At 51.9% G+C, this 57,671-nt stretch carries 51 protein-coding genes and 2 tRNA genes (2 of these 53 only partly in view); 13 read left to right on the top strand and 40 right to left on the bottom strand.

What is annotated here, in order from left to right; all coding sequences use genetic code 11:
- Nucleotides 1-4,326 carry the 5' portion of a fibro-slime domain-containing protein gene (locus BUC02_RS04960; RefSeq protein WP_175549801.1) on the bottom strand. It extends 432 nt beyond the left edge of the window, so the window shows 4,326 of its 4,758 coding nt (coding positions 1-4,326); the start codon lies at nt 4,324-4,326; its stop codon lies off the left edge, out of view.
- 356 nt (nt 4,327-4,682) lie between these two features.
- Between BUC02_RS04960 and BUC02_RS04955 the strand changes: the two genes are divergently transcribed.
- Both BUC02_RS04955 and BUC02_RS04950 read left to right on the top strand, forming a co-directional pair.
- On the top strand, nt 4,683-5,558 hold the full coding sequence (locus tag BUC02_RS04955) for a GGDEF domain-containing protein (RefSeq protein ID WP_073319837.1): 876 nt from the start codon (nt 4,683-4,685) through the stop codon (nt 5,556-5,558).
- A gap of 106 nt (nt 5,559-5,664) precedes the next feature.
- Entirely contained in the window at nt 5,665-7,050 is a 1,386-nt protein-coding gene (locus BUC02_RS04950; RefSeq protein WP_073319443.1) for an MATE family efflux transporter, read from the top strand.
- Between the two features lie 103 nt (nt 7,051-7,153).
- Here the strand turns inward: BUC02_RS04950 and BUC02_RS04945 are convergent, their stop codons facing one another.
- The 8 genes from BUC02_RS04945 to BUC02_RS04915 all read right to left on the bottom strand — a co-directional run bounded on the left by BUC02_RS04945 (nt 7,154) and on the right by BUC02_RS04915 (nt 14,857).
- Complete coding sequence (locus BUC02_RS04945) at nt 7,154-9,325, bottom strand: fibro-slime domain-containing protein (RefSeq protein WP_073319440.1); 2,172 nt, start codon at nt 9,323-9,325, stop codon at nt 7,154-7,156.
- A 159-nt stretch (nt 9,326-9,484) separates the two neighbouring features.
- A complete protein-coding gene (locus tag BUC02_RS04940) occupies nt 9,485-9,970 on the bottom strand; it encodes a hypothetical protein (protein ID WP_073319437.1) in 486 nt (161 codons plus the stop codon).
- A gap of 58 nt (nt 9,971-10,028) precedes the next feature.
- Nucleotides 10,029-10,844, bottom strand: coding sequence for a hypothetical protein (locus tag BUC02_RS04935; protein WP_073319432.1), 816 nt, complete (start codon nt 10,842-10,844; stop codon nt 10,029-10,031).
- Between the two features lie 26 nt (nt 10,845-10,870).
- Nucleotides 10,871-11,188, bottom strand: a complete 318-nt coding sequence (locus tag BUC02_RS04930; RefSeq protein WP_073056231.1) for an AzlD domain-containing protein — start codon at nt 11,186-11,188, stop codon at nt 10,871-10,873.
- Nucleotides 11,179-11,883, bottom strand: a complete 705-nt coding sequence (locus BUC02_RS04925; RefSeq protein WP_073056229.1) for an AzlC family ABC transporter permease — start codon at nt 11,881-11,883, stop codon at nt 11,179-11,181. The genes BUC02_RS04930 and BUC02_RS04925 overlap by 10 nt, the downstream gene beginning before the upstream one ends.
- A 118-nt stretch (nt 11,884-12,001) precedes the next feature.
- A complete protein-coding gene (locus BUC02_RS04920; RefSeq protein ID WP_073319429.1) occupies nt 12,002-14,053 on the bottom strand; it encodes a cellulase family glycosylhydrolase in 2,052 nt (683 codons plus the stop codon).
- A gap of 33 nt (nt 14,054-14,086) precedes the next feature.
- Complete coding sequence (locus BUC02_RS16130) at nt 14,087-14,233, bottom strand: hypothetical protein (protein ID WP_175549799.1); 147 nt, start codon at nt 14,231-14,233, stop codon at nt 14,087-14,089.
- 186 nt (nt 14,234-14,419) lie between these two features.
- On the bottom strand, nt 14,420-14,857 hold the full coding sequence (locus tag BUC02_RS04915) for a hypothetical protein (RefSeq protein ID WP_073056223.1): 438 nt from the start codon (nt 14,855-14,857) through the stop codon (nt 14,420-14,422).
- A gap of 97 nt (nt 14,858-14,954) precedes the next feature.
- Here BUC02_RS04915 and mltG point away from each other — a divergent pair, with 97 nt between their 5' ends.
- The 4 genes from mltG (at nt 14,955) to BUC02_RS04895 (ending at nt 18,938) form a co-directional block, all read left to right on the top strand.
- Nucleotides 14,955-15,962 (top strand): endolytic transglycosylase MltG, encoded by a 1,008-nt coding sequence (gene mltG / locus BUC02_RS04910; RefSeq protein WP_083564394.1) that lies wholly within the window; start codon nt 14,955-14,957, stop codon nt 15,960-15,962.
- A gap of 212 nt (nt 15,963-16,174) precedes the next feature.
- Nucleotides 16,175-17,494, top strand: coding sequence for an MATE family efflux transporter (locus tag BUC02_RS04905; RefSeq protein WP_254794104.1), 1,320 nt, complete (start codon nt 16,175-16,177; stop codon nt 17,492-17,494).
- A 95-nt stretch (nt 17,495-17,589) separates the two neighbouring features.
- A complete protein-coding gene (locus tag BUC02_RS04900; RefSeq protein WP_073319422.1) occupies nt 17,590-18,015 on the top strand; it encodes a hypothetical protein in 426 nt (141 codons plus the stop codon).
- Between the two features lie 38 nt (nt 18,016-18,053).
- Nucleotides 18,054-18,938, top strand: a complete 885-nt coding sequence (locus BUC02_RS04895) for a biotin--[acetyl-CoA-carboxylase] ligase (RefSeq protein ID WP_073319419.1) — start codon at nt 18,054-18,056, stop codon at nt 18,936-18,938.
- Between the two features lies 1 nt (nt 18,939).
- Here BUC02_RS04895 and BUC02_RS04890 read toward each other — a convergent pair whose 3' ends face one another.
- The 5 genes from BUC02_RS04890 to BUC02_RS04870 all read right to left on the bottom strand — a co-directional run bounded on the left by BUC02_RS04890 (nt 18,940) and on the right by BUC02_RS04870 (nt 23,923).
- Complete coding sequence (locus tag BUC02_RS04890) at nt 18,940-19,173, bottom strand: hypothetical protein (RefSeq protein ID WP_073319417.1); 234 nt, start codon at nt 19,171-19,173, stop codon at nt 18,940-18,942.
- The gene (locus BUC02_RS04885; RefSeq protein ID WP_073319415.1) at nt 19,160-20,053 is read right to left on the bottom strand and encodes a 4-hydroxybenzoate octaprenyltransferase; all 894 of its coding nucleotides are present in this window, start codon (nt 20,051-20,053) and stop codon (nt 19,160-19,162) included. Before BUC02_RS04885 ends, BUC02_RS04890 begins: the two co-directional genes overlap by 14 nt.
- 2 nt (nt 20,054-20,055) lie before the next feature.
- Entirely contained in the window at nt 20,056-20,685 is a 630-nt protein-coding gene (locus BUC02_RS04880; protein WP_073319412.1) for a UbiX family flavin prenyltransferase, read from the bottom strand.
- The gene (locus BUC02_RS04875) at nt 20,682-21,362 is read right to left on the bottom strand and encodes a ubiquinone/menaquinone biosynthesis methyltransferase (RefSeq protein WP_073319409.1); all 681 of its coding nucleotides are present in this window, start codon (nt 21,360-21,362) and stop codon (nt 20,682-20,684) included. Before BUC02_RS04875 ends, BUC02_RS04880 begins: the two co-directional genes overlap by 4 nt.
- 71 nt (nt 21,363-21,433) lie before the next feature.
- Nucleotides 21,434-23,923, bottom strand: a complete 2,490-nt coding sequence (locus tag BUC02_RS04870) for a CotH kinase family protein (RefSeq protein WP_217653070.1) — start codon at nt 23,921-23,923, stop codon at nt 21,434-21,436.
- A 224-nt stretch (nt 23,924-24,147) separates the two neighbouring features.
- Between BUC02_RS04870 and BUC02_RS04865 the strand changes: the two genes are divergently transcribed.
- Nucleotides 24,148-24,220 (top strand) — tRNA-Phe (locus BUC02_RS04865).
- 82 nt (nt 24,221-24,302) lie between these two features.
- Here the strand turns inward: BUC02_RS04865 and BUC02_RS04860 are convergent.
- Complete coding sequence (locus BUC02_RS04860) at nt 24,303-25,439, bottom strand: HD domain-containing phosphohydrolase (RefSeq protein WP_073319403.1); 1,137 nt, start codon at nt 25,437-25,439, stop codon at nt 24,303-24,305.
- Between the two features lie 85 nt (nt 25,440-25,524).
- On the opposite strand from BUC02_RS04860, the gene BUC02_RS04855 reads away from it, so the two are divergent.
- Nucleotides 25,525-25,605: transfer RNA gene (locus BUC02_RS04855), tRNA-Ser, on the top strand.
- 55 nt (nt 25,606-25,660) lie between these two features.
- Here the strand turns inward: BUC02_RS04855 and BUC02_RS04850 are convergent.
- The 20 genes from BUC02_RS04850 to tyrS all read right to left on the bottom strand — a co-directional run bounded on the left by BUC02_RS04850 (nt 25,661) and on the right by tyrS (nt 49,276).
- The gene (locus tag BUC02_RS04850) at nt 25,661-26,374 is read right to left on the bottom strand and encodes a ComF family protein (protein WP_073319400.1); all 714 of its coding nucleotides are present in this window, start codon (nt 26,372-26,374) and stop codon (nt 25,661-25,663) included.
- Nucleotides 26,375-26,465: 91 nt separating this feature from the next.
- Nucleotides 26,466-27,719 carry a rod shape-determining protein RodA gene (rodA, locus tag BUC02_RS04845; protein WP_073319397.1) on the bottom strand — a complete coding sequence of 418 codons (1,254 nt, stop codon included), beginning with the start codon at nt 27,717-27,719 and terminating at the stop codon, nt 26,466-26,468.
- Complete coding sequence (gene mrdA, locus BUC02_RS04840) at nt 27,697-29,571, bottom strand: penicillin-binding protein 2 (protein WP_073319394.1); 1,875 nt, start codon at nt 29,569-29,571, stop codon at nt 27,697-27,699. Before mrdA ends, rodA begins: the two co-directional genes overlap by 23 nt.
- On the bottom strand, nt 29,564-30,055 hold the full coding sequence (gene mreD / locus BUC02_RS04835; protein WP_073319391.1) for a rod shape-determining protein MreD: 492 nt from the start codon (nt 30,053-30,055) through the stop codon (nt 29,564-29,566). The genes mrdA and mreD overlap by 8 nt, the downstream gene beginning before the upstream one ends.
- Nucleotides 30,048-30,875 carry a rod shape-determining protein MreC gene (mreC, locus tag BUC02_RS04830; RefSeq protein ID WP_073319388.1) on the bottom strand — a complete coding sequence of 276 codons (828 nt, stop codon included), beginning with the start codon at nt 30,873-30,875 and terminating at the stop codon, nt 30,048-30,050. The genes mreD and mreC overlap by 8 nt, the downstream gene beginning before the upstream one ends.
- A gap of 14 nt (nt 30,876-30,889) precedes the next feature.
- Nucleotides 30,890-31,912 (bottom strand): rod shape-determining protein, encoded by a 1,023-nt coding sequence (locus BUC02_RS04825; protein WP_073319386.1) that lies wholly within the window; start codon nt 31,910-31,912, stop codon nt 30,890-30,892.
- Between the two features lie 124 nt (nt 31,913-32,036).
- Nucleotides 32,037-32,402, bottom strand: coding sequence for a hypothetical protein (locus BUC02_RS04820; RefSeq protein WP_073319383.1), 366 nt, complete (start codon nt 32,400-32,402; stop codon nt 32,037-32,039).
- Nucleotides 32,403-32,590: 188 nt separating this feature from the next.
- Nucleotides 32,591-33,898: a hypothetical protein gene (locus BUC02_RS04815; protein ID WP_073319380.1), complete on the bottom strand. Its 1,308-nt coding sequence runs from the start codon at nt 33,896-33,898 to the stop codon at nt 32,591-32,593.
- Nucleotides 33,899-34,041: 143 nt separating this feature from the next.
- Entirely contained in the window at nt 34,042-34,980 is a 939-nt protein-coding gene (locus tag BUC02_RS04810; protein ID WP_073319377.1) for an AgmX/PglI C-terminal domain-containing protein, read from the bottom strand.
- Nucleotides 34,981-34,982: 2 nt separating this feature from the next.
- The gene (locus BUC02_RS04805; RefSeq protein WP_073319374.1) at nt 34,983-35,477 is read right to left on the bottom strand and encodes a biopolymer transporter ExbD; all 495 of its coding nucleotides are present in this window, start codon (nt 35,475-35,477) and stop codon (nt 34,983-34,985) included.
- 2 nt (nt 35,478-35,479) lie between these two features.
- Complete coding sequence (locus BUC02_RS04800; RefSeq protein WP_073319371.1) at nt 35,480-36,367, bottom strand: ExbD/TolR family protein; 888 nt, start codon at nt 36,365-36,367, stop codon at nt 35,480-35,482.
- Nucleotides 36,368-36,406: 39 nt separating this feature from the next.
- Complete coding sequence (locus BUC02_RS04795; RefSeq protein WP_073055360.1) at nt 36,407-37,027, bottom strand: MotA/TolQ/ExbB proton channel family protein; 621 nt, start codon at nt 37,025-37,027, stop codon at nt 36,407-36,409.
- Between the two features lie 187 nt (nt 37,028-37,214).
- Nucleotides 37,215-41,105 (bottom strand): tetratricopeptide repeat protein, encoded by a 3,891-nt coding sequence (locus tag BUC02_RS04790; RefSeq protein WP_073319368.1) that lies wholly within the window; start codon nt 41,103-41,105, stop codon nt 37,215-37,217.
- Nucleotides 41,106-41,181: 76 nt separating this feature from the next.
- Nucleotides 41,182-43,431: a tetratricopeptide repeat protein gene (locus tag BUC02_RS04785; protein ID WP_254794102.1), complete on the bottom strand. Its 2,250-nt coding sequence runs from the start codon at nt 43,429-43,431 to the stop codon at nt 41,182-41,184.
- An 11-nt stretch (nt 43,432-43,442) separates the two neighbouring features.
- Nucleotides 43,443-44,960: an OmpA family protein gene (locus BUC02_RS04780; RefSeq protein ID WP_254794100.1), complete on the bottom strand. Its 1,518-nt coding sequence runs from the start codon at nt 44,958-44,960 to the stop codon at nt 43,443-43,445.
- A 194-nt stretch (nt 44,961-45,154) separates the two neighbouring features.
- Nucleotides 45,155-45,355, bottom strand: a complete 201-nt coding sequence (locus BUC02_RS04775) for a hypothetical protein (RefSeq protein ID WP_072979155.1) — start codon at nt 45,353-45,355, stop codon at nt 45,155-45,157.
- A gap of 129 nt (nt 45,356-45,484) precedes the next feature.
- On the bottom strand, nt 45,485-46,276 hold the full coding sequence (locus tag BUC02_RS04770) for a 1,4-dihydroxy-6-naphthoate synthase (protein WP_073319359.1): 792 nt from the start codon (nt 46,274-46,276) through the stop codon (nt 45,485-45,487).
- 146 nt (nt 46,277-46,422) lie between these two features.
- Nucleotides 46,423-47,091, bottom strand: coding sequence for a phosphorylase family protein (locus BUC02_RS04765; protein WP_083564393.1), 669 nt, complete (start codon nt 47,089-47,091; stop codon nt 46,423-46,425).
- 3 nt (nt 47,092-47,094) lie between these two features.
- Nucleotides 47,095-48,051 (bottom strand): 1-phosphofructokinase family hexose kinase, encoded by a 957-nt coding sequence (locus tag BUC02_RS04760; protein ID WP_073055350.1) that lies wholly within the window; start codon nt 48,049-48,051, stop codon nt 47,095-47,097.
- A 7-nt stretch (nt 48,052-48,058) separates the two neighbouring features.
- Nucleotides 48,059-49,276 carry a tyrosine--tRNA ligase gene (gene tyrS, locus BUC02_RS04755; RefSeq protein WP_073319356.1) on the bottom strand — a complete coding sequence of 406 codons (1,218 nt, stop codon included), beginning with the start codon at nt 49,274-49,276 and terminating at the stop codon, nt 48,059-48,061.
- A gap of 78 nt (nt 49,277-49,354) precedes the next feature.
- Here tyrS and BUC02_RS04750 point away from each other — a divergent pair, with 78 nt between their 5' ends.
- The gene (locus tag BUC02_RS04750; RefSeq protein WP_073319353.1) at nt 49,355-49,975 is read left to right on the top strand and encodes a hypothetical protein; all 621 of its coding nucleotides are present in this window, start codon (nt 49,355-49,357) and stop codon (nt 49,973-49,975) included.
- Nucleotides 49,976-50,004: 29 nt separating this feature from the next.
- Nucleotides 50,005-50,616: an outer membrane beta-barrel protein gene (locus tag BUC02_RS04745; protein WP_073319350.1), complete on the top strand. Its 612-nt coding sequence runs from the start codon at nt 50,005-50,007 to the stop codon at nt 50,614-50,616.
- 25 nt (nt 50,617-50,641) lie between these two features.
- Here BUC02_RS04745 and BUC02_RS04740 read toward each other — a convergent pair whose 3' ends face one another.
- The 3 genes from BUC02_RS04740 to rpsU all read right to left on the bottom strand — a co-directional run bounded on the left by BUC02_RS04740 (nt 50,642) and on the right by rpsU (nt 53,032).
- Nucleotides 50,642-52,171: a sigma-54 interaction domain-containing protein gene (locus BUC02_RS04740; protein WP_073319347.1), complete on the bottom strand. Its 1,530-nt coding sequence runs from the start codon at nt 52,169-52,171 to the stop codon at nt 50,642-50,644.
- A gap of 73 nt (nt 52,172-52,244) precedes the next feature.
- Nucleotides 52,245-52,715, bottom strand: coding sequence for a GatB/YqeY domain-containing protein (locus BUC02_RS04735; protein WP_073319344.1), 471 nt, complete (start codon nt 52,713-52,715; stop codon nt 52,245-52,247).
- A gap of 107 nt (nt 52,716-52,822) precedes the next feature.
- A complete protein-coding gene (rpsU, locus tag BUC02_RS04730; RefSeq protein ID WP_014546541.1) occupies nt 52,823-53,032 on the bottom strand; it encodes a 30S ribosomal protein S21 in 210 nt (69 codons plus the stop codon).
- Nucleotides 53,033-53,242: 210 nt separating this feature from the next.
- Here rpsU and BUC02_RS16400 point away from each other — a divergent pair, with 210 nt between their 5' ends.
- A complete protein-coding gene (locus BUC02_RS16400) occupies nt 53,243-54,142 on the top strand; it encodes an SPOR domain-containing protein (protein ID WP_083564392.1) in 900 nt (299 codons plus the stop codon).
- Nucleotides 54,143-54,259: 117 nt separating this feature from the next.
- On the opposite strand, the gene BUC02_RS04715 is transcribed toward BUC02_RS16400, so the two are convergent.
- On the bottom strand, nt 54,260-55,327 hold the full coding sequence (locus tag BUC02_RS04715) for a glucokinase (RefSeq protein ID WP_073319341.1): 1,068 nt from the start codon (nt 55,325-55,327) through the stop codon (nt 54,260-54,262).
- 40 nt (nt 55,328-55,367) lie between these two features.
- Nucleotides 55,368-56,795 carry an FKBP-type peptidyl-prolyl cis-trans isomerase gene (locus tag BUC02_RS04710; protein ID WP_249268929.1) on the bottom strand — a complete coding sequence of 476 codons (1,428 nt, stop codon included), beginning with the start codon at nt 56,793-56,795 and terminating at the stop codon, nt 55,368-55,370.
- A 72-nt stretch (nt 56,796-56,867) separates the two neighbouring features.
- Here BUC02_RS04710 and BUC02_RS04705 point away from each other — a divergent pair, with 72 nt between their 5' ends.
- On the top strand, nt 56,868-57,431 hold the full coding sequence (locus BUC02_RS04705) for a hypothetical protein (protein WP_139261021.1): 564 nt from the start codon (nt 56,868-56,870) through the stop codon (nt 57,429-57,431).
- Nucleotides 57,424-57,671: the 5' end (the start) of a PorV/PorQ family protein gene (locus BUC02_RS04700; protein ID WP_073319324.1), read on the top strand. Its footprint extends 1,930 nt past the window's final position; the window shows 248 of its 2,178 coding nt (coding positions 1-248); its start codon is at nt 57,424-57,426; the stop codon falls past the right edge of the window. The genes BUC02_RS04705 and BUC02_RS04700 overlap by 8 nt, the downstream gene beginning before the upstream one ends.

Below are 57,671 nucleotides of genomic sequence, written 5' to 3'. Positions count from 1 at the left end.
CTTGACCAAGTGACCGGGCCTACCACCTTCTTCAGCCCAAATTTCAGCCTTGGTCTTGGTCGTGCGGTAAACGTTCACAGACACGGCCGGAGTCTTTTCGGTGCTCGGGACGTTTGCTGTAGAAGCGTACTTGATTTCGTCCACGGCGATTTCGGCATCGCCAACCACCGGCACCCACATCGAGGGCACGCGCTTGGTTTCGTTGTATGCCGTCGGAGAATTCCAATGGTATCCAGCATCATCGGCAGAGCGCATCGAAGCGGCATCGGCGGCAAGCGCGTTGATGTCAGTCGTATCGGACCAGAACACATTCGACATATCACCGGCCAGACGCACATAGTCACCCACATGCGGAGAAACGCTGCCACGCAGGTACATATACTTGATACGGCCTTCACCCGTCTTGGCATCGGAACCCAAAGCCGGATCACTCTGGGCCGTCACCACAGAAGAGCCTCCGCCCAGGGCAGATACATAGCGGTTCGATTCGGCCAGTTCAATGGCAGAATTCAAGTAGAAGTCCAAAGCCTGCTTCTTGTTGGAAGACGTTACCAACTTAACCGGTTCAGACATCACCACCACAAGGCTATCGTAGTCGGTCAAGTCGTCACCGTTCTTAAGGGTACGTACTTCGGCACGCAGCGGCACAGGCGCCATACGGTCCGTAAGTTTACCGCTAAAGCCCTGCTTAACCGACTTACCCTTGTCTTCGAACGCGGCAAAGGAATGCACCATGCCAACACCAGACGTCTTCACCTTTTCGGACAGGGTCAAGCCGCCCACCATAATAATATTGGTGCAGTAACCGCTATCAGACGGTGCAGAACAGTCAATGTTGCTTGCATCGAGCGACACGAGTGCGTTACAGGTAATAGCGGAATCCTTCGGCATCGTCGAAATCTTTTCTTGGTACGGGTTATGGAATTCAGCCGTCGTGGAATCCCACATCACGCAAATCTTGGACGGCAAGGAGTCCTTGTGAATACGACGGTCATAGTAAATGGCCACGGAGTCGCCGATACCATCCAGGTATTCCTGCTGCATGCTAAAGTACGGAGACGGAATAGCATGTTCCAAGGTCGGCAACGAACCGCGGGCATCGAACACGTCTGCCAAGACCGGGAACGGTACCGGCGGATCGCGGAAGTACATCGGGCTATACACGGCCTTCACGAAGTCATTGTATTCAGCCACGATCGATGCCGGGCTGTGGATCGACGGATCCGTATCCCAGCGGTACTTGGTCACCGAGCGAATCGATATCTTGGTATAACCATTTACAAAGTATGCTTCAGTCACATTCGGATCTTCCCACACAAAGTCGATCTTCGGAGAAGTCTCGGAGCCCTTATGGATGGCGACACCATTGCACTTTTCGGTACAAATGCTGTAGGTTCCATCCAAATCCGGGACCAGAATCGCCAAGTACATATCGTAAATGGTACCGACCCAGTTTTCATCGTAAGAACCGTCAGCCTTCGGAGTCTGGCCCTTGACAGGGACAGCAACTTCGTCTTCGGTTTCCGGGATCTTTTCGATGAACGTAATCTGCGGCAGGTAGAAGTAGAGCGTCAGCGGCTTCGGTCTGCCAGAAACGCTGATTTCGAACGGCGTAATCGGTTGCTGCAGGTTTTCCATATCAACCGTCGCATAAAGCGTATCGATACCGGCAGGGCCAATCGTCTGCTTTTCGCCGGAATGGAGCTTCTGGTATGCTTCTGTACCCGTAGTCGGATCGACAACCTTTCTAAACACGGTCATCAAGTTGTTGTAGGCAAGCGTATATTCCATGCCTGCAGCGTCATCCGGGAAGATTTCGAGATCTTCGCTTTCGGTACCAGGAGCGACGTTCGACACATAAATCGGAATCAGGTCGCCACCCATGGCAATGGTTTCCACGGTGTACTTACCCTTCTGAACGACATCGCCAGTTTCTTCATCCACAGAAATGGCGTTACCGTTCTTGTAGAGCACATCCACTTCACCGGTGGTCTTGAAGCTCATGACCTTCTGGGACTTGCCATCGATAGTCACGAACAAGGTGTAATAGCCGCCCGGCAAGCAGGTGCTGGACTTATCTACCTTGGGTTCGACAAGGTTCGTCAAGTCGATACCGCACTTGTACACGCCCTGGACATTGATGCTTTCAAATCCGGGAACCACGTTTTCGGTAATCTTCTTACCGTTCACGAGCGTGTAAGCGGGGATTCTACCCGATTCCAGAATCTGGATACCGCAATAGGTGGCGCCTTCATCGGTACCCGTCATGGCAGCGGCGCAAGAACCGTCGCCTGTCACCGTGAAGCAAAGGTGGTCGTAAATCGTTTCGGCGGGGTTCGCCGGATTCTTTTTTCCCTTCACTTCGATAGCGGTCTTCTGCTGAATATACATGTTCGTCTTGATACGCACGTTACTCATGGTGGTACGACGGTCGCAGAAGAAGATATCCAAGTCATAGGTTTTGCCCACTTCCAGCAGCTGGCCATTATAGCCCTTGAAGCTGTCTAGGTCCACATAACCCGGAGCAGCCAAGTGAGTACCGCCCAAGTCCACAGCCAAGGTATTGTCAATAAACACCCAAATGTCATCGTCACCGCGGAAGTTGAACTTGAGGCCCGGCTTATGGGTGAACTTGGCATGGGATTCAAAGCAGAACTGCTGGTTACGGCCACCAGTACCGGCTAGATTTTCTACAGACTTCCAACGAGGTTCATTTGCATCACTTCTTGCAGCCGGAGTTTCTGTATCCTTCACAAAGAAGGCCCAATCTTCAGGAGCATCTGCCTTGCAGCTCCAACCAAAAATACAAGAGCCGAATCTAGGCGAAAGAGCGGCATCCGTACCTTCACCATCTTTAAAAAGGCCATCACATTTCATGCCCTTGTCCCAACCGGGACCATTGCAAAGAATGTCGATTTCCGGCATCTGTTCGGCCGCGTTAATTTTACGAAGGGGCGAAGAATAGAACACCGGGCCTTCGGCCGTACGCTTGGTACGGGCCGCAGCAACAGGAGTTTGGGTCGGATCCGCCGCAAGAATTGTCTCGTTGGTAGAAGCTTCTACCGGGTAGAAACCACCCGGCACGGTAAGGCCCGGGCTAGTATAATAGTCGGAGTCGAATTCCCACTTACCATCCTTGGCGCGCTTGAACGGCATGTCAAAGCAGCTTTTTTCGTTTACGCCCGGAGTATAATTGAACAGCATGCCAAAATACGTTTCATCGATAAAGCAGTTCTTGCCCTTCGTGCTCAACTTGGGCTTTCTCTGCGACTGTGGAACCGTCGGATCAAGTTTGCTTTCGACAAGGCCCGGTGTCACACCAATACAGGCGTTCACAAGTTGCACTGCCGTCTGAGCCGGTATGCCCAAAGCGCCATTCTGGCAACCTTCGCCACCACCATCCTTGTAACAAGAGAAGGCCGGGTGCAAGCTGGCATCGGAATCGTAAATAATGGCTGCCATGGTGTAAGAGCAAGTACCTGCGATACCGTCGACTTCCGCCTTGCTATAGAAATAGCCATCCGGGCTTTCACCTTTCTGTTCTTCGTCCGGAACAAAGAACAGGGAGTCCACCATGTTCAAAAGGAATCCCAAGGGAATCGGCTGGGCCTGATCCTCTTGTTCCCAGTTGCCGTTCACGCCAATCATGTCGGCGCGTTCAAGGTCGTCATCGCGGTAAAGTACCACATTGTCAGAGATATCCTGACCCACAAACACATAGGAATACCAGCCGCACATATCGTTCACGGCAGTCATGGGAGAGCCGGTCAAGCCCCCATCGAAACTGATCATCGGAACAGCGGACATCCAGGCTTCCATTTCGGGCGGAATCATCACGAAGAAATACTTTGCACCGGGAGGATACTTTCCAGTAAACGTTTTCCCAGCTCTGTTAGGATCTTCGGTAACATATACGTGTTCGCCTTCGCCGGGGCAACGGAGGCTGGCCTCGTTGGTGGGCCAACTCGTATCGTTCGCATTTTTGGTCGGAACATTATAGCCGTTTGCCGTTACTAGCCTAAGGGTCGTAAAATCTACACGAGTGTTGTTGGCCTGGCTTCCAATGGTAAACATGACCTTCTGGTTATCCGTGATGCCCAGCTTTTCCAGGTCAAATTCATAGAAACCATCGGCGTTCAACTTCATCGCCTGAGTATTATTGACGTTTTGACCACCAATAAATGCACCAGTCCAGTCATCCGGAGCCTTAAAGTACACTGTACCCTTACAGGTAACCGGATTCTGGTTCTGTTGTCCTTGAGCCCAAACTCCTTGCACCCCCGCAAAGAGCAGGCAACAGCCCAGGGCATACTTCCATAACGACATTTTCCACAAAGAAAATTGTGTATCTCTCTTCATATGACTTCCTTAACGCTGGGTACACCCAAAAGACCGGCCTTTTGAGGACACCACAACCTATGTAAAAATATCCTTTTCTTTACAAAAAAGCACATTTTTTACTTTTTTTTTCATTCCGCAGGTCGCGCTATTGTAGACAAGTGAAATATCGCCCTAAAACTAGAGAAAAACGCCAATTTCCGCAATCTTGTTTACGAAAGTTTACCAAAAGGGATCACCGAATCATGCAGAAAAAGCGATATGTAAATCACGCAAAATTGCACAGGCTAGGCAAGCCTGTTTTTTATTACATTTTAGGTGAACACGGAGCGCTTATGCAGGACATGGACCGAACAATTGCCAGCGGCAACACAATCAAGTTACCCGTCGCCCCCATGCGACCACACCTGATTGTACTGTACCCGCAACACCTATTCAAGCAGATACCGCTCGAAAAGGGAACGGTCGTGCTTGGCCGTGGGCAAGATGCGGACATTCGCCTGGACGACGAACTGGTAAGCCGCAGGCACTGTGCCCTGACCTTTGACGGCCTTGACGTGACCGTCAAGGACCTGGGCAGCACCAACGGAACCTTTGTAGACGGTTCCCCGATTACAGAATGCAAACTCGAAGACCACAATCGATTGCAAATCGGCAAGATGGTTCTGAAAATCGACTTCAAGGATGCGAGCGAAGAAGCCTTTGACCGCGAACTTTATGAAGCCGCGACCATGGACCCGCTGACCAAAATCAGCAACCGCCGTACCTTTATGGACAGGAGCCTCGGCGAACTCGCGCTCGCCCGCCGCAACAACTATTACGTTCACGCCATCATGGTCGACGCCGACCACTTTAAGCGCGTGAACGACACCTGGGGTCACCAGTGCGGCGACATGGTGCTCAAAGAAATCGCCCGCATTCTCAAAGAAGAAAAGCGCGAATCCGACTTGCTCGCCCGTTACGGTGGCGAAGAATTCGTGCTGCTTTTGGGCGGCATCGGCCCCGAAGACGCCAAGAAGAGCGCCGAACGCCTGCGCTCGGCAGTGGAAAGCCACCGCTTTTCGTGGAAAGATACCATTATCCCGGTAACGATTTCCTTGGGGCTCGCTAGCCGCCAGGGCGAAAACATCGGCAAAATCGAGGATTTGATTGCCGAATGCGACCGTCTACTTTACATCGCCAAAGAAGGCGGCCGCAATCAGGTTGCTTGCGAAGCATAGCTTCGCTGCGCAGTTGGTAGAACTTAGTTGATAGAGCTTAGATATATAGAACTCTCTAAGTTCTAAGCTCTAAGATCTAAGTTCTTTTTCTATCTTTGGCGCCGAAATGTCTAAACTGAATTCCGAGCGCCTCAATTCCTTTGGTTCTGCAAGTATCCCGAAACTGGTCTTGCAGTTCTCGGTACCGGCCATCATCAGCATGCTGGTGAACGCCCTCTACAACGTAGTGGACCGTTTCTTTGTGGGCCAAGGCGTCGGCAGTCTCGGCATCGCAGGCATCACACTATGCTTTCCGATTTGCCTATTTATAATGGCAATGTCGATGATGGTAGGCGTGGGCGGCAACACGCTCTTTGCCATCCGCCTCGGTCAGAAGAAGTATATCCAGGCAAGCATCATCCTGAACAATTCCTTCTCGCTCCTGATTTTGATGGCGCTTGGAGCATTCACGCTGGGCGAAATCTTTATGGAGCCGCTCTTAAAGTTGTTCGGAGCAAGCGAGCAGACCCTGCCTGTCGCCAGCAGCTACATGCGCATCATTTTGTGTGGAGCCGCCTTCCAGACAATCGCCCCGGGCATGAACCATTTTATCCGTTCGATGGGTCACCCCAAAACGGCCATGTTCCGCGAAATCGCGGGTGCTGTCACGAACATCATTCTCGACTACCTCTTCATCATGAAATTCCACTGGGGTATCGAAGGTGCCGCCTGGGCGACCATCGCATCGCAGCTGGTTGCTTCGGCGCTCATCACCCAGTTCTTTGTCAAGAAGTCTTCGCCTATCAAGATTCGCTGGCGCCACATGAAGCTGCGCGCCGCCTACGTGCGTAAGATTTACATTTTAGGTTTGCCGCCTTCTGTAATGCAGATTTGCAACAGCCTGATGAACGCAATACTCGCCTGGAGCCTGACCACCTACGGAAACATGAGCGTGCAGGCGGTAGGCGCACTTTCGGGTGGCGACATGGCCATTTCTGCTTTCGGCATTACCAACAGCATCGTTTCGATTATCATTCTGCCGCTCCTCGGATTCATTCACGGCACGCAACCGATTATCGGCTACAACTACGGTGCGCGCCTCAACGCCCGCGTCAAGGAAACGCTCAAGTTCACCTTTATTTATGCGGGCAGTTTCATGTTTGTCACCTGGGCAATCCTCATGTGGCAAGCCGAAACATTCGTGGCACCGTTTGCACCGAACGATCCGGAGCTCATCAAGCTTTCGGCCTGGGCCATGCGCATTTTTGCAGCCGCCTTCTTTATGATTCCCTTCGGCATGGTTTCGGGGAACTTTTTCCAGGGTACAGGAAAGGCATTCAGGGCCATGTTCCTGAATGCCTGCCGTCAAGTGATTTTACTGATTCCGTTCTTGCTGATTCTGCCCCACTTCTTTGAACTCAAGGGAGTGTTCATGGCGCAGCCCATTGCCGACACGGGAGCCGCCATTATTGGGCTCGCCATGCTTTGGCATGAACTTAAAAAGTTAAAATAGTTCTGACATAAAAAGGAGATCCCGGCTTCCCCGTTCCGAGGACCATATCCACTAAGCAGCAAAGCTGCAAGTGGATATTGGCAAGCCCGGGATGACATTTGGGTTACCGGACGTTTACGCGGCGGGTTTCGCGGGCAACCTTCACAATGTAGGAACCAGGTTTGAGGTTCGGAACAATCGTTTCAGCACCAGCGATTGCACCCTGGCGCACCACACGTCCCTGCAAATCCATCACAGCATACTTAGCAGCAGAATTCGTTACAGTAATCGTAAGGGCCTGCGGCAGACTGTTCTTCACGATAAAGCTTGCGCCAGCAATACGGGCAACAGGCTTGATGGCGCTGTCATCTTCGGTTCCCACACGGAAAGTCATAACCTTTGCCGATTTGCCTTCAATATTGACAAACAAGGTGTAACGGCCATCCGGCAGTTCAATCTTGGATTTATCTATCGTGGGCATGGAAAGATTCGTGAGGTCAAAGCCTCCTTTGTACACGCCCGGAGTAGAAATCTTTTCAAAGCCTTCTACAACAGAATCCGTTACAGAATGTCCCTTGACCAACGTATAAGATATAATCGACGGAGCAATCGAATCGCAAATAGTTACAGGTTCAGCACCAATTCCACAAGTACCAGCAGACATTGTTGTATAGCAAATGCCATACAACGTTGCAGACGGCTGTTCCGACATTTTTGCACCCTTTACGGTAATAGCAGACTGAGGCAGTTGTGCCAAGAACATATTCGTACTGATTTCGAAATTGCTCATAGTCGTGCGGCGGTCACAGGCGAAGATATCTACATCGTACTGCTGGCCGACTTCAAGTTTGCCGCTAGCGCCTTCAAAGGCATCGAGATCTACATAGCCCGGAGCATCCAGGTGGACTCCGCCCAAGTCAATGGCGAGTTTGTTGTCGATGAACGCCCAAATGTCATCGCCACCGCGAAGAGCTAAGCGAAGCCCCGGCTTGTAAGTAAACTTGGCATGTGTTTCATAACAGAAGTGATGGTTGCGTCCACCAGTTCCATCTTCTTTGACCAGGGATGTCCAACGGTATTCTGAGCCATTCGTCCCTTTCCTCACAAGGGAGTCGGTTCCATATTTAAAGAACGGCCAACCTTCAGGAGCAGCGTCGGGGCAAGACCAGCCTAACACACAATTATCAGGATATGTGCTCGGCATATTAAGAGCGGTCTGAATAAACTCTTCAGCAGTTGAACCATCAGCAAAAATGCCCTCGCAATTATGTCCCTTGCTCCAACCCGGGCCATTGCACACCAAATCAAATACAGGAACACCTTCCAAAGAATCGAGCTTTCTAAGAGACGGACCGTAGAACACCGGACCCTCGGCATCGCGCTTGGTGCGAGCCGCCGCAAGCGGAGTCTGATCCGGGTTTGCAAGTTTCACAGAAGCATCATCCGTTTGTTCTACCGGGAAGAATCCTCCAACAGCAGAGGTTCCTAACGGCATATAGTAATCGGAGCTGAATTCCCACCAACCGCCACGTTCCATGTGCGGAACCGGCATGTCATAGCAGCTCATTTCGTTTACGCCTTCAGTGTAATTGAACAGTTGGTTAAAGTACTTTTCATCAATAAAGCACTTCTTTCCGGCAGTAGTCAGCTTGGGCTTTTTCGTTGTAGGATCAAGAGTCGTTTCTACAAGTCCCGAAGTCACACCGATACAATCATTCACCGCTTTGAGAGCCGTTTCAAGGTCAACTCCTTGAGCACCGGCCTGGCAACCTTCGCCCCCCTGAGCGTAGCAAGAGAACGCTGGGTGCAACTTGGCATCGGAATCGTAGACAATCCACGGAATGTTTATCGTACAATTACCCTGGGGCACATCCGCTTCGGCATAGCTAAAAAGCCAGCCGTCTTCATTGAGCTTTTGACTCTCGTCCGCGACAAAGAACAAACTGTCGTGCCCCATGTCAAAAATCATTTTCAAGGGAATCGGAACCGCCGAGTCTCCCGTTTCCCAGTTGCCGTTCATGCCGAGCATATCTTCGCGGGCTGCGTCGTCGTCACGGTAGATTAACACGTTATCGGTAATTTCATCTTCAGCAAAGGCGTACTTATACCAGCCGCACATGAAACCATCCATTACCATCGGCTTGCCAGTTTTGCCACCATCAGTACTGATCATCGGCGCAGATGATACCCAATCTGCACTCCCAGGCAACAGTACAAGGAATTGTTTTGTAGAACCAGCCCAAGCCGCAGAACAAGCAAGGGCTGCACCAGCCATAACACATAAACATCTTTTCATTCGGACCTCCTAATTACTCCTAATTATTCCATAATGAACAAGCAAAATATATAAGAAAAACTTACTTTGTGCAAGCGATTTTTTACAAACGATTTTGAAAAAGCAAAAAGATGTAACGTGTGTTACATCTTTTACTGCACAAAGAATAACAGGATTCAGCTAGTAAAGCTTCTTCATGTCGGTCAGTTCACCGCCCTTTTCGTGGAAGAGCACCAGCGAGCCACCATCCATCTTCTTGAATATGGCCGAAAGTTTTGCAACGGCATCGGCTTCTTCGAAACCGATTTCGTTGTAGGCGGTTTCGCCAATGACAAGTCCGATGTTCATCATGTCGGGAGCCTTGCGGCGCAAGTAGTTCAACAGGTCTTCGTCGCTATTGATGATGTCGGTCGCGGTCGGTTTTTCGAGTTCCGACGGGTCGCGCGTGCTTACCAGCAGCGGGTACATGTTGTCGGCAACAGCCTGCTTGGAGTTCAAGTAGAAGACATTGCCCACGAACAAGCTAATGGAGTCGTTCAGCACCTGGCGCACTTCGAACATAATGTCGCTCTGAGACGAAGCTTCCTGGATTTCGAGCTTGGAAGGTCCGCAGGCCATAAAGGCAAGCGAAAACGAGACAAGGGCCATAAGGGCAAGTTTCTTCATGTTTCTCCTTTCGGCATTGCAAGGGGCAACGCCAGTATTCCGCCCTTTAATATATAATTTATTTCTGTAAAATACTTATTGCACGCTCTATAAGCTCGGGTTTTAGATCAAAAACGCGGCTCAAGGTTTCGACACGTGCCGATTCCTCGATTTTTTCGATACGGGAACCATTCGCATCGCGGGTCACGAGATTACCCTTCTGGTAATAGTACTGCACGCCACGCTCGCGGTCCAGGCGGTTGAGCACCGGGTAAGTCATCATTTCGCGGTAAAAACTTTCGTTCCAGTGCTGCTTGAATTCTTCGACGGAGACTCCCTCGACAGGGTATTCGAAGCGGAGTTTCATCGGGGCTCCCGCACCGCCCGTCCACAAGGCCATGCTGTCCATTGTCGGGCGGTCCAGCCTTACCGTATTCGGCACAAGCGGGAAAAAGGCTGAGCCCGTTCCTGACGGGGGCGGGAGCGGAATCGGGAGCGGATCGAAAATCAAATAGCCCGGATCGAAGAGGTATTCAGTAGGATGTAGGAAGTTAGAAGTAGGAAGAATGTTTGAAGTAGAAAAGGTGTTGCTGGATTCAGAATCGGGAAGGATTAAGGCGCAGTGGATATTCTTTTCCTTGCGCTTGTGGCCCATGACAAGGCGCGGATTCAGTCCCATGTCTTTAAACACTTGGTACAAGTGCCAAGTCATGCTGAAGCAGGTTCCGCCGCCCATCCAGGCGTCTACATCGTTCTGAAAACTGTCGTCCAATTTTTGCGCGGCAGTAGAACTCCCCGTGGATTCCAGACGGATAATCTTCGTCAGGTTCTCGTAGGTAACTTTGGACAACTTGTCGCAGACGTCCTGAATCTTTTTCCATTGTTCGGGGAGCATGCGGCAAAGATAGAAAATGATGCTGACTAGAGCAGCATCGAGATGCCGTCGACACCAAGAACGGTCACGCAAGCGACCACGGCAACGCCCACCAAGCCAAGGCCGAAAAGCGAGGCGACAACGGCCGCCACCAGGGCACACGCGCCCGAAAGTTTGCTGTCGGTCGAATAGAGAATCGCAGGCACAGTCATCGCGGCAAGTACCGTGTACGGCACATACGAAAGGAACGAACGCCAAAAACGGCTCTTGATTTTACCCTTCAAAAGTACGAACGGTACCGCACGCAGCAAGTAGGTAACGCCTGCCATTACAAGCAGGAACAAGAAGTAATCTCTTAAGTGCATGATTCCTCCTCGTCTTTAACCGGGAAGAACGCCGCACCCAAGAGCGAAGCTACGAGCGCACAAATAATAATCGCAAAGCCGACCGTCACGCCGCTCAGAGCGGGCACGTACTTGAACGCAAGGCTGCAGGCTATCGCAATCAGCACGGCAACTAAAGTCGGGCGGTGAGCCTTCATTTGCGGCACAACGATGGCAATAAACATTCCGTACAAAGCAACGCCCAAGGCATTCGTCACGACCGCGGGCAAGATTTCGCCACAAACGGCACCGCACAATGTACCCGAAGACCAACCGATATACGGGAGCACCATGAGGCCTGCAAAGTAACGTGCCGTCACAGGCTCGCTCTGGCTTACGGCCAAGGCGTAAATTTCATCGGTGATTCCCGTAGCAAGCATCAGGCGCTTGAAAGTGCCAAACGAGGGTGCCACCTTTTGCGACAAGGAAATCGCCATCAGGCTATAACGCAAATTGATAAAGAACGTGGCAATTGCCATCTCGATAAATGTACCGGCAGCATCGGACATAATCTGAAGCCCCGCAAACTGCCCCGCCGAGGTAAGATTCGTCATCGAAATAAAGGTGACCAGCGGCCAAGAAATCAACTTGGAGCCGGCAATTCCGAACGAAAACGACACGGCAAAGTAGCCGAGCCCGATTGGAAGTCCGTCTTTTACACCATTTGAAAATTTCATGGACACAAATATAGAAAAACTTTATAGCAAAACTATGCAGATATATAAATTTATGCATAAAATCCCGTCTCGAATTATCCTTCGAGGCGGGACTCATTACACGCTGTCAGACAGACGACTACTTGATCGAAATTTGGCGAGTCAGGCTATTGGAGCCCGAACGCACGCGCACAACGTAATTGCCCTGGCGGAGCATGTCGAGAGCGACAGAACCGCTCACCCGCTTAAAGCCTACAACCGGGCGCCCCTGCATATCGAACACATCGACATTGGCCCAAGCAGCACCTCCCACTTGGAGCATTCGACCTTCGACAGAAAGCAAGATTGAATTCGACACAGGCGCCATCACGACGGTGGTATTTTCAACCGTGAGCTTGATTTCGAACTTTTCGCCATTGAGTTCAATGGCTTCGCTGTAGGAACCGGGCTGGATATAGCTCGGAATAGAACCCGTAACCGTCACCTGGTTACCCGACTGTTCCATCTTCAAGAAATGGAGATTCCAACTTTTGCGGACATAGGAGACTACGTCATTGAACGTAATCGTTTCAAAATCACCGCCCTGCACAATCGTCTGAATCAACTCGCCCACCACAGTGACTGCAGGTGCTGCAGACGAACTGCTCGGTACAAATTCGGAACTGCTGGACAAGGCCTCCGAACTGCTGCTTACGACAGGCGATGCGCTAGAGCTTGAGGACACCGGCGCCACGGAGCTGGAGGATTCGACGCTGGAGCTGGATTCCTCGACACTGCTACTGGACGATTCTTCGGAGCTTGAAGAGATTTGCAAGCTGCTCGAAGACGAGACAACAGAACTGGAGGATTCTTCAGAGCTAGAAGAGACTATTTCGGAACTTGAAGAAGCGAGCACCTCGGAGCTGGAAGATTCGACACTGGAAGAACTTTCCACAACTACTTCGCTGCTGCTAGATTCCACGGAGCTGGAAGACTGAACAGAACTGCTAGAAGTTTCGCTCGAAGACGAGATTGAGCTAGAGGAAATATGCGAGCTGCTCGAAGACGAGATTGAGCTAGAGGAAATATGCGAGCTGCTCGAAGACGAGATTGAGCTTGAGGAACGAGCCCAGGAACTGGAGGATCGCACAACCGAGCTACTAGACGCCACCGAGCTAGAGGACTTTGCAGAACTGGACGAAGCGATAGAGCTGGAAGACTGAACAGAGCTGGAAGACACAACGCTAGAAGAAGAAACTACGTTGGAGCTCGATGACGCAGGCGTTGCCGCGCAGGCGGTGTATACCTTATTACGAATCGGAGCAAAAACATTCTCGTTTACCCATTTACCGCTTTCCGAATAATTCCAGGCGCCACCACTAAAATAAGACGCCGTTTCATTCTTATTCGACACGGACCAGTTTGCGCCCGACAACTGATTCCTGGTCATCCACTGATACCAAACACTGCTATAATCTTTGTTAAAGCCACCATTTCCGCTCGGCGCAGAATTGCCCCATTCAGTCACGAAGACAGAAAGTCCGCCTTGCATCGCCTTTTCGGCTCTATCACCCTGGTCATCCGTCTTGTGACGATACGGGTCCTCACCCGCGTAGTAGTGGAACGAATACGCCACGTTAGCATCATTGAGCGGTTCAGCAAGAGCCGCATTGGTATACTGGTCAAAATATGGAGTTCCTACCACGATCAGGTTGTCGGAATAGGTACGAATTGTCTTGATAATCGTTCTTGCGTAAGGGGCAATTTTTTCTTTCCAGTAGTTTTGCGCTCCGCTCAAGTCAAACCAGCCGTCAGAACAATTGTTCTTGGGCTCATTGTAGATTTCAAAAATCACATTGTCGTAGCCGCCCCATTTTTGAGCCATATAGCTAAAGAACGACTGTGCATCACTCGTAATCTGTTCTGCGCAATGACTATGGAAATCGATAATCACATAGATGTCGTTTTTAATGGCAGCCGTTACCACCGAATCCATCAAGTTCCTATGGAAATCCGTATTCGTAAAATAGTTCCCGTTCCCATTTTTCCAGTCGCCATCAACTCCGACAGGACCACGAATCAATTGGATGTTTTGTTTTTCTACAAGTCCTGAGATCGTTTTTCCGTTCCAATAATCCGGTCCTTCGTCACCTTTAGCCATACTCCAGAAAAGGCTCATGCCCTGCACGGCAACCTCGTTTCCGGCGGTCACCCCCTTGCAGCTGCCATAAATGCGGCCATAGTTTTAAGAGTTTTTGCCGGCCTGTAACTGGCCGTACTGACTCACCGGCCCCACGCGGGTGGGAACGATATCGGCACCAAACGCCGTAGAAACTAAACCGAAAGCGAGAAGGCCCAAGCCAAACATCTTTGCACTAAATCTGGTAGTCATATATCCTCTGATACACCAATTTTCGCAACCAAATTTAGATTATAAGGCCCATTTTTCCACGTGATTTCAAACACATAAGTTATTGATAATGTTTACACGAGTAGACAAATTTTTGGCCGGGGATGACAAAAAAAGAAGCCCGGCTTTTAGGCCAGGCAACTAAACTGCGAGATGTCGCGAAACGAATTAGTTTTCGTTGTTGTGCATTTCCATCTGTTCGCGGTCCATCGTGTGCTGCAAGTATTCCTTGAAGTCACGGTCGATGTTCACACCGTCGAGGTCGAGGTCGTCGTTTTCCAACACGAACACGGCACTCGGGTTATCGAGCCAGCCGACCACGTCCACCTGATCGAGTTTCATGGACTTGTCGCCTGCAGCCTGAGCAACGTATTCAATCTTGGACTTCTGAACCCAACCCTGTCCGCAAGGACCCTTCACGAGCACTTCCGTTTCGCCGTCCTTAAGGATCGTCAGTTCGTCATTGAAGCCTGCGGTACAAACGACAGAACCGCCATCTTTCTCCTTGGTCAGGTCCACGTCACCCAGCTTAGATTTAACCTTCTTGCCCGCAGCGAAAGAAACGCTAACCATGAGAGCAAGAGCAATTAAGAGCACCTTTTTCATATCTTTCCTCAGAAACAGGTTAAAAACTTGACAATGCAAGTACGAATATACCTTTTATTTTTGACTTTCGTCAGATTTTCTTTTAAATTTTTGCGATATGAAGAAGATTTTACTTATTTTGGCCATCATTTTGGCACTTTTGGGCACTTTTTTGACCCTAAACCTCAAGTCCAGGATGGGAGCACAGGCCCAAAACGGCCAAACCGTGCTCATCGAGGTCCCCAAAGGGAGCTCTCCCTCCAAAGTTTTCCAGATCCTAAAACAGAATGGAATTTGGAGCGACGACCTCGCCTTCCGGTTGACCATGAAAAGGTTAAACCCGAGTCTCAAGGCCGGCTGGTTTGAAATTCCCGGCGGGCTCACATTGCCGCAGGTGCTCAACATTATCGCAAGTGGAAAAGTCGCCGTACGCCGTGTAACCATTCCTGAAGGCCGCGCCTCTTGGGAAATCCCGGCCTACCTGCAAAAGGCGTTCCCGGACCTGAGCGAGGCTCGCTGGAACAAGCTCGTCCAAGACCCGAAGTTCGCCCGCAGTCTCGGAGTCGAGGCCAACTCCCTGGAAGGCTACCTGCTCCCCGACACCTACCCCTTCCCGATTGACGCCGACGAAGAGACAATCCTCAAGCACATGGTAGCAGCAAACCTCAAGGTCCGCGACGAAATGGAAAAGCGCCCGGGCTCCATGTGGAAGACTCTTGGCAACTGGCACAAGGTGCTCACGCTTGCAAGCGTGGTCGAAGAAGAAACCGGCATTCCCGAAGAACGCCCGCTGATTGCAGGCGTATTCCATAACAGGCTCCGCATAGGCATGCCGCTCGGGGCAGACCCCACGGTACGGTTCATTTTCAAGAACTTGACCGGCCCTATTTACAAGAGCCAGTTGAACAGCAACAGCCCCTACAACACCCGCAAATTCAAGGGACTCATGCCGGGCCCGATTTCGAACCCGGGCCGCAAGGCTATTGAGGCGGCCCTGTTCCCGGCGAAGACCGATGCCCTTTACTTTGTTGCAAAAGACGACGGTTCCATGACGCATTTTTTCAGCTCGAACCTGGCCGACCACAACAAGTACAAAGACGTTGCCGCCAAGAACCGCGGGGAGTGACAACTCGGACTTCGGAGTTCAGAATTAATAAAGAAAAACGTCATTGCGAGGAGCGTACGCGACAAAGCAATCCATCACATTTTTCTTGGATTGCTTCGCCTTCGGCTCGCAATGACGAGTTTAAAGTGAATACTTCTGTATACAGATAATTTTTAAATAACCTAGCCTTACAGCCGGGGCATTTCTAAAATTGGCTCCGTATGCAAGTGCAAGTGAAGGATCGTTCCCTTTTAAGCCTTTCGTGGCCGTTGTTCATTACCTTCGGCATCGCCACGTGCCAGCCCATGATGGACAGCTGGTTCCTGTCGCGTACGTCGGAATCGGCGGCGGCGGGCGTGGGGGCATTAATGCCCGTGCTGGGCGCGCTCTTTATGGCCATCAACGCATTCGCCCAGGCAGGGGCGAGCATCGCCTCGCAGTTTATTGGGGCAGAACGCCCCAAGCAAGCAGGCACCACCCAGACTATGGTGTTGTTGGGCAGCCTCTTGTTAGGTATTGCAATCACGCTGGTTATTATCCCCCTAAACAACCAGATTGTAAGCTGGATGGGTCTTACCGGCGATGCCGCCCACCACGCCCGCGAATTCTTGCATATCGTCTCTATCGGCTTTGCGTTCCGCGCCCTGCAATCTTCCCTCACGTCTTTGATCGCGACCCACGGTCTTACCGTCTGGAACCTGCTCGGGAACTTCATTACGATTGTTTCGAACGCCATCATGAACGTGATCTTTTTGAACGGATACCTCGGGTTCCCGCAGATGGGTGTGAAGGGCGTAGCGCTTGCCACCATGCTTTCGTGGCTGATTGCCGCGAGCATTCTGTTTGTCATCTTGCACGTCAAGGTCCACCACAAGATCCGCCGTACCGACTTCAAGCGTTCCCGCGTGATTCTGCCGGACTGGATCCGCATCGGATTTCCCGCTGCCGTAGAGCCCGTAAGTTTCCAGATTTTCCAGGTGGTGCTGACCGCCATCGTGGTGCACTTGGGCATTATCGCCATGACCGCCCGAATCTTTAGCGCAAACTTCGCCATGCTCGCCGTCATTTTGAGCGTGGGCCTGAGCAGCGGGAACCAGATTCTCGTCGCCCACCTTGTAGGCGCCCACGACTTTGACAAGGCGAACCGCCGACTGCACCAGAGCTTGATTGCCGGAAGCGCTAGCGGACTCATTGTGGCAGTTATCGTTGCACTTTTTGGCACCCAGCTGCTTTCGTTCTACACCAGCGACCCCGAAGTTATCCGCCTCGGCAAGCTCTGCCTTTGGTGCGACGTGATTCTGCAGCCCTTCAAGGCCGCGAACATGGTCATCACTTCGGCGCTCCGTGCTTCGGGCGATTCCAAGTTCCCCGCCATCGTGGGGTCTACCATGATGTGGACCTGCGGGCTCGGCACCGCCCTCCTGCTCGCCTTCGGCCTCGATATGGGCCTCGTGGGAATCTGGCTCGGCATGGCCGCCGACGAATTCTACCGTTCTATTGTGAATTATATCCGCTGGCGCGGCGGCAAATGGAAACAATACGGCGTGGTTTGAGTCCTGACGCCACAAATTCAGGTTTTAAGCCCCTTTTTATCACGCTTTTTTGCCCGCCCCTTTTATTTGGGGCGTTTTCATTGTATATTGTAGCTATGATTTTGTCGTTCAAGCATAAGGTTATGTTCTTGTTGTGCGCAGCTGCTTTCAGCTGGTCGCAGGATTTGGACAAACCCGTGAACGACGTAGAAGTGTTCCGCCCCGAAAAGCGCGACACCAAGGTGCAGCTAGTCGACTCGACCAAGAGCAACTCCGTCACCTTGAACGTGGACATCTTTGCCGACGGCATCGTCGGGTCGTACTACATCCTGTGGGACGACATAGACCTCTCCGAAGACATCAAGAAGCAGATGACCACCCGCGACTTCGCCCGCGACGAATTCTTTATGCAGAACATCGACCGCGAACAGTTCGAACAGGAACGTTTGCTGCAACTCTTCGAAGACAAGAAGAAGCAATACTTCGCCATCTTCCCCGAAGAAGCCTTGAAGATGATCGAAGACCAGGCGAAAGACCAGTAAAACCAGTCGGCTGAACTTAGAGCTTAGAAATAGCAAGAATGTTTTCAAGCGAACGAAATTTTGCCGATTGGCAACTTTGCGGATTAAGCGGAGCTCCTGCGCAACTTTTCCAGGAAATCGAAAGTACTCACAGCCTAATGAAGGCCCGCGCTGCTGCAGGCGAAATTCAACCGGGCACCTTGTACGTGGCAGACACGCAAACAGCCGGGCGTGGCCGTCATGAACGCACCTGGGCCTCCCCCGCCGGGCAAAACCTTTACTTTAACATTCTGATTCCGCTTGAAGGAATCCCGCTCGCATCGGCTCCGCAAGTCACGCAAGTCGCAGCCCTCACCTTCGCCGAAGTGTTCAAGAGTCTGCAAGACGAATCCAACGCGCATGGACTCGGAAACCAAAGCGTCGGAAAAGTCACCGTCAAGTGGCCAAACGACATTCTTTGCGGCAAAAGCAAGTTCTGCGGGATTTTGGCCGAGGTTGTGTACGTCAACCAAGTTCAGCATGACTCAAGCGGCCAAGTTCATCCTGCAATCAGCATGGGCGTGGGCATCAACGTGAACAGCAGCCCGCTCGATTACGCCCACTTGGGCCGCGCCGTCACCACGCTCAAGGACATTTGCGGTCAAAAGATCAACCGCGAAAAACTATTGCAAATGCTTATAGCGAATTTGGAACGTGCCATCGGGCAGTTCCGCGCCTTCGGAATTCGTCCGTGGGTTGCAGCCTGGAAGCGCATGGACCAGTTCATTGGCGCACGCGGTACTATCGTAGTCAACAACCGCTGCACCGACCAGAACCGCGAAAGCGGCGACGGTGCCATCAAAAAAAATGGCACCATCCTCGACATGCAAGAAGACGGAAGCCTACTCTTCAAATGCGACGACGGAACGGTCGAAACCGTGTATTCCGCCGACTTGGAAATTTAAGTTACTTTCTTTTGGTCTTATAAAAAAGACTGCCGGCGAGCGAAACGGCAAGTACCACGATCATCGCGGTAAGCCCCATATCGGCGAGGTTCTTGTACTCCCCCACATGTCCCGATTCAATCAGCATAATAATGACCAGCGCAATCACGGCAGCGGTAGCGCCCATGCGGTCGAACATCTTGATTTTGTCTTCGATAGAGAATGGTTTCTTGAAGGGGCCGTTAGTAAAGGGCATCAACATCGCCTCCCATGCAAATCCATACGATAAGCCCCGCCATCACGAGTACGCTGATGGCGACATTCGCCAAGAAAAAGTCACGGTTCATGGTGTCCAGGTCATCGGATTTGCGGAATAAATGGATGTAGAGGATTGCAGCAGTCATGAGTCCAGTAACCACCCACCAAGGGATTCCCATGTCCCAGAACACGCCGAAGACCACACACAAGGCAAGCATGGCCACATGGCTCCAGAAAGCGATTTGCAAGGCACGCTTACGGCCAAAACGGGCCGGCACCGAATGCAGTCCCATGGCGCGGTCGATTTCTTCGTCCTGTGTCGCGTAGATGATATCAAAGCCGCCCATCCAGAGCATCAGAATCACGAGCAAGAATATCGGGAATACAGCGAATTCGCCGCGAATGGCGATCCAGGCGCCAAGCGGGCTCATGCCAATCGCAAAACCCAAGAACCAGTGGCAAAGCCAGCTAAAGCGTTTCCAGTAGGAATAAGAAAGCAACAGGAGCCATACGGGCAATGCAAGCAAGCCGGCGAGCGGTTGTAACAGCGCGGCAAACACCACGAAAAGCACTCCGTTTATAGCAAGGAAGGCGATTACCGACGACTTGCTCAGGCGCCCCGCAGGCAGGTGGCGCTTTGCAGTACGCGGGTTTTTGGCATCGATATCGGCGTCGGCAATGCGGTTAAAGCTCATGGCGCTGTTACGGGCGGTCACCATACAGCCCACAATAAGCGCAATCATCTTGACCGCCTCCGCGGCAGCCATGCCGCGGAAACCATCAGCCGCCACCCACATGGAGCCAATCGCAAAAGGCATCGCGAAAAGCGAATGGCTAAAGCGCACCATGTGGCCGAATTCAAGAACCTTTTTAAGCATAGTTATTTCTTTTTCGCTCTCACCTTGGCCAAGTGTTTCACAGAAGGAGTCTTCTGCTTGGCAGCCTTAGGAATCGAAATTCCCTTCCAAGGCTTTACAATATCGGCAGCATCCCTCATCGCGCCCAAGTGCATCAAGATTTTTGCAACTACGGTATCCACCAATTCTTCAATCGTCTTCGGGTGGTCATAAAAATGCGGCGAAGCCGGAATCACAATCCCGCCTTGACGAGTCAAACGGGTCATGTTATCCAAGTGGATCAAGTTGTAAGGAGTCTCGCGCGGCACCACAATCAAGGGGCGGCGTTCCTTGAGGCAGACATCGGCGGCACGGATCAACAAGTTATCCGACGTTCCGCCGGCAATGCGGCCAATCGTACCCATGGAGCAGGGAACCACAACCATGCCGGCATAGTCGGCAGATCCGCTGGCGCATTCGGCAAAGAAGTTTTTCACGTCGGGAGCTTCGTCCACGTAATCGAACAATTCGTCCTGGCCCTCGTAGGCTACCACGCCTCTGCCCGGCGGCGTCACCAAGGCGGTCACATGGTGCCCCAGGCGTTTTAAATGCATCGCGGTTCTTGTCGCGTAAATGACGCCACTCGCGCCGGTCACCCCCAAAATGAACCTCATGTCCGTCTCCTCAGTAATATGCGATAAGCTACACCGAAAAAGCAAGGTTTCACATGCACCAGTTCAAAGCCGTTCGACTCCGCCAACTTGACAAAGTCTGCAACCGGCAAAAAACGAAGCACCGAATTCACCAAATATTCGTAAGCTTCCCGCTTGCTAAAAAAGGCACCCAGCACCGGAATAAAGAGCGGTGCAAGTCTCTTGTAGAAAAACTTGTTGAACGCGTTCCTCGGCGAAAAGAATTCCAGCACCTGCAAGTACCCCCCATTCGAGAGCACGCGGGCAGATTCCTTCAAGCCGCCTTCGGCATCGGGCAAGTTACGCATTCCAAATCCGTTCAGAATCACATCGAACGAGGCGTCGCCAAAAGGCATTTTCATGGCATCCAGCTGCACAGGGATAGCCGTCATCGTCTTCCCTGCAGCGCCCTTCAGCATTCCATAAGAAAAATCGCCCAAAACGGCGATATCGGGCTTGCCATTGAATTTTTCGTAAGTGACCGCAAAATCGCCCGTGCCTCCGCACAAATCCAAGAGACGTTTGCCGGGCTTTACCCTTTTCAGTTCGCGACAGCAACTGCGGCGCCACAAAATGTCCTGAAAGCAACTGAGCGTATGATTTAAAAAATCATAGCGACTGGCAATCTCGTCGAACATCTTGCGCACAGGGCTTATCATGGCGCCAAATATAGAAAAAGGAGCCTAGGCTTCAAGCCACAGGCTCCTTTCCAAATGCTTACAAATTGCAACTACTTGAAGGATGCCGTAATAGACAGGCCTTCTGCAACCGTCGCGACACACGTTTCCGGCGTGCCAGCCACAGGTTCGCAACCCGTCCATCCACCGAATATGGAACCGGCTTCGGGAACGGCCGTCAGCACCATTGCGTTTCCGGCAAAGAACTTGGCCTTATAATTTGCACTCGGCAGCGTCATGCCATCCATAACGATGGAGCCCTTGCCGTTGGCGGTAATCGAGACCGAAGTCATGCTTCCGACACCAAATTCTTCCTGAATTTCAGACAGGAACTTGCCATCGCGTTCTTCTGCCCAGGGGCCGAGCCTTTCGCCATTCGCATCGAAGCCATGTGGATACGTTCCTCTTCTTTCCTTATAGGCTTCTACATCCATATCCCTGGCAACGTCTTCGGAATTCAGCATGCCGGCAAGGAACTTTGCCTTTGCCCTGACATTTTCTGCATTCAGGTAAGATTGAAGCATCACGGCAGCATGGTTCAGGAAGAGTCGCTTGAAGTTGGGATTTTCAATCAACTTCGTGTACAGAACATGGAAGCAATGGGCCTTATCGCCAGTAAAGGCCTTATTGCTGCTCGTGTAACAAGAGCCATTGTCACGTCCACCCTGCTTAACCCACTTGAACATATTCGTGCCATCGCTAAAGCCAGACACGCCCCATTCCCAGTCAAAGCCATGGTCAAGGTCATAGATCATGAACTTCCAGAGCGGAGATTCCGGGGACTTCCAGACGCGCACGTTATTGTTCGGCCAGTCACCGTTATGAACGTACATTTCGGCAAGCATGTAATTGGCAAAGTTGCCCATATCCATAAGCTGCGTCATGTAGGTATAAGCATCATTGTCCGTAGCAAAATCGTGTGCAGCGGCATATTCCAGCATGGCAAGGTATTCGTCAGGAGTACCATTGCTTGCTTCGACTTTTATCCCCAAATGTTTGAGGAACGTGACCGACGAGGCATCGTATCCATAATTCGTTTCGACAAAGTTCTTGTTGAAACGTTCACGCATATCGTGAATGCCGTAGTACTTTCCATTGTAGAACACCACCACCTGGCGGCTACGCTGGTAATCCACGCCACTACCTTCAAGAATGGCGCCACCTACGGCATCGGCAAAGTAGTCGCTCACAAAACGGTTACCGTTGTTACGCAGGTTGAATCCCTTGTACTTGTCGTTCACGCCCTTGCGGGTTTCAAACAAAGGATACTTCAACCAGGTTCCGCCATACTCTTCGCGCATCACGATAGCGACAGACTTCTTGCGTTCCATGCGGCTCCAGCCACCCATCAAAGAAATACCGCCATCGGCTTCCCAGGCCTTACCCTTGCTGCTCCTGCCCTTTTCGTAGTATTCCACGTGAACCGGAAGTTCACCAGAATCATTCGGATAAGACTCATTCGGAGCATACATCTGGTCATGATCCATATCGGGTTCACCACCATTCGTCTTCTTGTAATACTTTTCAAAGAAGCTCGGATCCACGCTCACGGCCACCACGGGCATGTTGGCCGTTTCATCGATGAAGTAGGTATTGGTCGTCACGTCCTTAGTAAGGAGGCCGTCCTTGAATGCGGCGCAGCGAAGAACCGTGGTCGATTCAATCTTCATGTCCGATTCGAACTTTTCGGAATTCTTTGTGGGAACAGAACCGTCCTTCGTGCAACGTACAGTCACGCCTTCCGGAACGTTCGGCTTGTTCAAGGTCACAGAGCCATTATAGAATCCGCCGCCATGTTCACCAAAGCTGATTGTAGGCGTTACACCTTCATAACTTTCAGTCGCATTGTTCGGCTGTTCGGGAGTCGGCTTTTCAAAGAACTTCCAGGCACCGCCATCGATAATGCCCCAGCTCATACCCGCGCTAAGAGCCGGATACTTGACCGAGTCGCGGATAGAATAATACTGGTCAATCAGGTAGACCGTTCCACCATCCTTATTCAATTTCCAGTTGGTATGGGTACGTGATTTATATTTGGACGTATCTGCAGAGGGTGCCACGGCGTTCACATCATTCTTGTCGCAGAACACGGTGCGGAACGATTTTGGAGCAAGCAGTTCATCGCCAAAAATCCACTTGCGCGGCTTTTCCAAATTTTCAACAAGCGAATAACCCTTGAGGTTAGCAGCGACATCACCGGCATTGTAGATTTCAATCCAACCCGGATCGTCTCCGTTTTCATCGAGCCAGTCCAAGTTTACGGGGCTAATTTCGGTAATCACCAAAGAAGAATTACCCACCCAGTGAACGGTCGTGTCGGCCGGGACATAAATGATTCTATCTACATACTGCGTATCGCCCGTAACCGGGTCAATCGTACGGACAGTATCCCTCGTCGCAGGAGTTTCCTTAATTTCCGTAACAGTATCACCGGTAACCGGATCAACCTTTTTCACCGTATCAATCTTTACAGGAGGATCGTCATTTGCACGGTTATGCGATGCAGAGTCATCGTTACAGGCAACCAGACCCGAGAAAACCAAACTCAGTCCGCCCATCAAAGCCAGACTATTTACTTTGTTGAATATGTACACACTGCTATCCTATTAAAAACGTTTCCCGGGAAATCCCACTTTCCAAGGCCATATTCTTTAGCACCCAGATACTAAATTTAGAAGATTATTCAAAAAAAAGGGAAAATTATCAGTAATATTCTATTTACCCTTGACAAGTATCACAGAGTGTTCTATATTTGGCCTACCAAGTCGGCGCTGTAGCTCAGTTGGTAGAGCAGCGGACTGAAAATCCGCGTGTCGTCAGTTCAATTCTGACCGGTGCCACGAAAAAAAAGACCTCGAATTCGAGGTCTTTTTTAATTTTTGTTTTCAAAAATTCTAAAAAGCGCTAAGTGTTTAGAAAATTTTAATCGAAATTGCGTCGGTAAAGGCAATAAATTTCGTCCCAGTGTCCCATCAACACGTCCACAAGCTCCGGCTGGAACTGTGCGCCACGCTGTTTCAGGAATTCTTCCTTGACCTTTTCTTCGGGCCAGGGCTGCTTATAGCAACGCGGGCTAGAAAGTGCATCCAGGACGTCGGCAACAGAGCAAATGCGGCCAGCCAAGGGGATTTCTTCGCCGGAAATTCCCTTCGGGTAGCCTCGGCCATCCCAGCGTTCATGGTGAGAACGGGCAATTTCAGCAGCAAAGCGAAGCAACTGGCGCTTGGAATTGTGGAGCATGTTGTAGCCGATTTCGGAATGCGTCTTCATGATGGTGTATTCGTCGTCCGTAAAGCGGCCCGGCTTGTTCAAAATGGCGTCGGGGATGCCGACCTTGCCCAAATCGTGCATCGGGGCGGCCAAGCGAATACGTTCCACCTCGTTTTCCGGGAGCCCCAGGAACTTCGCCAGCATGCTAGAAATCTCGGCGACACGTTGAATATGGTCGCCAGTTTCCTCGCTACGGTATTCCGAAACCTCACCCAGAATATGGATGATTTCACGCTGGGTCGCTTCCAGTTCCATATTCAACATGGCAGATTCGACAGTCTTTGCAGAATAGACAGCCGTAAGGCTCAGGCGTTCCAAGTCCTGTATCGAGAATACGGCAGCTTCACCCTGTTCGTTAGTTCCCCGCTTGTTGATCGCCTGGAACACACCCATCACGTTGCCGGCCGAATTCATGAGCGGAACGGTCATTACAGACGTTGTTCGATAATGCGTCTTTTCGTCTGATCGACGATCGAACCTCGGGTCTTGGTAGGCATCCTTGATCAAGAGTGGTTCACCCGTCCTGACGGAATAGCCCACGAAGCCCGCGTCATGCGGAATGCGAAGTTCGCTTACGCCGTGTGCAACCTTGGTCCATAATTCGCCACGATCGTTATCGACAAGCCACAGGGAGCAGCGGTCCGCCACCACAATGGAGCGTCCCAAATCAGCCATCAGAATCAGCAAGCCATCCATCTTTCGCTCTGCCGCAATTTTCGGCATGTAAGCGAACAACAGCTCCAGTATCCTTTGGGATTCTACAACCTGCTTGTCGTCCAAATCCGTCATACTATGTAAAATTTAGATAAACTTTGCATTATTCTCAACTACGCTTGACAGAATTAGGCGAAATTTTCTATCCTTGGGAAACCTTGGAGGAATAGGCTAATTGGTAAGTCAGCGGTCTTGAAAACCGCCGCCGTAAGGCTTGGGGGTTCGAGTCCCTCTTCCTCCGCGAACAAGCTCCCGTCCGGGAGCTTTTTTGCATTCCCCATTCCCCCATCTCACATCTAATTGATTTCCCATTCCATCTGGTTGTCGGCGACAAAATCGGCAACAGCCGAGGCGGGCTCGTCATAAAGTAGCGTGCATACCTTGACCGGGAGCGGGAAATCCCGTCCGAAAGCCGCCAGGCATGCCGAAGTGGTCGCCCCCGTCGTAAAGACATCGTCCACGACGACAACCGTCCCCGATAAAGGAGGCTTTTTTAGCACGCAGCCAAATGCAAATGCCACATTGCGCTCCCGTTCTTCCTTGGAAAGCTTCGTCTGCGAAACAACAAAAGTCTTTCGCTTCAGCCAACGGCAGACTTTACCGCCCAAAGCAAGCGAAAGCGCCGCGGCTATCTTTTCGGCCTGATTGTAGCCGCGTTCCCTATACCTGGCCCTATGGAGCGGAACAGGAACAAAGTAAAGCGGTTTCGGGAACATGGACATTTCCTCGCGCAAAAGCCCGCACCGAACCGATGCCGAATGTTTGACCAGATACGTCGCCATTCCCGAAATTCCCCTATACTTGAGCGCATGCACCAAGCGCCGTGTCAAGGGCCGCATGGGGTACAAACTATAGGTATCCGGCCCGGGAGCCACATCTATAGTCGATTCGCGTTCCAGTTCCTTGACACACTCCGGGCACAGCCAAGGGTCCAAGGCCCCCGAAGGGCTCCCGCATCCTAGGCATTCGGCTCCAAAAACAAAGCGTTCCACATTTTCTATCCAGCGCATATGAACTCCTCGGAACCCAGGCAACGGGTCCCTCTTTATCTATACGCCAAATTTCTGAAAAGTGGGAAAAATGATCCCCGGCAACTTTTGACTAGCGGCGACGAGCCTGGAAGTGCAAGCAAAGCAAAAAGCCGACCAGCACCATGCACGTCAATGCGAACGAGCCGCCATAAGACAGGAACGGCAAAGGCAAACCCGTTACCGGCATAAGGCCTACCGTCATCGCGATATTCACCATAATATGGAACAAGAAAATCGTCGAAGCACCCATGACCATGAGCGTCACGAACGGGTCCGAAGACAACCTGCAAATCGATGTAGCACGCCACAGGAACAGGGCATAAAGAACCAGCACAAAGGCGCATCCCAAAAAGCCGAACTGTTCACCGAGCACGCTAAAGATAAAGTCCGTATGTTCTTCGGGCAAAAAGGCAAGGTTTGTCTGCGAACCGTTTCCAAAACCTTTTCCGGTAAGGCCGCCCGAACCGATTGCTGTCAGCGACTGTAACACCTGATAGCCATCGCCCAAGGGGTCGCTCATCGGGTCCAAGAAGGTGTTCACGCGTTTTTGCTGGTGCGGTTCGAGCATGTTCCACGCCATGGAACTTGCATAGCCCGCAAAAATATTCGCCATCAGGATCAAAGCCGTCAACACCTTCGGAAGTTTCCTGCGGAACAGGGCAAACACCACCACGCAAATCAAAAGTCCCCAAAGGATTTCAAATAAAAGCGCCTGCGAATGCGAGAAAAGCACCGAAAGCACCGGGCTCACGATCAGGAACATATCGGTCAGGGTAAGGCCCGCAAAAAAGAACCCCACCATGGTCACGGCGATAAACACGAGAGCCGTGCTCAAGTCCGGCTGCTTAAGCACCAAGGCGAAAGGCACAATGAACAAGAAGAAAGGAACCACGAAAGATTTCAGCTTGTACAAGCTAACCGGATGTTTCGAGAGCCAGTAAGAAATAATCAGCAAGTAAGCAATCTTTGCAAATTCCGAAGGCTGCAACTTGAAAACGCCCAAGTCGATCCAGCGCCCAGCACCCTTCACCACGTCACCGGCAAAGAACAACACCACCACAAGCAACACGAGCGCAAGCACATACAGCGGAATTGCCGCTCGCTTCAACCAGTCAATACGCACAAAAATCAAAGCTACGGCAATGACGCTACCGAAAACGAAGTAAACGATCTGCTTGAACCAGAACAATTCCACCACAGAAGTATCTTCAGCAATCGTAGCCGAATACACAAGGGCAACACCCACGCTCATCAAGGCAAGCGTAAGAGCAATGAACATCCAGTCAAACCGGAGCGAACGGCTAAGGAGTCGATTGGGCTTCATTTTTTCCCGCCTCCTTTTCCTTATTTTCAAAATAGGCTTCCATCACCTTCTTGGCGATCGGGCCCGAAACAGCACCACCGCCACCCGCAGCTTCCATAATCACGGCCACGGCAATTTCCGGGTCGTAAAGCGGCGCCACCGCGGCATACCAGGCGTGAGTCTTTTCGCCCTTCTTCCATTCACCGGAACCGGTCTTTGCACCCACCCGAATTCCAGGGAGGGCGCCACGCTTACCAGTGCCCCCTGGATGGTTCACCACGGAATCCATGGCGGCAAGCAAAATACGGTGCGTATACGGTTTCATGTTGCCCGGGCGAACAATTTCGGGCTCGTAACGGCGGACGACATTCCCGTCGATATCGCGGAGTTCCTTCATAAAGTGCGGCCTGTAAACGCCACGCCCCGTCGCCAAGGAACCAATCAGGGTCGCCTGTTGCAAAGGTGTTACAATCTGTCCCTGGCCAATCGAAAGGTTCAGAATCAAGCCGCGAGCCCAGCGCCAGCCCAAGCGCTTGTTTTTCTGGTTAAACGACGCCGAATCCGGAAGCCAGCCACCCTTTTCGCCAGGAATGTCAATTCCAAGCGGTTTTTCGCCCAAACCAAAACGACGGCCGAATTCATTAATGCGGGCCATGTCAATATCGAGACCGGCCTGGTAAAAGAACACGTCACAGCTCAGGCGAATCGCGTTCACCACATTCAAGCTGCCGTGCGTGCCCCAGCATTTCTGGTAGCGCGCCCCGTACTGGTAGCCACCCGTACAGGGCTTGGAATAATACTTGTTCTCGGTCAAAATTCCGCTTTCAAGGCCAGCGCCCGCCGTCACCAGTTTAAAAACAGATGCCGGCGGATACGTACCCGAAATGGCGCGGTTCGTAAGCGGTCTCATGGAATCAAGCGCTACATGCGCCCAGCCCTTGTTACGCTCGCGCTTTTTCAGGGAGAATATATTCGGGTCCAGTCGCGGCGAAGAAACCATCGCCAGAATTTCACCATTGCGCGGATCAATCGCCACAAGCGCCCCCTTCGCCGAATCGGGAATCGCTTCTTCGGCAACCTTCTGCAGGCGCAAATCAATCGTCGACACCAGGCGAAGCCCCGGCACGGGTTCCGTGCCCTCGACGCCGTCAAGCGAGCCCACTTCGCGTCCGGAAGCGTTCACTTCCACAAGCTTCATGCCGTTAACGCCACGGAACTCCTTGTCGTAAAACTGTTCCAGCCCCTTTTGCCCGATTCGGTCCCCCTGCGTATAGCCTTCGTATTCCGGCAACTTGAGTTGCTCTTCCGAAATTTCGCTAGTGTAACCCAGCGCATGCGAGGCCAGCGTGCCGTAAGGGTATTCGCGACGAGATTCAATCACCGTCATGATACCGGGCAATTCTTCGGAACGTTCTTCAATAATGGCAACCTGTTCGGCGGTTGCATCTTCCAGCAGGCGAATCGGCCTATTCTTGATCCAGCGGGAACGTTGGAACGCCGTATCCAGCGAAAGGGAATCAAACAGGCGTTCGCCCGAAGCATCCTTGATGCCGAGCAACTTCATGAACAGGGAATCTCGATCCACTTTCTTGCGGGGCATGTTGATTGCAGTCAATGCAATCTGATAAGAAGGACGGTTACGCACCAGCACTTCGCCATTGCGGTCATAAATGTATCCGCGCTCGGCAACAAGAACCACTTTGCGCAGGCGGTTGTTTTCGGAACGTTGCAGGTTTTCGTCGTAATGGGTAAACTGCAGCGAAAACAGGCGCAAAATGAGAACGAAGAACATGACCACGACACCTGTCATGTAAACAAGCACATTCCAGTTCCTGTTTTGCAGGGTCTCGTTTTCGGACATTCCCTTAAGCATGCTTCTTCTTTTTGCTGCCCAAATCCAGGTAGAAGAATATGCCGCCAATCAGCATCGTGTAAATGCATTCGGGCAGCGATTTCGTAAGGAACAAATTCGTGACAACGTCTTTAGAAAGGCCCGTAATCGCAAAGTAAATCATGTCGCTCACAAAAAAGCCAAGGCCAAGCACGCCGACTTTAGCGGGCAAATTGAGCGAAAGGAATCGTTCTTCAAGCTGCCCCACCGCATAGCCTACCACAGTCATGGCAATCGTATTTGCCCCGAGCCACTCCACAGGCGCATACACGTCTTGCGTAAAGCCCGCAATAAAGCCCCAAAAACATCCGGCCGTAGGCCCTCTTCTAATGGCCATCGCCACAATGAAGATCATTACGAAATCGGGCGCCACGTCAAAGAAACTGAGCCAATCGGCAACCGTCATTTGCAAAGCAAATACGATTACAAACAAAACAAGCGATTTCAGCCACCCCAAGTTATTCATCGAGCAGCTCCTTGATTATCCAGTCCGGTTCCTTTTCCATCACGAACACTTCTTCAAGAATCGAAAAATCCTGGAACGGACTTACTTCCATCTGGCGCATCACATCGAGATCGGACTTGCGGACTTCCTTTACGGTGCCCACGGGAATGCCCTTCGGGAAAATGCCTCCCAGGCCAGAAGTCACAAGCGTATCGCCCGCATGCACTCCCGCATGGGTCGGAACAAGCGCCGTCAAGCGGACGCCATCCATCGATTCCAGGAATCCCACCACGCGAGTACGACGGTCCATTACAGACAACTTAAGATTTGGGTCTACAAGCAACTGCACACGCGAATGGCTTATGCCCGCTTTTGAGATTTTTCCGACCAAGCCGTTCATCGAAAACACGGGCATGTTTTCTTTCACGCCATGTTCTGTACCGCGGTTAATCACCATCGTCGTAAGGAATCTTCCGGGATTGTGTCCAATCACGCGAGCCGTCACAATCGGGAAATCCCATTTGTCGTCAAATCGGACTAGCGTGTGCAGTCGGGCGAGTTCCTGCAAGCCTTCACGGGCATGGTAGGTTTCTTGCCTCAAGCGTGCGTTTTCTTCTTTCAGTTGTTCGTTTTCAAGCGCTACAGCCTTGTAATGCCCCACCGCAGACACAATGCGCTGCGCCGGGAAATACAGCGTCGACACCGCCGACGAGACAATACTCTCGCGAATCGTGTTCGGCGCCTGCCTCATCAAAAGGCCTAAAGCCAAGAAAAAGACAAAGGCAACGATGCCGTGCCTTTGTGTAAACAAGTCGACAATAAAGCGAATCGCCCTAAGCATCGAGCCCTGTCAAATTAGTTCGAAGATGCAATCAAAACCGGGCGATATTTATCCAAGTCTTCAAGAATGCGTGCAGCACCCTTACAGACGCAGGTCAGAGCTTCATCAATCACGTTCACCGAAAGACCCGTTTCCTTACGAATACGTTCATCAAAGCCGCGCAACTGAGAACCACCACCCGTCATAATGATACCTTTGTCGTAAATATCGGCAGAGAGTTCCGGCGGAGTGATGCTCAAGGCCTGCTTCACGGCTTCGATAATGGCCGTCACAGGTTCGTTCAAGGCTTCACGGATTTCGGCGCTGTTAATCGTAGTTGTACGCGGCATGCCGGCCAAGAAGTCATGGCCCTTCACTTCCATGGTCAATTCTTCTTCGAGCGGGCTGGCAGAGCCAATCTGGATCTTGATCTGTTCTGCAGTGCTATCGCCCACGCAAAGGTTGTACATGGTGCGCAGGTAACGGACAATCGCTTCGTCCATTTCGTCACCGCCCACGCGCACAGAGGCGTTACAGACGGTGCCGTTCAAGGCGATAACGGCGATATCGGAGGTACCACCGCCAATATCCACAATCATGTTACCCACAGGGTCTTCCACAGGAATGCCCATACCAATGGCGGCAGCCATGGGTTCGTGCACCAGGTGAACTTCCTTGGCGCCGGCCTGCTTGGCCGCATCGATAACGGCACGCTTTTCCACTTCGGTAATACCGCTCGGGACACCGACTACCACGCGGGGTTTCACCATCCACAGCGGGTACTTCTGCACGCGCTTGATGAATGTCTGCAAAAGATTTTCCACCAGTTCGAAATCGGCAATCACGCCATCACGCATCGGGCGCACGGCGCGGCTTTCGCCAGGCGTACGGCCAAGCATCTTTTTCGCTTCAAAACCGATGGCAGAAACACGGTTATTTTTGCTGTCCACCGCAATAACCGTAGGTTCATTAATGACAATTCCCTGACCTGCCACATGGACTAACGTATTCGCTGTGCCGAGGTCAATACCGATATCGCAAGAAAAGAGGCCGAACAAAATCCAATCCTTGTTTAAGATTTAACTTCCAATTAAAATATAAAAAGTTACCAGTTATTAGTTCCTTGTTCCTAAAGATTTTCAATATGAAATTCTAGTAACTTGGAACTGTCGCGAAGCGGCATCACCGCAGCGAGTCCGCGCCGAACTTCCATTCTTTCTTGTAGCGATCCCAACCGCGCGTATTCACATCATAGCGATACTTTCGCTTTTCGTGCATGGCAATGTCTTTGTAGATAAAGAAATCCACCTCGGCATAGGCCGCATAAACGCGGGCCTCCGCGCCATCGAAAAGTCTAAAGTCCTTGACCCGGTAGTAAGGCGTGTCCAGGAGTCCTTCGCGCGTTTTGGAGGACTTGATGGTCTCTGCCACCATGAACTTCAAGTCGTCTTGCAGGTAATCAGTTAATTTATTCTCAATGCGTTCCGTCGGTTCGGAACAGCCCAAAAGCAAAACAGCTGTAGCCAATAGGCAAACAATAAACTTCATACCTTAAATGTAGAAAGAGAATGAAGTAAACAGTGGTTAGTGGTTGGTGATTAGGAGAATCTTGATATATTCAACCCCTGTTTACTAATCAGTATTTACTAACCACTAATTTGCGCCGAAGGCGTAAACAAAAAACACCCCTCCAAGAGGGGCGTCTTCGTATTCAAGTCCGAACAATTCCGAAGGAATTAGAACGAGTAGGTAGCATCGAGGCGGGAGAAGAGACGTCCTTCACCCTGGAACGGGTTGCGGAACAATACGTCTTCAGCAACAGTCACATCAATCTTCAAGCGTTCTTCGATGTTGATACCGAAACCGAATCCAACATGGTCGTCGGCAGTGCCGTCAGCCAGCGGGTTGGTAGAGAAGAACGTACCGTCGTCCTTGCAAATGCCATAGCGGGAATCGGTGTAGTTGTTCTTGGAATTCACGTTGCAATCGGTGTAGAGAATGGACTTCTGGCCACCCACGCGGATAACGAACCAATCCCACCAGATGTTACGTTCGATACCGAAGCTGATCTTGCCGCCAACGTCGGAACGCTTGTCCCAGTGCGGGTCTTCGTCGTCGCGGGAATCATAAACCCATGCGCCACCGTCCACAGTCTTGTCATAGAACCAGTCATGAGCCTTCTTCTGATTCCAGATGAAGTCAAGGCCGAGCCAGAAGAAGCCGCGATCCATAGCAACGTTAATGCCCATGCCAGCCTGAGCATGCTTGTCTTCGATGCCAGGAGCCTGAGCAAGCTTGATAGAAGCTGCCGGAACCAATTCACCATCGATAGCTTCCATGGTGAAGAAGGCGCGAGCCTTGGCGAGAATCGTGAAGTCGCCATCGTCAAAGAAGCTGTGGCGATCCGGACCATACTGCACGCGAGCGATACCGCCGGACAATTCATAAGAGGTACCGCTACCCGTCTGGAAATTCAAGCCACCGTCCAACTGAACGATAGATGCATAGGCATCGTCGTCAGTCTGGTAGGTGCCGCTTTCATCGAGATCGCCACCATCCTGGTGAGCGATGTAGATGTGCAAGCCCCAAGCGTCACCGCTAGAGAACGTACCGCCCAAGAAGCCGTCAAAGTTCGTTACCGTTTCAGGAACAACCGCATAGGTATTCTTGCCAGTCTGCACGTAGTCAGGCAGGTACATGGCGAGGTCGGAGTTAACGCGGCCGAAGAGCCCACCAATCGAGAACTTGGGATCGGGATTGTTGTCATCACCGAAGGAGATTGCAAAGATGCCGCCAAAAGTCGGGTGTTGCGGATCAACGTTGCCGCCAGCAGACATATTGTTGTCGGTATAGGCACCGAAGCCACCGATCAAATAGTTGGAGTAAAGGTTTACGTTTGCGGGGTTATCGAAGATGCTCACATCGTCCATGATGTAAGTAGAGTTCTTGCCCATGGATTCAACACGTGCAAAGGTTGCAAAAGCAGAACCCACACCAAGAATACCGAATGCGGCTCCAACCGCGGCAGCTGTTCTTAAGTTCATTGGAAAACTCCTATTGAAATTTCTGTTTTTAAAGTTAGTTTAATTAAACGAAAAACGCAACAATATTTTAAACAAAAGCCAATTTTTTTATACAAAAAAAGGCCGGACTGGAAAGTCCGGTCTTTTTTCAAGTTTTCGCCGAATTATTCGGAGAAGGTGAACGGGATCGTAACAGTGGTGTTACCAGACTTCACCTTGCTGAACTTCCAGCGGCTCACAGCGTTCTTGACTTCGCCGTCAAATTCGCCGTAACCGGTCGTAGAAGAAGCAATGGAGATACTGATGATTTCGCCACCCGGAGCGATCGTGAACTTCAAGGTAACCTTACCCTGGAAGCCCGGTTTCTTCTTCAGGAACTTGTTGTAGATGTGGCGGAGACCCGGAGTACGCTGACGCACAACCTTCATGATGTCTGCAGCGGAACGAGATCCACCACCGGCACCCATGTCGATATCGCGTTCAGACGGAGTCCTGATGGAGCCCTTAGCCTTGGTAGCGATACCACCGCCACCGCCGCCGAGAAGACCAGCCAGGCCGTCACCGATACCACCGGAACCGCCTTCGGCATAACCTTCGTTAAAGCCACCATCAGCCTTACCGCGACGACCACCGAGAACGGTCTTACCCGTCGTCTGGAGGCCAGCCACGTCCTTCAGCACCTTGTCGATGTCCTTAGAGAACTTCTGGTTCTTCATGAGGTCATAGGCGCCTGCGGAGGCATTCTTGGTCTGAGCAGTCAAGAGCTTAAGCACACCACGAGTCTGGGGAGCGTTGGGCTGCCCCTTACCACGCGGCTTGCCACCACCACCAGCCTTCTTACGAGGCTTCTTGGGTTCTTCCTTCTTCTTCTCTTCCTTCTTCTCTTCCTTCTTTTCATCGATGGTCATAGAAGCAGTAAGATCAGCAGCGGCAGAGTCGTCGAACACGACTTCGTCCACCACCTGTTCGTACATGGAAGCCCAAAGGCAGATAGCCAAAGCTACGACTAAAGAGATACCGGCAATAGCACCCATCTTCTTGTCGGATTCCGGCATCAGGGACGCTACTAACGGATCCATTTCGGGAGTATTCTTTTTAGCCATAATTATTCCTCCCCTCCGTTCTTCTGCATAACGGCGAATGCAATGTGCGTGTAGCCAGAGAAGCCACAAGTGGCCATGACCTTATACATTGCATCGTAAGGGATGTTCTTGTCGATCTGCACAACGATGTTACCGGCTTCGTCAGCAGGAAGACCCATCTTCAGGGCATGTTCCTGTTCCGTTGCGCGGCGTTCCTTAAGAACGGAGTCCACCTTGGTCACAAGAAGGTCTTCTTGCTTCAAGACGTCTTCGGTAGGAACGATCTTTGCATTATCGACCACAACGTAGTTGTTATCGACCACGACCGTCAGAGCCACTTCCTTCGGCTGCACCTTGGAGGTAGACACCGGAAGAATGAGGTTTTCGGCCTGGGTCAAAAGCTGACCTTCAGCGTCCAAGTTCTTGATCATGAACACCAGAATAATGGTCATCATGTCCATCATGGACGTGAGGGAGAAAGGTACGTCTTCGCTAAATTTACGAGTTCTTCTAGCCATGATTAACCTCCCAGCTTAGCAAGGTTGATCTTGCTGAAACCGGCTTCTTTAGCGCGGTCCATAAGTTGAATGATCTTATCGAACTGGGTGTCGTCGTTAGCAACGATGATGATGTTATCGACGTCTTCGAGGTCAATGAACTGCGTATGGATCTGAATCAGGTCCTTAGCGATCAAGTCGTAAGCAGACAGCGGGTAGATGATGTTCTTTGCAGCCACATCCGGTTTCAGCGTACGAGCCGAGTTCGGAGTGAGGGTTGCAAGCACAGCGCCTGCGCTCGGCTTCTTGAGCATCGGCGGCGGGGTCAGACCCATAGCGCCTTCGCCAGGAGCAGCGAGGAATGCGTTGTTACCGTCCACGTATGCGCTGTCAGGCACATTTTCGGACTGAGAAGAATACACGGCCCAAATCACGCGGCCCGGGTCTTCTTCGGATTCCTTGTTGATTGCCCAGAGTTCGATGGTCTCGATTTCATAAAGATACTTTTCTTTATCCATCTCAGAGCCATCCTTGCACTTGGGACCATGACCGCCATCAACGGCCGTCTTCACATCTTCCGGCGCATACGTAATGAGCTGCGCATCGGACTTGCAACGGAACGTCCACATTTCCTTGAAGTAAACGTTCGGCTGGAAACCACCGCGGGCACCGATCACCAGGTAGTCACTGGTAATGGCGAGCGAGAGGTTCAGAGCCTGCTGGTCCGGTTCCGGAGGCGTATCGTTGTCCATATTCATCATGCTGCGTTCCGGCATGTTGATTTCAACGATAGCAAGCTTGGAGAAGGCGGTCATAGACAACAGCATAGGAATCAGGATTGTAAACAAACCCATTGCCGGCAACAGGTCCGGTTCTTCGGGTTTGGCAGGTTTCTTAAGTTCTCTTGCCATTGTTTTATAACTCCGTTAAAATTATCTCTCTATCTTCGATTAAGCGAGAGAGTTGATAATCTTGAGGCCCTTTTCTTCCATTTCCTGGATGAGGCGTTCGGAGTTCATGTTGAGGAGGCCAACGATGACCAGAAGAGGCACAGCGGAGAGAAGGCCGAGGAGAGTCGTACCCATAGCGATAGCAATACCATCGGAAAGGGCCTTGGCACGTTCAGCAGCCGGCTTGTTAGCCACGGCATCGAAGGTGTAGATCAGACCGTAAATGGTGCCCATAAGTCCAAGCAACGTGGAGATGGAAGCCATAACCTGAATGATGCTGATATAACGAGTAAGACGAGGAGCTTCGGTCAGGAACACTGCGTCGCATGCGGCCTGCATGGTTTCGCGACCACCGTTACGGGCAGCAACGATTGCAGCCATCACGCGAGCGATCGGAAGCTTGGTTGCGTTGGCATAGCTGAGAGCTTCATCATAGCGCTGAGCAGAGATGTGAGTGCCGAACTTGGCCAAGAAATCCTTACGGCCCTTAGCGCTCTTCACCATGATGTAAAGGAAGCGTTCAACAGAGAAGCCGAGGCCAATCATGAACACCACGAGGATGATCCACATGAACTGGTAACCATCAGATTCCGGGCTGAAGGATTGAAGCATTTTAGACATTAGAGTACTCCTTGATTGAGTGTTTTGGTTTATTTTGAAAAATCTTTGTTCATATTTAATCTTTTTTAGGGCAAAATTGTGTAGTCGAGCCGGTAAAATCTTGTTTACTACTCAAAAAACGCCATTTTTACCCTTATAGAATAGGGGAACCCTATGAACTAGGTTCCCCGTAAAATTGTTTTTACCGCTATTTCTTCTTGCCTTTCTTCTTAGCGGCCTTCTTCTTAGCCTTCGGGGCCGGAGCCGGAGCGGCTTCCGGTTCAGCGGAGTCGGCGGCATCATCCATAGAAGAGCCAGCAGAAGAGGACGTAGAGACGGCACCGCCAGCGAGCTGCTTCTGGAGGTCAGCAAGTTCAGCCTTCAGCTTTTCGTTTTCAGCCTTGGCGTCCTTGATGATTTCGCGGTAGGTCGTGATCTGTTCTTCCGGAGTCATGACTTCGGACTTAGCAATCTGTTCCAAGCGAGCCTTGGTCTTGAAGTAAGCCGGGTCAGAGAACAAGGTGGACGGGTCGAACTTTTCGATCTTGGTGTTCAAGGTCTCGTTGTTTTCATCGAGGTTCTTGAGGAGTTCGAAGAGCTTTTCGGTCCACTGGTTTTCGATACCGTAGTGAGCAGCAGCCTTGATACCGGTTGCGCACTGCGGGATAGCGAGTTCCTTAGCACCGTTAGAACGGTTGGTCAATTCTTCGCGGTAAGCTTCCAAATCTTCGTGGACGGCTTCCATAGCGTCTTCCTTGACCATGCCTTCGTATTCCACATATTCCTTCACGATAGAAGCGGAGTCCGGCAGCGGGGAGTTGGCGAACGCATCAGCCACTTCGACGAACACGGCGCAACCCTGGTAGTACATTTCGATGTAGCCTTCTTCAGCTTCGATCACATCCTGGTTGTAGAAGCCCTGGTCGCGGGCAAGGTCGATGTTCTTCTGGAAGATCGGACGTGCCTGTTCGTAGTAGCTCGGGAGCTGCTGCACGATACCGATTCGTTCGGCGAAGATTTCTTCTTCCTTCTTGCCGTTGAGTTCCTGTTCGCGGATCTTGGCGGCCATGGTCACGAAGAGCAAGCCCATCTTGTTGGTAGCCTTGAAGGTCCAGCGTTCAGATGCGTAGGTAGCAGACTTCGAGTACTGGCTCATGGCCTTCTGCAGGATGTCCACCAACTGCTTGATGGTCTTGGCCTTTTCCTTTTCCTTGCCCTTCAGGACAATCGGATCCATCTTGTGGTATTCGTATTCACCGAGGTAGAAGGCAGCTTCAGCCGGAACACCCGGGTCAGCATTCTTGATCTGAAGACCATACTTGTCGTAGGCTTCCAAAGTCTTGCGGTAGTCTTCAACAGCCTTGTCTTCTTCCTTAAGTTCCATGTAGGCACGGGCAGCACCGATGTAGGCAGCAATCAGCTTTTCCTTGTCATCGTTACCGTAAGCCTTGATGAAGTTGTGATATTCAGAAGCGGCGAGATCCCACTTCTTGGCGTTGGCGTAGGCCATCGGGATGCTGAACGCAGCGTCGAGGGCGTAGGAGCTCTTCGGGTAGTCGCGAACGAGGTCCTTGTTACAACGGATTGCTTCGTCGGTCATCTTGGCTTCGTCGTAGCTCAAGCATGCGCTATAGAGGTAGCCCGGAGTACGTTCATCCTTCGGATAGCGCTTGTAGGCAAGTTCATAGGTCACAGCAGCAGACTTCTTGTCGGCGATGGTGTCATAGACCTGGGCTGCAGAGCCGATAGCCATGAAGGCCATGGAATCCTGCGGGAAGTTGTTCGTGATGAACAAGTAGGTCTGTGCAGCTTCGCGGTATTCCTGTTCGTAGTAAGCCTTGTCGCTCTTCTTGAGGTTGGCAGCCTTCTTGTGAGCGTCACCAGCACGGACGATACCCTTAATAGTGAGCGGAGACTTGGCATACTGCTTGGGAAGGATCATGAAGGTTTCGGCAGCCTTAGTGAACTGCTGGTCCTTTTCGTAGGCGGCACCGGCTTCGAACACGGCCTTGTCAGCAATGTCGATAAGCGGGTAGCGCTTCACAAGAGCGAGGTAAGATTCAGCACCCTTCTGATACTGGCCCTGCTTGACGGACTGTTCTGCCATCTGGAAGAGCACATAGGCAATAGCCTTTTCGATTTCCTTGGCCATGGAGTCATTGCGAGTTTCCTTGACATGGGTGTACTGCTTGTAGAGCCATTCGAATTCGGTGAGGGATTCGTCATACTGACCAGATTCCAAGAGAGACTGGGCAAGCATACGGCTGATGAGCAAAATGTACTGATGCTTCGGGAAGTCCTGCTTCAGCTTGCGGAGCACGCCCACAGCAACCTTGAACTGCTTAGCTTCGTAATGAACGATAGCGGCGTTGTATGCAAGTTCTGCAGCTTCCTTGTTCTGGCCGTACTTGGCCATATACTTGTTAACCTGTTCGAAGTAAGCCTTGGTTTCTTCGGACTTATAAGCCTTGACAGCGTCATCGCCATACTTGGTCTTCTTGGCCTTTTCGCGAGACTGGTCCATCATGAGCACGGCGTTATATGCAGCTTCTTCCTTCTTCAGGAGAGCTTCGGAGCCCATCGGGCGGCGGCCGTAGCGAGTGGTGTCGGTATCGACAATCCAGTTGAACATCTTGGCGGCGTTAGCAAACTGGCCCATTTCCTGGTACACGAGAGCGAGGTTGATGTGAACCTTGTATTCGTCCCAGGTCGGTTCCTTGGCATAACGCTTGAGGAATGCTTCGTAAGCCTTGATGGCTTCGGCATACTGCTTCTTACCGGCTTCAAGGTCACCTTCCTTGGTGAGCTTAGCTGCGCGTGCGTGGTGGTACTGCGGAATGTCGAGCATAGCGCCACGGATTGCAGTTTCAGCATTCTTCACAGATTCAGGATACTTCTGGTTCTTCTTGTACCAAGAGGAGCTACGGTCATAACGCTTCACCACGACATAGCGGTGCTGCTGGGCTTCTTCGAACTTCTGCTGGATGATAAGGATTTCAATCATCGCAATATCAGCAAGCGGAGCGTCGATGTAGTCCGGGTTGATGGCCATCAAGCGCTTGAAGGACTGCACGGCTTCTTCGTTACGGTCGTGGTCCTTGTTCTTCATACCGATACGATAGTACACAGAGTCCTTGAACGGAACCTTCTTGTCCTTCAAGAAAGCTTCAGCTTCAGAGACACCACCACCTTCGAGGTCGGAGAAGGAGGCAGCCATGAAGTCCATAGCTTCTGCGCGCAAGTCTGCAGGATATTTACCCTTGTCGGCACCGATAATATATTCGTAGTACTTGATTGCTGCAGTTTCGTATTCTGCAATGTTGTAGTAAGATTCAGCCAAGTGGTACATGGCGAGAGCCGCTTCCTTACCCGTAAGGGTTTCGAAACCAGTCACCTTCTTGTACGCCTTGATTGCGTCGCGGAACTTGCGGTTCATGAAGTGGTATTCCGCAATACGGAGCCAAGCCTTCGGCACGAGACCGTTGTCCGGGAAGTTTTCGACGAGGCGCATACGGAGCTTGTATGCTTTTTCGTCTTCACCACTAGCTTCCTGCACGGCGGCAGCTTGGTAGATCACCGTCGGGGTCTTGTCTTCCTTCGGATACTTGTCGATATATTCAAGGAAGTAACCCAAGGACTTCTGGTGGTCTGCCTTCGGGAGCTGGTCGATGTTAGCGCACTTGGCCGGCTTGTTGTCACGGTCGGCGCACCATGCTACATCTTCTTCGTACTGGGCGTTCTTATCGAGGAAGAGCTTTTCTTCGAGCTGGAACTGGTAATGACCCAACTGCTGGAGAGCAGATGCGCAACGCTTGTTCTGCTTGCCCTTACAGTTATTTACCTGCTTTTCCCACTGTCTAATGGCATCTTCCATGCCCTTTTCATCGAGGCCGCCGGAACGGCAAGCCTGTTCGGCCTGGTTCTTGAGCACCTTGTAGGAACCCACACACTGAGTCTTTTCCGAGCCCTTCGGCATGGCCTTACACTTGGCCGCCAACTTCTTGGCTTCATTGACTTTGTCTTTACAAGGATCCGACGCTGCAAAGGAGGAGCCTACGAGCGAGCAGACGATTGCACCAACAAGCAAAAATTTTTTCATTTTTCTCTTTCCACCTATTAAGATAAAAAAGGGGAAGACCTGGTTTTAAAAAGCCAGGTCTAACTTTATTCTTTGTTTATTCCAATTCGTCTAAGTCGTCTTCCAAGCTTTCAAGTTCCTGAGCGGCTTCGGAGCTAGCAGCGCCCTGACCCATCTTGGTCTTGACGGTTGCCAAGGTAAAGCCTGCGTCATCCAAAATACGCTTGCGGTTGGATTCGAATCGGTCACTCTGGATAGCCTTCTGAGTGAAGGCGGCGTAGTCTTCGATAGCGGCGTTAGCCTTGTCGAAGCTCGGCTGCAAGGCTTCGCGCTTGCTCTGCACACGCGGAGTCGGGAGCTGGCGGGCAAGGTCAAGTGCCTTGACCTGCACGGAGTCAAATTCGTCCTGCATAGCATCGTAAGCCTGGCGGGCACTGTCGCGAGCAGCGACGGTCACAACCGGCTGTTCGGTACGCTTTTCAGCCTGTTCCAGAGACTTGACAGCGTTGTTGTAGTCCTTCTTGATGAAGTAGCAGTAACCCTGAACGAGGTATGCTTCAGACACGAGGAAGGATTCAGGCATATTCTTAATGATCCACTGCGCCGGCTTGATAGCTTCATCAGGCTTGTTCACCTTGAGGAAGGACCAAGCGATACCGAGCATAGCTTCGTCGTACACCGGAGAACCGGGCTGGACCTGACCATACATCTGGGCTGCAGCCGGAATGTCGGCCTTTTCGCCAGAGAAGTAGATGTGGCCGAGCTTCACCTTAGCAGCGTCCTGCAAGTCGCGTTCGGACTGGTTGGACACCGGCTGTTCGGTAATGTCGCGGAAGCAGTTTTCAGCTTCGTCGAACTTGCCGAGACGGCTGTAAGCAATACCCATGGTGTAGCGGGCGTAGAAGTAGTTGGCGTTACCCGGAAGGATGGCGGCGAGCAGGTCGACAGATTCCTGATAGAGGCCCTGTTCGAACTTGATCTGGCCGGCAACGTAGTCAGCGTCAGCCTTCACGTCGCTTTCACCGAACTTCTGAGCAATATTCTGGTACTTGGCCATAGCGTCGATGTACTTGCCTTCCTTATAGTCGATGTTCATCAACTGGAAGTGGTACTTGGCGCGCTGGTCACTCTGCGGATAGCGCTTGATAGCGTCTTCGTACACGGACTTTGCAGCCTTGTGCATACGGAGGTTTTCGAAGGACTTTGCCTTATAGAAGGCGGCCTGGTCCACAAGGTGGAATGCCGGATACTTGGTCTGAACCTTACCGAAGGCGTATGCAGCTTCCAAGAACTGACGGTTCAAGTAGAGACGCATAGCGGCGCGGTAGTCGTTTTCAGGTTCGATCTTCAAACGACGGTAACGTTCTTCGCCGATCTTCTCTTCGCGGGTGTCACCGAAGCGGCTGGTGAGCTTGACAGCCCAGATGAAGCCACGGTTCTTCTTGGCGTAGAGGTCATCGTGAGACATTTCGAGGTCGAGAGCGAGGTAACGGAAGATGCTCACGTCCTTGACGTTAACCGTAGCGCCGGCAACCGGGTAACCTTCCTTCGTGAAGCGGAGGCGGACACCAAGGTGCGGAGAGAGGTAGTAGGTCAAGGTGAAGCTCATTTCCGGGTTCAGGCCTTCGCCACCTTCCTTGTCGGAATGGAACACGTCGATGAGAGAAAGTTCAGCCTTCGCCTCGATCAGGCGGTTGAAGCCACGCCAGAAGAGGGAGAAGTTCAGGTTAGAAGGAATGTTGTAGGCATCGTCGCGGTCACCGCCGAAGAAACCCGGAGCGACAAAGCCGCCGTCTTCTTCCATGCTGATACCCGGCTGGGCGATGTTCTGGAGGGCAACGCCCACCAAGAGGTAACCGAACTTAGAAGAGTTCAGCGGGTTCCAGCTGAGGCCCACGTCGGCACCGAGCGTCACCTGCGTCACTTCATCGAACTGGTTGATGTAGAGGACGGACACATCGAGACCGAGGGCGATGCAGTGCATCAGCCTGTAGGCGTAACCGAGCAAGAAGGCGTATTCGCCGTAGGACTTGCCACCGTCAATGGAAGCACCGTTTTCGAAGAACGAGAAACCGAGAGTGTGCTTGTAATCCATCGGGAAGGTCAAGCTCACATATTCCTGGCTAGCTTCGCCACTGATGGAGCTGAAGAATGCAGCACTGAATTCCAGCTGGTCAGTTTCAGAGATTCCAGCGGGGTTCACATACATAGCAGTGTTGTTACTACCAAATTCACCGAACCAGTCGTTCTGCTGGTATTTGTGCGGAGAATAAGTTGCTTCTGCAAACAAGGAAGTGCTGGCTACCGTGAGTCCAAGGACTGCTGTTTTAATAACACTAGTACGCATCACTTACTCCTTTAATTGATATCCGTGCGGATGAACTCAATACGACGGTTCTGGGCGCGGCCTTCCGGGGTCTTGTTCGTGGCGACCGGCTGCGTGTCACCCTTACCCGAAGTGGTAATGCGGCTTTCGTTGATGCCCTTTTCCACGAGGAAGTTCTTCACGGCTGCGGCACGGTCAGCGGAAAGCTGCAGGTTCTTTTCTTTCTTACCAACGTTATCGGTATGGCCCACAATTTCAAACGTAGCTTCGGTGAAGGTTTCCATAATGTCCACCACCTTCATCAAGGAGATGTAGGAATCCTGAGTAATCGTAGCCTTACCGGATTCGAAGTTCACTCCTTCAAGCACAAAGACCTTCTTCGGCGGCTGCGGCACTTCGTCCGGGCAACCATCGTCGTCCTTGTAGCCGTTCAAAGTTTCGGGCTGGTCGGGGCAGAGGTCCACACCCTTACAAATGTGGGCGAACTGAGAAAGCATACCCTTGGCTTCAACCCACGGGTCGCAGAGACCGTCGCGGTCGTTATCCGGATCCGGGCAACCATCGTCGTCCTGGAAGCCATCAAAGTCTTCAGCTTCTTCCGGGCAGTTGTCAAAGCCAGTGCAGACGGAAGCATACTTGTCGGAAAGACCTTCTTCGGAAACCCACGGATCGCAAAGGCCATCGCCATCGGTATCCGGGTTACGGGTTTCTTCGACGACTTCTTCTTCCTTCACCAGCTCGGTAGCGGTGAGGCCGATGTCAGCCTTGCCCTTGCCGCGCTTGAGCATCGGCGAGGTGGACTGGCAGTAGAAGTTCGGCTGCGACAGCGAAGGATTGATGAACTTCGGGTCGAGCGACACGTTCGTGCGGTTCACCTTGATGAACTGGTTGAACGGGTAGTAGTTCTTGTAGATGTTGTTGTATTCCACCTTGGTCTGGCCGGCAGCGGGGTCGGCGAACACACCATAGTAGTGGTTTTCCATGAAGATGTTGTTACGTGCGGTCACGTTGGTCGGTCCCTTCAATGCAAGGCCAGAGTAGCCGTTGCGGAGCACGACGTTATGTTCGATATAGGCATCGAGGGACTTGGCACCCCAAGCGAGGATGCCGGACCAGCGGTTGCCGTACACCACGTTGTTGCGGAGATGCGGGAGCGAGATAAATGCACCGATACCGGTAGCATGGTTATCAAGCACATAGCAGTGGTGGATGTAGGGGGCAGCGTTTTCGCAAAGGATACCTTCGATACCGTTCTTCACGGTGAAGTGCGACATTTCGGCGCCCGAAGTACCCATGACGGTCGGACCTCTACGGCCACCATCGATGATGGTCGTAAGGGGATCCTCGCCCTTAAGTACGACACCCATGATCAGGGTGATGTTTTCGTTATAGGTGCCACGCTTTACCAAGATGGTATCGCCAGCATCCGCATTACCGAGAGCGTCAGCAATCTTTGAGTAATCGCCAGGAACATTGATATTCTTTGCCATGGCGGTTCCAGAAAGAAGCATCGCCCCGGCCGTGATTAAGACCAGTTTCTTTAGGGTCATACTGCTACGTTTCTCCAATCATAGAACACTTTAGTTTAAAACCTTTGGCCTGCCAAAAAGACAAGCGTAAAAATTCAAGTGGGAATATACCTTCAAAAACGGCTTTAGTCAAACGATTTTCAGAAAAAAAGCCGTTTTTTCCAATAAAATGTCGAAAAAGACGATTCATCGTGGTATATCTAGTCCTCTTGAGGTCAATCGGCAGATGCCGGTTCGGCCTTTTCCTCTTCTTTTTTGGCGCCTTGGATAGACACACGAATCTCTTGGCAGGTCTTCTTGATGTCCTGCAAAATCTTGCGGGCACGGGTGCCGGCAGACTTGTTTCCGCGCTCGAACTTTTCGTACTCGCGCTTGAAGTTCTCGACTTCCAGTTCAAGATCATTCACTAAGCTCATAAGCAAACTCCATATAAAGATATGCAGTATGGAAAATAAATTAAAGTTATTCCTAAAATTTAGCCGTTTTGTAAAAAAATGTTCAAAATAGGCCAAAAATTGCCTATTTTGCCAAAAATTAACACGATTTTAACCCTTGACAAGGGTCCAAAGGTACCTGAGAGAGGCACGACCCTTCTCTCCGACCTCCTCGGAAAAGTCATTTACGAACATTCTGATGTGCGCTTCCATGACATTGGGGTCGTCTATTTGGGCCAATTTATCGATAAACGGAGTGACCAGTTTTTCGCGTTTGCGGGCGATATTTAAGCTTTTCCGGATTTCGTCTTCGATCTGGAAAACGGTGTTGACGCCAAGGGATTTCTTTGCTACAGCGATTCCTAACGGAATCGGCGTGCCCGTATTTTCTTCCCAGAAAGCGCCTAAATCTTGCAACAAATAAAGGCCATCGCGTTTCCAGGTAAAGCGATGTTCGTGTATTACAACGCCTTGTACAGCCTCCTTGGAGCGCAGTGAACGATACACCTGGTCAAACAGTGCGTATTCGATTTTCTGTTCGGACAAGCCCGTTTTTTTATGCCAAAACTTGAACAAAAGGGCTGCAGTCGTGTCTGCACCGGGCAAAACGACCGGTTTTTCGGGGCAAAAAACGTTGCCTACAGACGAAAGCAACAGAGGGCCACAACCATACCCGATAGCGCCTCCACACGAAAGGCAGGCGTATTCCGCCTCGATTTTGGGGTATACCTGGGCGCTCACCTTGGCCACATCGAGTTCACCGCGACTGACCATTTCGTTGAGCGTTTGCACGTCTGCAAAGTGGACATCCCATTCAAAGGGGGAATTTTCAAGCCCCTGAACAAGAGCTTCGTAAATGTAGGTGTCGTTAGGACAGGTGGAAATTCCGAGAGTTAAACGCATGAGAAGTGGTTAGGGATTTGAGATGTGTAATGTGTAATGTGTAATGTGTAATGTGTAATGTGTAATGTGTGATGTGTAATGTGTGATGTGTGATGTGATATGTAGAATGTGAAATTACTCATTTTTCATTACACATTTCTCATTTGTCATTTCACATTGAAAAGGGCTTGGCGGAGGGCGGAGAGGGCCTCGTGGAATTTCCAGGATTCACGGTCGCGGGTGGTAGCCATATTGCATACGGCACGGATTTCGAAAACAGGGATTTTATGGGCCATACAGGCCGCAATTCCGGCAGCCCCTTCCATATTTTCGATATCGGCGTTGAACGTCTTGGAGCGCAAAAGAGCTAGTTCTTCTGTGCCCGTGCAGCAATTCACCGTAAGGCCCACGACTGATTTTAGTTTTTGCAAATGCGCGGGAGCGTGTTCTGCGGCAGTGGCGCGAACTGCACTTGGGAACGGGAAAAAGGAACAATCCTTTTCTTGGTAGCCCATATCCCCCACGCTTTCGGAATCGACACGGACGACGTCAAGGATGTTGATTCCGCGACCGGGATAGGCGCCACAGACGCCGAGAATATATACCGCAGTAAAATGAATTCCCTGCTGTTTAGCAGTACTGATCAGGTACGTTAGATTCGTCGAGAAACTAAGGATTCCCATCCCGAGAATGCAGGCGTAGCCCCGGTTTTCCGAGAGTTCAATTAATTTATCTGAAGATATGCTATCGGCGGTATCGGCGTATTCCGGAAAACAAGAAGCAAATTCCATTGGCGTTGCAAACGCGAACAAATTATTCTTGTCGGGAAAGAGCACGACTTACTCCAGTTTTTCTACCGCATCGGCAAGCATCACCTCGACTTCGGCAACGCGTTCAAGTTTGAGATTACAAGGACGATCGACTTCGCAGCGGGCCGTTGCAACCGCAGTCGCCTTGATCAGGCAATGTTCAAAATCCATGCCCATGCCGTCGGCATAGAGCCAGCCAGCAAAGAAGGAATCCCCTGCTCCGATACGGTTGTTCACCTGAATCTGGGGAGGCTGAATCTGCACGCCCTGGAACTTCTTTTCGACAAGGCGGAAGGCGCGAACCGGAGCGTCTTCGTCAGTGACGACAAGCGCCTTAATCGGCAGGCGTTCAAGGACCGCCGTGGCAGTCATTTTCCAGAACTGCGGGCTTGACAAGACTATGGGAAGACCAAGGCGCGTAAGCAGCTTGCAGTATTCCTGCATGTTGATTTTCAAAAGCTCGACACCCTTTTCGAGCCACGTATCGATCCCTTCGATGGCATCGACATAAATCTTTTTACCGGCAAAGTCGAGCGCGTTCAACTGCTCGATGTTAAAGCCCCGCGGGAACGTACCGCAAAGAGCCACACTCTGGGTTGAACTCCAGTAGTCATTCAAGGTCTGGATAAAGTCTTCGTTCTCGTATTCCGTGAGGTCTGGCGAGGGTTCGATGAGTTCCGTAGAATCACCGCCAGATACGATTGTCGTGCAAATGCGCGTCGGTTCCTTGATCCAAACGGGAGCCTGCTGGATACCATAGGCGGAAATTTCGTCAAAGATGCGAGAGCCGTGTTCGGAGCCCAAGAAATGCATCATCAGAGGGGAACCGCCCAAAAGGCGGAGCACGAGGGCGCAGTTGATTCCCTTGCCGGAACCGTATTCTTCGACGCGCTCAATGCGGTGAACCTCGCCGGGCGTAAACTTGTCCAGATAGAACAAGCGCTGCCACGCGGGATTCAAACCTAGTATGAGGACTTCTTGGGACATGGCTTTCCTAGAAATTCACCTTAAAGAACTTGCGCTTACCAACTTGAACAACCAGCTGGTCTGCGCCCTTGATTTCGATCTGGGACTGCGGATCGGCAAGCTTTTCGCCGGCAATTTTCACGCCGCCGTTCTGGACCATGCGACGGGCTTCGCCTTTGCTTGCAAAGGCCTTGATTTCTACGAGCAGGTCCAGGGCACCGTAGGTGCCGGCCGCCACGCTGCACTCGGCAGCATCGCTAGGGATGGCGTTCCCGCTGTGGATTTCGCGTTCCTTGGCAGCGGCGGCCTCGGCGGCTTCTGCGCCGTAATACTGCGTCACGATGTCGATAGCGAGGCGGTGCTTCGCATCGTTCGGGTTCATCTTGCCTGCGGCAATGTCTGCCATCATCTGCTTAATTTCTGCAAGCGGAATATTCGTGAGAAGTTCGAACCAGTTTTCGACGATGCTGTCGGCGAGGCTGTAAATCTTGTGGTACATCACGTCGGCGGGCTCGTTCAGGCCCACGTAGTTGCCGATGGACTTGCTCATCTTGACCTTGCCGTCGGTACCGAGAAGGATAGGCATGAAGAGGCCGATCTGCGGTTCCATGCCTTCAAAAATCTGCAAGTCACGACCGCGAAGCACGTTGAACTTCTGGTCGGTACCGCCGAGTTCCACGTCGCTCTTAATAGCTACGGAATCGTAGCCCTGCATCATCGGGTACATGAACTCGTGCAGGCTGATGGGCGTATTTGCGGTGTAGCGGTTATGGAAGTCTTCGCGTTCAAGCATCTGGGCCACGGTGAACTGGCCCATAAGTTCGGTCACCTTGCTGAACGGGAGCTTGGAGAACCATTCACCGTTGTAGTGGATTTCCACCTGGTCGCGGCGGACGACCTTGAAGAACTGTTCCTGGTATTCCTTCGCGTTCTCGAGCACCTGTTCGTGCGTGAGGCGCGGGCGGGCCTTGTTGCGGCCGCTGGGGTCACCAATCTGTGCGGTATAGTCACCCACGATAAGCACGACGGTATGACCCAAATCCTGGAACTGGCGGAGCTTGCGCATCACCACCGTGTGGCCGAAGTGCACATCCGGGGCAGTCGGGTCGACACCCATCTTGATACGGAGCGGGACTCCGGTATCGTAGGACTTCTGGAGTTTCTTTTCGAGTTCTTCTTGCGGCACAACATCGATAACGCCGCGCATCAAAATTTCAAGTTGTTCCTTAACGGGACGAAATTGCATTTTATTTCCTTTTGTTTTACAAAAATCAAATATAGAAAAACATATTTCTATCTTTTTTGCCGTTTAAAGGAGAACATAATGAAAAAGCTATTTGCGCTAATCGCCTTTGCGGCCTCCCTCTCTTTTGCCGTATCGGCCCCTTTCACCCATGACGGTTTCTTTTTCAGCGTCACATCCGGTCTTGGTTACGGGACTTTCCATGACGACATTGATGATGGGTTTGCCCAAATTGAATCCAACGGTCTTCAAGCAGAAGCTTCTATCAAAATCGGCGGAGCCATTGTTAATGGGCTTATCATTCATGCAACATTCGCCATGAACCAGCTCTATCCTGATTTGGAAGCCTCCAGCAAGACCGGCAGAGACGACCGCTTGTCGCACGATGGTTTCGACATTCTTTTTATGGGCGGCGGCGCAACCTTCTATATTCCTGGCGGAAGCAACGTATTCCTCGGCGCATCGGCCGGTGTCACCACTTACAGCGTAACCTTCGGAAACCAATCCGCCGATTTTCTGAATCTTGATTCCGGTTTTGGAATCATCGCAACAATCGGTAAGGAATGGTGGATTCACGAAGAACTTGGCCTCGGCATCGCATTCTCGTACACCTACACCTCGGCTGAAGGCGAATACGATAACGAAAAGAACGAAGCGACCACCAACATGTTCTCGCTTAGCGCCACGTTCACATTCAACTAATTACACATAAGCCTTTCAAGGATAACGAAATGAAAAAGCTCTTCATGTTGACAGCCCTTGCGGCATCATTTTCTTTTGCAACATCGGAACCGCATGTCCACGACGGGTTCTTTTTGAACTTCGCCATGGGCATGGGCTACCAGTCTATGGACTACACTACATACAATTATGACGATGACACTTACGGTCATTCCGGTCTTGCTACCGATATTGATGTAAAGCTCGGCTGTAGCGTAACAGACATGGTTGCCGTACACATCACCTTAACCGGAGACACCCCCACAGAAAGCGTTGGAGAAGGACGCGATGACAACGAAGTCAAAGCGAACCTGTCGCTGCTGGGCATCGGCACCACCCTCTATTTCCCGGGAAACTATCTTGCATCTGCATCCCTTGGCATTGGACAATTCCGCGTCTATGACGATATTTCTACCTTCCATGCCCGTGTAGTCTCTAATCCTGACACATATTCCCGCAGCGGATTTGCATTCCAGATTGCAGCCGGTAAGGAATGGTGGGTCAGCGACAACTGGGGCATCGGTGCGACAGCAGCACTTTTGTACGGCTTTGAAACAAATCTCGCCGACGCTAGAGAATCTTCGCTTTCCATCAGTCTAAGGTTTTCCGCAACATACAACTAAAAAACGGGGCTGTAGCCCCGCAAAACTATTTACCGAAACCAGCGAGGTCTATACCGAGCTGGTTTATTTTGTATGTAAGAATGCGCGGAGTTGTGGAAAGACTGCGGGCGGCAGCGGCGATTTTCCCACGGCTGCTCTTGAGGGCGTCGCAAATGATGTCCTTCTCGTAGGCTTCCACCATGCGTTTGAGGTTTCCGTTCACGGGAGTGCCGCTCGTCTCTGCGGTCTGCAGCGTTGTCGGGAAATGGTGCGGGTAAATGACGTCTTCGTCAGCCACGAGGACGGCGCGCTCGATTCCATTTTCAAGTTCGCGCACGTTTCCGGGCCACGGGTAACTCATGAGCATGTTGATGGTGGTGCGGGCAAGGCGGCGCACGTTCTTGCCCACGATGCGGCAGTAATGTTCCACAAAGTGGTCCGCTAGGAGCACGATGTCTGTCTTGCGGTTCCTGAGCGGCGGCACGTAAATCGGGAAAATGTGCAGTTGGTAATAGAGATCTTCGCGGAAGGAGCCTTCTTCCACCATCTGCTGCAGATTCTTGGTGGTGGCCGCAATCACGCGCACGTTCACCTTCTTGGGAATGCGGGCACCGATGCGTTCTACTTCGCCGTGCTGCAACAGGCGCAATAGCTTTACCTGAAGGTTTGGCGAAAGCTCGCCCACTTCGTCCAGGAACAGCGTGCCACCTTCGGCCTGTTCTACGCGTCCGGGCGTCTCGGCGAACACACCCACGAGGGCGCCACGCACACTGCCGAACAGTTCACGGTCAAGAACCGATTCCGGCATGGAGGCGCAATGGACGCGGACGAACGGGCCCATGTTGCGGTCGGAACGGTAATGGATGGCTTCGGCTACGAGCCCCTTGCCCGTACCGACCTCGCCCACGATGAGCGCGGGTAGGGGGCTCTTTGAAACCTGGTCAATCTGCGCGTACACGCGCTGCATCTCGCTGGAGCGCCCGATAATGTTGTCGGGTTGGAAACGGTCCTTGAGTTCCAATGTCAAGCGCTCGTTTTCGGCCTTCAGGAGTTCATTTTCTTCACGGGCTTCGCGACGGAGCTTTACCGCAGCCGCAAGCATCTGCGCGATGATTTCCAGCAGGCGAAGTTTTTCGGGAAGTTCATCTTCTACCGGATTCTGGACGTCGGCACTGAAGGCGCCAATCACCTGATGCTCCATGATGACAGGCACGCAGAGGAACGCCTTGTCCTCCGTCTTGCCGCGCCCCGTGCGGTCGAGGAAGTCAGGGTCTTTCGCAACCGAGGGAATGATAATCGGCTTGCCCGTTTCCACGACGCGGCCGGTAATGCCCTCGCCCACCTTGTAGCGGCCCTTGCGCGCCTGGCGGCTGCTCAAGCCTTCCGCAATTTCGATGGAGATTTCGCCGGTATGGCGGTTGTACAGCGTAAGCGTCGCATGTTCCACGCCCATCGTAGATTCCACCACTTCCAAAATCGGGTGCGCGACACTCTCGAAATCGAGCGTCTGGTTCAGAATGGAACTGATCTTGTAGAGCAGTTCCAGTTCTTGGATTTTGGATTGCGACGTGGGCATATGCGCCCAATATAAAAAAAGAAACCCCGCAACACATGCGGGGCGTAATATACGATTGGATGCGAGCGGTCTCTTACTTCAATGCTTCCTGCACGAGAGCAGAGGCGCGCTTGGCATCGAAACGGCCCTTGACCTTCGGGGAAAGTTCCTTCATGATCTTGCCCATATCCTTCGGGGAAGAGGCTCCGGTAGCGGCCTTGATTTCGGCAATGAGGGACTTGACTTCGTCTTCGGTCATTTCGGCCGGCATATACTTGCGGTAGAGTGCGATGCAGGCTTCTTCGGCCGGAACCTTGTCCATAAAACCACCCTTCTTGAGAATATCGATGGCTTCCTGCTTCTGCTTGACGCTCTTTGCAAGTACATCGACGCACATTTCGTCGGTAATGGATTCTTCAATCTGGGCCGGAGTGGCGCCAGACTTCATGGCTTCGTTCTTGATGTCGGAATGGAGGGTACGGAGCGTTCCGAGTGTTTCGGCGTCGTGCGCCTTCATGGCGGCCTTGATATCGTCCTTAATCTTTGTCAGCAATGCACTGCTCATGTTTTACCCTTTGCGGACACATCCGCGGTTTAAATTCTCTAGAAACACGCAACGAGCCACCGGTCATGGACCGACGACTCATTACAAAATCGATGCCTTATTAGCGACTAGTAGAGACGCTTACGGTTCTGGTCAGCGATTTCCTTCAAGCGCTTGCGACGAGCTGCAGTTTCGATGCGCTTCTTTTCTTCAGAAGGCTTTTCGAAGCGCTGACGCTTCTTGACATCGGAAATGATGCCGTTCTTTTCGCAGGACTTGGTGAAACGCTTGAGAGCGCGTTCAAAAGGTTCGTTGGACTTAACAATTACGCCGATCACGATTATCCTTTGGTTAAATTAGAAATTCGTTTTTGGATAGCCAAATATATTTAATTGCCGGAATTTCGTCAAGGGTATAAAAAAAGCCTATTTTGCCGGCTTTTCTGAATAAATTTTACAATTTAACTTGCGGTTTATCAAAGACTTATGTATATTTTTGTTATAAAAGACCGTCTAGGTTGTCTTATTTTCTAAAAATTGGAGAATTGGATGAAAAAATCAATCTTGTCTCTGAGCGCCATTGCCCTCGCAAGCTCTTTGCTTGTCGCCTGCAATGAAGATGAAGAACTCGTCCCGAAGATGGATCCGGCCAAACCCACCGCAGAGGCTCCTGCCGACCAGCCGGCCGGCCAGGCAACTGAACAGGCTGCCGAACAGCCGAAGGCCGACGAACCGGAACTCGTGCCCATCCAGTCCCTTTCCGGAAACGCTGAATCTGCCGAAGCAGCCAAGGCGGAAGAACCGGCCAAGAACTTCGTGCCTGCAGCAGCAGGTGGCGTCCAGCCCCTTTCCAAAGGCGAATACGTCATCCAGGTTAGCATCCAGTCTTCCAAGAGAGCTGCCAACGGCATCGTGAGCAAGCTCGCCGAAAACGGAATCAAAGCCTATGTCGCCGAAGTGGAAAACCCGGGTGAACTCGAAGGTACCTACTACCGCATTCGCGTGGGCTATTTTGAATCTAGCGCAAACGCCCAGGAATACGGCAAGCAAGTCCTCACCCCGCTTAACTATGCCTGGTGGGTCGACAAGAGCAAGAACGACGACGTCGGCAACCCCGGTGGCGACGAATACTATTCCAACAACTCTTACTCTAATTCTAATACTTATAACGAACCGGCTGAAGCACCCGAGCCCGAACCGGCTCCTGCTCCTGCTCCCGAACCTGAACCCGCTCCGGCACCGGCTCCTGCTCCTGAGCCTGAACCCGCCCCGGCACCGGCTCCTGCTCCGGCACCCGAGCCTGAACCCGCCCCGGCACCGGCTCCTGCTCCCGCACCTGCACCCGAGCCTGAACCTGCTCCGGCACCGGAACCCGCTCCGGCACCCGCACCCGAACCGGCACCTGCCCCCGCAGCTCCGGCCGCAGACAACTTCGACGACTGGGAATAAGCGGAAAGTTACAGATATTAAAAAGGAACCCTTCGGGGTTCCTTTTTTTTATCCGCATAAAAAAGAGATGCCAGGCCAAGCCGGGCATCACTCTAAAAACAGCGCTGAAGACGGTTCTTACTTCTGCAGATTCAGGCTTGCGTTTGCAGCTCCGTAAAGGCTGATACTGTAGTCCTTGATGACGTACACCGGAATCTTGTTCAGGAGCGGACGGATGTTCGGATTGTAGTTCTTTTCGAAATACTTCATGAACAGGTTGTCGCGTTCGAGCCAACGAAGATCCTTCTGCACGGTACCGCCAGCGAGGTAGAAACCACCGAGCGGGAGGAAGAGCGTTGCGGCATCACTTGCAAAACGGGCAAGCATCTTCACGAACAGGCGCATCATCTCGGCAGCCACCGGATCGGTATCGCTTGCACGGCTGATGTACTTGGGACGATCGTTGGGTTCGGTTTCTTCGATCTTCTTGAAGGCTTCGTTATCGGGCACTCCGCGGGTTTCCTTCCACCATTCGTACATGTTGCGAAGGCCCATGCCAGAAACGAGCGGTTCTACACCGGGCACGGTGCCGATTTTCTTTTCCATGTAATCGTGGAATTCCTGGGAATCCTTATCGAACGGGGCAAACGTGGAGTGACCACCTTCGGAGCAAGCCGGAATGTACTTTTGGCCATCGAAAGCGAGGAAGCCCACACCCATGCCGGTACCCGGGCCAATCACGGCCTTAGTCGTCGCCTGCGGGGCGGGGGTGCTGCCGTCGGTGTGCACGAGCTTGTGAATCTGGGCCGGATCATCGACATCGAGAGTCGGAATGCCGTAGCTGATAGCCATGAAGTCATTGATGACAAGCGTCGGGATCCCTGTTGCAGCGGAGAGGGCTTCGCCATCGACACTCCACGGGAGGTTCGTCATGACACATTTGTTGTTCGCCACAGGACCTGCAGCGCTGATGCAAATGTGGGAGGGCTTAAGGTCTGCACGGTTTTCGACTGCGATCTTGAGCGTTTCGCGAATCGGGGCATCCAAGCCATCGATATCCTTGGACGGACAATCGGTTTCAAGAATCAGAGTGAACTTGCCATCTTTGTAGCCCACCAGGCCAAGGTTCGTATTGGTACCGCCAATATCGCCAGCCAAAACCAGGCGATCAAATTTTGCATCAGGATTAAGCCATTTGATTTGCATAAAAACTCCAGTTTTATTCGTACCGGTAAATAATAACTAATTACTCTCCGAGATATTCAACTGCAAAGATCAGAGTTGAACCGCCAGGGATAGGTCCTGCTCCGCGAGCTCCGTAACCGAGTCCGGGCGGGACCACCAGAATTCTCTTTTCGCCGGGGAGCATGCCCTGCACGCCGAGTTCCCAGCCGCGAATCACGCGACCGGCACCCAGCGTAAAGCCAAAGACCTGGCCGCGGTCACGGGAGCTGTCGAACTTGTAACCGTTGGTAAGCCAGCCGGTGTAATGCACCTTGGCCACGTTGCCCTTTTGTGCGGGTTCGCCTTCGCCCTGCTTGATGATTGCATAGCGGAGACCTTCGGGACCGTTTTCAAACGTAAGCGTCGTGGTGTCGGGGAAGAAGTCCATGTTCGCGATGACCGCGTCGTCTACTTCGGAAGAAACGAGTTCCACGCGGAAGACCAAGGTCGAATTTGAAGGAATCATGGAGTAGGCCGTTGCGCCATAGCCCATGGCCGGAGACACACGGAACCAGCGTACGCCGCCTTCGCGCATGCCGTCGAGACCGACTTCCCAGCCCTTGATCATTTTGCCGGCACCCATCACGACCGAGAGCGGTTTGCCCATGTCTTTAGAGGAACCGAACTTGCGACCCGAAAGGAGCCAACCCGTGTAATGCGTCTTGAGCACGGAGCCAACCATGGCGGGCTTTCCGGTGCCGACCTTTTCATCGTAAACCTTGAGGCCCTTAGCCGCTTCGCGCCACTTGAGACCTTCCACGTTCTTGGGGAATGCATCCGGTTCCATGGGTGGATCGGCGCTGACGAGTTCTACGATAAAGAACAAGTCGGAATATTCAGGAACTCCTTCCAGTGAATTTTCGCCATAGCCCATCTGGTAAGGCACGTAAAGCTTGCGGATTTCGCCCGGCTTCATGCCGACAAGGCCCTTTTCCCAGCCCTGAATAACAAGGCCCATGCCGAGCGTGAATTCAAGCGGTTCGCCACCGGCATAAGATTCCGAGAACAGTCTGAAGCGAGTATCGGAGGGCAGCGGAGAAATGGAATCGATGTAGGTCGCAAGCGTTACCGGTTCTGCGACAGGAGCTTGAGCCACCGTATCGACCGCGGCTTTGGATTCCTTTTTGTTCTTGGACTTTTTCTTCTTGTTTTTAGCGGACTTGTCTAAGAGCGCGGTCGTGTCAACATTTGTCACGCCGGCGACCTGGTCAGAATTGAAATCGTTTGCAAGCCTTAAAGAATCGGCGATACGGAGCGAATCGGCCAGGCGAGCCTTTTCTGCCAAGATTCTAGCACTGTCTAAATACACATAGCTCTTGTAATGCACCCTGATGAGCTGACCCGCCTTAATAGGGTCTCCAGAGCCTTCCTTCACCGTTTCCACCTTGAATGGAATGGCAAAACAGGCACTACACATCAGCAATACAAGAAAAATCTTCAATTTTAACATAAAATCTCCTGTCCCACAATTTAGAAAATGCTAGTTTTTGAGAGTAACGAATAATTCCAAATGGAATAAAATATGCTATCAGTCATTATTGTCATAGCGATAATCGTGTTGTCCGTGATACTCGCCGCCATCGGCGCGTACGTGATTATTCACAGTTCCGACGAAAAGGACGAACCCAAGCGCGTGATCGACGTTTCGGGCCAGTACGCCGTGGTAGTCCGCCCTGCCCGAGAATCACTCAACGCCGTAAAGCCTTCCGAAGCCTCCCTTAGGTCTTGGCTCGACACTCAAGACCTGCCCGCCGAAAAGAAGGAGGAGCTGATCGCCCGGTGGAACGCCACCATGGAAGAAACGATCCGCACCATTGACGAAGGCGACAAGAACGGCACCGCCACCTACCGAATCGAGCTCGGCCCCAAGGGCAAGCAATACGTGAAGTTCGTGAGCGACGAAAACTTTATTACCCGCGAGCAGATCCGCAATCACGCGGAAATTCTCCCGCCCTATTGTTTAGGCTGCGATTGCAAGCTGTTGCCCAAGCAACCCTGGGAAAATCCCAGCAAGTCCGGTTGGAAGGCAGTTGTGCCCTCGCACGGTAGCCACTACGACGTCCCCGATTGGAGGCAACTTGCGTAAATCTCTACTTACAGCTCTCTTTTTTGCGCCCGCATTGTCTTTTGCGGCAGGCTCTGCCATTATCACGCTCGAAATGCCCGTTGGCGCCCGCCAACTGGGTATGGGCGAAGCCGGTGCCGCCCTCGCCGACGACCCGACTGCAATGTACTACAACCCGGCTGGTCTCGCCTTTGGCCCCCTGGCTGACGAATGGCGCATGAGCTACCCCGCCGATTCCAAGAATTCCCCTTATTTCACGAG

It is taken from the genome of Fibrobacter sp. UWOV1 (assembly GCF_900142495.1).
GTDB lineage: Bacteria > Fibrobacterota > Fibrobacteria > Fibrobacterales > Fibrobacteraceae > Fibrobacter.
This window is presented reverse-complemented; position numbering and strand designations above follow the sequence as displayed.

Bases quoted from the DNA above. Each gene is read 5' to 3' on its own strand.
- BUC02_RS04740 (WP_073319347.1), bottom strand. From the start codon at position 52,171: ATGCCCACGTCGCAATCCAAAATCCAAGAACTGGAACTGCTCTACAAG.
- mreC (WP_073319388.1), bottom strand. From the start codon at position 30,875: ATGCTTAGGGCGATTCGCTTTATTGTCGACTTGTTTACACAAAGGCAC.
- BUC02_RS04860 (WP_073319403.1), bottom strand. From the start codon at position 25,439: ATGACGGATTTGGACGACAAGCAGGTTGTAGAATCCCAAAGGATACTG.
- BUC02_RS04890 (WP_073319417.1), bottom strand. From the start codon at position 19,173: ATGCCCTTTACTAACGGCCCCTTCAAGAAACCATTCTCTATCGAAGAC.
- BUC02_RS04735 (WP_073319344.1), bottom strand. From the start codon at position 52,715: ATGAGCAGTGCATTGCTGACAAAGATTAAGGACGATATCAAGGCCGCC.
- BUC02_RS04745 (WP_073319350.1), top strand. From the start codon at position 50,005: ATGAAAAAGCTCTTCATGTTGACAGCCCTTGCGGCATCATTTTCTTTT.
- BUC02_RS04785 (WP_254794102.1), bottom strand. From the start codon at position 43,431: ATGCGTACTAGTGTTATTAAAACAGCAGTCCTTGGACTCACGGTAGCC.
- BUC02_RS04760 (WP_073055350.1), bottom strand. From the start codon at position 48,051: ATGTCCCAAGAAGTCCTCATACTAGGTTTGAATCCCGCGTGGCAGCGC.
- BUC02_RS04915 (WP_073056223.1), bottom strand. From the start codon at position 14,857: ATGAAAAAGGTGCTCTTAATTGCTCTTGCTCTCATGGTTAGCGTTTCT.
- BUC02_RS04930 (WP_073056231.1), bottom strand. From the start codon at position 11,188: ATGCACTTAAGAGATTACTTCTTGTTCCTGCTTGTAATGGCAGGCGTT.
- BUC02_RS04710 (WP_249268929.1), bottom strand. From the start codon at position 56,795: ATGTTAAAATTGAAGATTTTTCTTGTATTGCTGATGTGTAGTGCCTGT.
- mltG (WP_083564394.1), top strand. From the start codon at position 14,955: ATGAAGAAGATTTTACTTATTTTGGCCATCATTTTGGCACTTTTGGGC.
- BUC02_RS04895 (WP_073319419.1), top strand. From the start codon at position 18,054: ATGTTTTCAAGCGAACGAAATTTTGCCGATTGGCAACTTTGCGGATTA.
- BUC02_RS04925 (WP_073056229.1), bottom strand. From the start codon at position 11,883: ATGAAATTTTCAAATGGTGTAAAAGACGGACTTCCAATCGGGCTCGGC.
- BUC02_RS16400 (WP_083564392.1), top strand. From the start codon at position 53,243: ATGAAAAAATCAATCTTGTCTCTGAGCGCCATTGCCCTCGCAAGCTCT.
- rodA (WP_073319397.1), bottom strand. From the start codon at position 27,719: ATGAAGCCCAATCGACTCCTTAGCCGTTCGCTCCGGTTTGACTGGATG.
- BUC02_RS04950 (WP_073319443.1), top strand. From the start codon at position 5,665: ATGTCTAAACTGAATTCCGAGCGCCTCAATTCCTTTGGTTCTGCAAGT.
- BUC02_RS04805 (WP_073319374.1), bottom strand. From the start codon at position 35,477: ATGGCTAGAAGAACTCGTAAATTTAGCGAAGACGTACCTTTCTCCCTC.
- BUC02_RS04790 (WP_073319368.1), bottom strand. From the start codon at position 41,105: ATGAAAAAATTTTTGCTTGTTGGTGCAATCGTCTGCTCGCTCGTAGGC.
- mreD (WP_073319391.1), bottom strand. From the start codon at position 30,055: ATGAATAACTTGGGGTGGCTGAAATCGCTTGTTTTGTTTGTAATCGTA.
- BUC02_RS04935 (WP_073319432.1), bottom strand. From the start codon at position 10,844: ATGCTCCCCGAACAATGGAAAAAGATTCAGGACGTCTGCGACAAGTTG.
- BUC02_RS04875 (WP_073319409.1), bottom strand. From the start codon at position 21,362: ATGATAAGCCCTGTGCGCAAGATGTTCGACGAGATTGCCAGTCGCTAT.
- BUC02_RS04940 (WP_073319437.1), bottom strand. From the start codon at position 9,970: ATGAAGAAACTTGCCCTTATGGCCCTTGTCTCGTTTTCGCTTGCCTTT.
- BUC02_RS04715 (WP_073319341.1), bottom strand. From the start codon at position 55,327: ATGCAAATCAAATGGCTTAATCCTGATGCAAAATTTGATCGCCTGGTT.
- BUC02_RS04955 (WP_073319837.1), top strand. From the start codon at position 4,683: ATGGACCGAACAATTGCCAGCGGCAACACAATCAAGTTACCCGTCGCC.
- BUC02_RS04795 (WP_073055360.1), bottom strand. From the start codon at position 37,027: ATGTCTAAAATGCTTCAATCCTTCAGCCCGGAATCTGATGGTTACCAG.
- BUC02_RS04880 (WP_073319412.1), bottom strand. From the start codon at position 20,685: ATGAGGTTCATTTTGGGGGTGACCGGCGCGAGTGGCGTCATTTACGCG.
- BUC02_RS04850 (WP_073319400.1), bottom strand. From the start codon at position 26,374: ATGCGCTGGATAGAAAATGTGGAACGCTTTGTTTTTGGAGCCGAATGC.
- BUC02_RS04780 (WP_254794100.1), bottom strand. From the start codon at position 44,960: ATGACCCTAAAGAAACTGGTCTTAATCACGGCCGGGGCGATGCTTCTT.
- BUC02_RS04945 (WP_073319440.1), bottom strand. From the start codon at position 9,325: ATGAAAAGATGTTTATGTGTTATGGCTGGTGCAGCCCTTGCTTGTTCT.
- BUC02_RS04820 (WP_073319383.1), bottom strand. From the start codon at position 32,402: ATGAAGTTTATTGTTTGCCTATTGGCTACAGCTGTTTTGCTTTTGGGC.
- BUC02_RS04770 (WP_073319359.1), bottom strand. From the start codon at position 46,276: ATGCGTTTAACTCTCGGAATTTCCACCTGTCCTAACGACACCTACATT.
- BUC02_RS04885 (WP_073319415.1), bottom strand. From the start codon at position 20,053: ATGCTTAAAAAGGTTCTTGAATTCGGCCACATGGTGCGCTTTAGCCAT.
- BUC02_RS04800 (WP_073319371.1), bottom strand. From the start codon at position 36,367: ATGGCAAGAGAACTTAAGAAACCTGCCAAACCCGAAGAACCGGACCTG.
- tyrS (WP_073319356.1), bottom strand. From the start codon at position 49,276: ATGCAATTTCGTCCCGTTAAGGAACAACTTGAAATTTTGATGCGCGGC.
- BUC02_RS16130 (WP_175549799.1), bottom strand. From the start codon at position 14,233: ATGACTACCAGATTTAGTGCAAAGATGTTTGGCTTGGGCCTTCTCGCT.
- BUC02_RS04810 (WP_073319377.1), bottom strand. From the start codon at position 34,980: ATGGCTAAAAAGAATACTCCCGAAATGGATCCGTTAGTAGCGTCCCTG.
- BUC02_RS04900 (WP_073319422.1), top strand. From the start codon at position 17,590: ATGATTTTGTCGTTCAAGCATAAGGTTATGTTCTTGTTGTGCGCAGCT.
- BUC02_RS04815 (WP_073319380.1), bottom strand. From the start codon at position 33,898: ATGAACTTAAGAACAGCTGCCGCGGTTGGAGCCGCATTCGGTATTCTT.
- BUC02_RS04775 (WP_072979155.1), bottom strand. From the start codon at position 45,355: ATGAGCTTAGTGAATGATCTTGAACTGGAAGTCGAGAACTTCAAGCGC.
- BUC02_RS04705 (WP_139261021.1), top strand. From the start codon at position 56,868: ATGCTATCAGTCATTATTGTCATAGCGATAATCGTGTTGTCCGTGATA.
- mrdA (WP_073319394.1), bottom strand. From the start codon at position 29,571: ATGCTTAAGGGAATGTCCGAAAACGAGACCCTGCAAAACAGGAACTGG.
- BUC02_RS04750 (WP_073319353.1), top strand. From the start codon at position 49,355: ATGAAAAAGCTATTTGCGCTAATCGCCTTTGCGGCCTCCCTCTCTTTT.